This is a genomic window from Streptomyces sp. NPDC059009, from assembly GCF_042740175.1.
In the GTDB taxonomy this organism is placed as follows: Bacteria; Actinomycetota; Actinomycetes; order Streptomycetales; family Streptomycetaceae; genus Streptomyces.
This window is the reverse complement of the sequence record NZ_JBHYJB010000009.1, coordinates 137,859-194,897: the sequence shown is the minus strand read 5'-3', so window position 1 is coordinate 194,897 and position 57,039 is coordinate 137,859. Positions and strand designations below refer to the sequence as shown.

General features: G+C 71.5%; 47 protein-coding genes and 1 pseudogene (1 of these 48 cut by a window edge). 15 read left to right on the top strand and 33 right to left on the bottom strand.

Annotated features, from left to right (window positions below; all coding sequences use genetic code 11):
- The 7 genes from ispG to ACFWYM_RS11685 form a co-directional block, all read right to left on the bottom strand.
- Positions 1–991, bottom strand: partial view of a flavodoxin-dependent (E)-4-hydroxy-3-methylbut-2-enyl-diphosphate synthase gene (gene ispG / locus ACFWYM_RS11715; RefSeq protein WP_384833802.1) — the 5' portion only. 167 nt of this gene lie to the left of the window's left edge; 991 of the gene's 1,158 nt are visible here — the first part of the coding sequence; its start codon is at positions 989–991; the stop codon falls past the left edge of the window.
- Between the two features lie 209 nt (positions 992–1,200).
- Positions 1,201–2,502, bottom strand: a complete 1,302-nt coding sequence (locus ACFWYM_RS11710) for a M50 family metallopeptidase (RefSeq protein ID WP_384833799.1) — start codon at positions 2,500–2,502, stop codon at positions 1,201–1,203.
- Positions 2,499–3,764: a 1-deoxy-D-xylulose-5-phosphate reductoisomerase gene (dxr, locus tag ACFWYM_RS11705; RefSeq protein WP_384833796.1), complete on the bottom strand. Its 1,266-nt coding sequence runs from the start codon at positions 3,762–3,764 to the stop codon at positions 2,499–2,501. The genes ACFWYM_RS11710 and dxr overlap by 4 nt, the downstream gene beginning before the upstream one ends.
- A 452-nt stretch (positions 3,765–4,216) precedes the next feature.
- Entirely contained in the window at positions 4,217–6,154 is a 1,938-nt protein-coding gene (locus ACFWYM_RS11700; RefSeq protein ID WP_384833793.1) for an acyl-CoA dehydrogenase family protein, read from the bottom strand.
- Between the two features lie 221 nt (positions 6,155–6,375).
- Positions 6,376–7,821, bottom strand: a complete 1,446-nt coding sequence (locus ACFWYM_RS11695) for an aldehyde dehydrogenase family protein (protein ID WP_384833790.1) — start codon at positions 7,819–7,821, stop codon at positions 6,376–6,378.
- Between the two features lie 436 nt (positions 7,822–8,257).
- Entirely contained in the window at positions 8,258–9,931 is a 1,674-nt protein-coding gene (locus ACFWYM_RS11690) for a PucR family transcriptional regulator (RefSeq protein WP_384833787.1), read from the bottom strand.
- 256 nt (positions 9,932–10,187) lie between these two features.
- Positions 10,188–12,302: an ATP-binding protein gene (locus tag ACFWYM_RS11685; RefSeq protein ID WP_384833784.1), complete on the bottom strand. Its 2,115-nt coding sequence runs from the start codon at positions 12,300–12,302 to the stop codon at positions 10,188–10,190.
- 243 nt (positions 12,303–12,545) lie between these two features.
- On the opposite strand from ACFWYM_RS11685, the gene gabT reads away from it, so the two are divergent.
- Positions 12,546–13,880, top strand: a complete 1,335-nt coding sequence (gene gabT, locus ACFWYM_RS11680; protein WP_384833781.1) for a 4-aminobutyrate--2-oxoglutarate transaminase — start codon at positions 12,546–12,548, stop codon at positions 13,878–13,880.
- 576 nt (positions 13,881–14,456) lie between these two features.
- Positions 14,457–14,930 carry a phosphatase PAP2 family protein gene (locus tag ACFWYM_RS11675; protein WP_384833778.1) on the top strand — a complete coding sequence of 158 codons (474 nt, stop codon included), beginning with the start codon at positions 14,457–14,459 and terminating at the stop codon, positions 14,928–14,930.
- A gap of 202 nt (positions 14,931–15,132) precedes the next feature.
- On the opposite strand, the pseudogene ACFWYM_RS11670 reads toward ACFWYM_RS11675, so the two are convergent.
- From ACFWYM_RS11670 to ACFWYM_RS11635, 8 genes and pseudogenes are all read right to left on the bottom strand, one after another.
- Positions 15,133–16,149 (bottom strand): annotated as a pseudogene (locus ACFWYM_RS11670) (chitinase); the annotation flags it as partial.
- Positions 16,150–16,387: 238 nt separating this feature from the next.
- Positions 16,388–16,900 (bottom strand): hypothetical protein, encoded by a 513-nt coding sequence (locus ACFWYM_RS11665; protein ID WP_384833775.1) that lies wholly within the window; start codon positions 16,898–16,900, stop codon positions 16,388–16,390.
- Positions 16,901–17,060: 160 nt separating this feature from the next.
- Complete coding sequence (locus tag ACFWYM_RS11660) at positions 17,061–18,512, bottom strand: NAD(P)/FAD-dependent oxidoreductase (RefSeq protein WP_384833772.1); 1,452 nt, start codon at positions 18,510–18,512, stop codon at positions 17,061–17,063.
- 23 nt (positions 18,513–18,535) lie between these two features.
- Positions 18,536–19,336: an ABC transporter permease gene (locus ACFWYM_RS11655; RefSeq protein ID WP_384833769.1), complete on the bottom strand. Its 801-nt coding sequence runs from the start codon at positions 19,334–19,336 to the stop codon at positions 18,536–18,538.
- The gene (locus ACFWYM_RS11650; RefSeq protein ID WP_384833766.1) at positions 19,336–20,274 is read right to left on the bottom strand and encodes an ABC transporter permease; all 939 of its coding nucleotides are present in this window, start codon (positions 20,272–20,274) and stop codon (positions 19,336–19,338) included. Before ACFWYM_RS11650 ends, ACFWYM_RS11655 begins: the two co-directional genes overlap by 1 nt.
- Positions 20,271–21,428: an ABC transporter ATP-binding protein gene (locus tag ACFWYM_RS11645; RefSeq protein WP_384833762.1), complete on the bottom strand. Its 1,158-nt coding sequence runs from the start codon at positions 21,426–21,428 to the stop codon at positions 20,271–20,273. The genes ACFWYM_RS11650 and ACFWYM_RS11645 overlap by 4 nt, the downstream gene beginning before the upstream one ends.
- A gap of 71 nt (positions 21,429–21,499) precedes the next feature.
- Positions 21,500–22,744 carry a PotD/PotF family extracellular solute-binding protein gene (locus ACFWYM_RS11640; protein ID WP_384833760.1) on the bottom strand — a complete coding sequence of 415 codons (1,245 nt, stop codon included), beginning with the start codon at positions 22,742–22,744 and terminating at the stop codon, positions 21,500–21,502.
- An 82-nt stretch (positions 22,745–22,826) separates the two neighbouring features.
- Positions 22,827–24,329, bottom strand: coding sequence for a gamma-aminobutyraldehyde dehydrogenase (locus ACFWYM_RS11635; protein ID WP_384833757.1), 1,503 nt, complete (start codon positions 24,327–24,329; stop codon positions 22,827–22,829).
- 218 nt (positions 24,330–24,547) lie between these two features.
- On the opposite strand from ACFWYM_RS11635, the gene ACFWYM_RS11630 reads away from it, so the two are divergent.
- Entirely contained in the window at positions 24,548–25,141 is a 594-nt protein-coding gene (locus tag ACFWYM_RS11630) for an NADAR family protein (protein WP_384833754.1), read from the top strand.
- Positions 25,142–25,222: 81 nt separating this feature from the next.
- Here ACFWYM_RS11630 and ACFWYM_RS11625 read toward each other — a convergent pair whose 3' ends face one another.
- Positions 25,223–25,951, bottom strand: a complete 729-nt coding sequence (locus ACFWYM_RS11625) for a DUF4190 domain-containing protein (RefSeq protein ID WP_384833751.1) — start codon at positions 25,949–25,951, stop codon at positions 25,223–25,225.
- A 124-nt stretch (positions 25,952–26,075) separates the two neighbouring features.
- Here ACFWYM_RS11625 and ACFWYM_RS11620 point away from each other — a divergent pair, with 124 nt between their 5' ends.
- The 3 genes from ACFWYM_RS11620 (at position 26,076) to ACFWYM_RS11610 (ending at position 29,291) form a co-directional block, all read left to right on the top strand.
- The gene (locus ACFWYM_RS11620) at positions 26,076–27,170 is read left to right on the top strand and encodes an adenosine deaminase (RefSeq protein ID WP_384833748.1); all 1,095 of its coding nucleotides are present in this window, start codon (positions 26,076–26,078) and stop codon (positions 27,168–27,170) included.
- Positions 27,171–27,190: 20 nt separating this feature from the next.
- The gene (locus tag ACFWYM_RS11615) at positions 27,191–27,898 is read left to right on the top strand and encodes a glycerophosphodiester phosphodiesterase (protein WP_384833745.1); all 708 of its coding nucleotides are present in this window, start codon (positions 27,191–27,193) and stop codon (positions 27,896–27,898) included.
- A gap of 166 nt (positions 27,899–28,064) precedes the next feature.
- Positions 28,065–29,291, top strand: a complete 1,227-nt coding sequence (locus ACFWYM_RS11610) for a serine hydrolase domain-containing protein (RefSeq protein WP_384833742.1) — start codon at positions 28,065–28,067, stop codon at positions 29,289–29,291.
- Between the two features lie 61 nt (positions 29,292–29,352).
- On the opposite strand, the gene ACFWYM_RS11605 is transcribed toward ACFWYM_RS11610, so the two are convergent.
- The 7 genes from ACFWYM_RS11605 to ACFWYM_RS11575 form a co-directional block, all read right to left on the bottom strand.
- Positions 29,353–29,925: a hypothetical protein gene (locus ACFWYM_RS11605; RefSeq protein WP_384833739.1), complete on the bottom strand. Its 573-nt coding sequence runs from the start codon at positions 29,923–29,925 to the stop codon at positions 29,353–29,355.
- Positions 29,926–29,937: 12 nt separating this feature from the next.
- Entirely contained in the window at positions 29,938–30,369 is a 432-nt protein-coding gene (locus ACFWYM_RS11600) for a hypothetical protein (RefSeq protein WP_384833737.1), read from the bottom strand.
- 14 nt (positions 30,370–30,383) lie between these two features.
- Entirely contained in the window at positions 30,384–31,220 is an 837-nt protein-coding gene (locus ACFWYM_RS11595) for a hypothetical protein (protein ID WP_384833734.1), read from the bottom strand.
- Between the two features lie 49 nt (positions 31,221–31,269).
- Entirely contained in the window at positions 31,270–31,704 is a 435-nt protein-coding gene (locus ACFWYM_RS11590) for a hypothetical protein (protein ID WP_384833732.1), read from the bottom strand.
- A 49-nt stretch (positions 31,705–31,753) separates the two neighbouring features.
- Positions 31,754–33,304 (bottom strand): hypothetical protein, encoded by a 1,551-nt coding sequence (locus ACFWYM_RS11585; RefSeq protein WP_384833729.1) that lies wholly within the window; start codon positions 33,302–33,304, stop codon positions 31,754–31,756.
- Positions 33,301–34,776 (bottom strand): pyridoxal phosphate-dependent decarboxylase family protein, encoded by a 1,476-nt coding sequence (locus tag ACFWYM_RS11580; RefSeq protein WP_384833726.1) that lies wholly within the window; start codon positions 34,774–34,776, stop codon positions 33,301–33,303. The genes ACFWYM_RS11585 and ACFWYM_RS11580 overlap by 4 nt, the downstream gene beginning before the upstream one ends.
- 588 nt (positions 34,777–35,364) lie before the next feature.
- Positions 35,365–35,985: a cysteine hydrolase family protein gene (locus tag ACFWYM_RS11575; RefSeq protein WP_384833723.1), complete on the bottom strand. Its 621-nt coding sequence runs from the start codon at positions 35,983–35,985 to the stop codon at positions 35,365–35,367.
- 244 nt (positions 35,986–36,229) lie between these two features.
- Between ACFWYM_RS11575 and ACFWYM_RS11570 the strand changes: the two genes are divergently transcribed.
- On the top strand, positions 36,230–36,808 hold the full coding sequence (locus ACFWYM_RS11570; RefSeq protein ID WP_384833720.1) for a MarR family winged helix-turn-helix transcriptional regulator: 579 nt from the start codon (positions 36,230–36,232) through the stop codon (positions 36,806–36,808).
- A 158-nt stretch (positions 36,809–36,966) separates the two neighbouring features.
- Here ACFWYM_RS11570 and ACFWYM_RS11565 read toward each other — a convergent pair whose 3' ends face one another.
- The 8 genes from ACFWYM_RS11565 to ACFWYM_RS11530 all read right to left on the bottom strand — a co-directional run bounded on the left by ACFWYM_RS11565 (position 36,967) and on the right by ACFWYM_RS11530 (position 45,362).
- Positions 36,967–37,698: a gamma-glutamyl-gamma-aminobutyrate hydrolase family protein gene (locus ACFWYM_RS11565; RefSeq protein WP_384833716.1), complete on the bottom strand. Its 732-nt coding sequence runs from the start codon at positions 37,696–37,698 to the stop codon at positions 36,967–36,969.
- A gap of 28 nt (positions 37,699–37,726) precedes the next feature.
- Positions 37,727–39,268 carry an APC family permease gene (locus ACFWYM_RS11560; protein WP_384833713.1) on the bottom strand — a complete coding sequence of 514 codons (1,542 nt, stop codon included), beginning with the start codon at positions 39,266–39,268 and terminating at the stop codon, positions 37,727–37,729.
- 207 nt (positions 39,269–39,475) lie between these two features.
- Positions 39,476–40,321 carry a fumarylacetoacetate hydrolase family protein gene (locus ACFWYM_RS11555; RefSeq protein ID WP_384833710.1) on the bottom strand — a complete coding sequence of 282 codons (846 nt, stop codon included), beginning with the start codon at positions 40,319–40,321 and terminating at the stop codon, positions 39,476–39,478.
- 1 nt (position 40,322) lies between these two features.
- Entirely contained in the window at positions 40,323–41,294 is a 972-nt protein-coding gene (locus tag ACFWYM_RS11550) for a 3,4-dihydroxyphenylacetate 2,3-dioxygenase (RefSeq protein WP_384833926.1), read from the bottom strand.
- A complete protein-coding gene (locus tag ACFWYM_RS11545) occupies positions 41,287–42,801 on the bottom strand; it encodes an aldehyde dehydrogenase family protein (RefSeq protein WP_384833707.1) in 1,515 nt (504 codons plus the stop codon). Before ACFWYM_RS11545 ends, ACFWYM_RS11550 begins: the two co-directional genes overlap by 8 nt.
- Positions 42,802–42,964: 163 nt before the next feature.
- Positions 42,965–43,771: an acetoacetate decarboxylase family protein gene (locus ACFWYM_RS11540; RefSeq protein ID WP_384833704.1), complete on the bottom strand. Its 807-nt coding sequence runs from the start codon at positions 43,769–43,771 to the stop codon at positions 42,965–42,967.
- A gap of 12 nt (positions 43,772–43,783) precedes the next feature.
- Positions 43,784–45,169 (bottom strand): NAD(P)/FAD-dependent oxidoreductase, encoded by a 1,386-nt coding sequence (locus tag ACFWYM_RS11535; protein WP_384833701.1) that lies wholly within the window; start codon positions 45,167–45,169, stop codon positions 43,784–43,786.
- 4 nt (positions 45,170–45,173) lie between these two features.
- Positions 45,174–45,362, bottom strand: coding sequence for a ferredoxin (locus tag ACFWYM_RS11530; protein WP_384833923.1), 189 nt, complete (start codon positions 45,360–45,362; stop codon positions 45,174–45,176).
- 245 nt (positions 45,363–45,607) lie between these two features.
- On the opposite strand from ACFWYM_RS11530, the gene ACFWYM_RS11525 reads away from it, so the two are divergent.
- Both ACFWYM_RS11525 and ACFWYM_RS11520 read left to right on the top strand, forming a co-directional pair.
- Complete coding sequence (locus ACFWYM_RS11525) at positions 45,608–46,960, top strand: glutamine synthetase family protein (protein WP_384833920.1); 1,353 nt, start codon at positions 45,608–45,610, stop codon at positions 46,958–46,960.
- A 31-nt stretch (positions 46,961–46,991) separates the two neighbouring features.
- On the top strand, positions 46,992–48,254 hold the full coding sequence (locus ACFWYM_RS11520) for a cytochrome P450 (RefSeq protein ID WP_384833698.1): 1,263 nt from the start codon (positions 46,992–46,994) through the stop codon (positions 48,252–48,254).
- A 32-nt stretch (positions 48,255–48,286) separates the two neighbouring features.
- Here the strand turns inward: ACFWYM_RS11520 and ACFWYM_RS11515 are convergent, their stop codons facing one another.
- Positions 48,287–49,459: a PotD/PotF family extracellular solute-binding protein gene (locus tag ACFWYM_RS11515; protein WP_384833695.1), complete on the bottom strand. Its 1,173-nt coding sequence runs from the start codon at positions 49,457–49,459 to the stop codon at positions 48,287–48,289.
- Positions 49,460–49,538: 79 nt separating this feature from the next.
- Positions 49,539–50,981 (bottom strand): gamma-aminobutyraldehyde dehydrogenase, encoded by a 1,443-nt coding sequence (locus tag ACFWYM_RS11510; RefSeq protein ID WP_384833692.1) that lies wholly within the window; start codon positions 50,979–50,981, stop codon positions 49,539–49,541.
- A gap of 169 nt (positions 50,982–51,150) precedes the next feature.
- Between ACFWYM_RS11510 and ACFWYM_RS11505 the strand changes: the two genes are divergently transcribed.
- The 6 genes from ACFWYM_RS11505 to ACFWYM_RS11480 all read left to right on the top strand — a co-directional run bounded on the left by ACFWYM_RS11505 (position 51,151) and on the right by ACFWYM_RS11480 (position 56,886).
- Positions 51,151–51,663 carry an Lrp/AsnC family transcriptional regulator gene (locus ACFWYM_RS11505; RefSeq protein WP_384833689.1) on the top strand — a complete coding sequence of 171 codons (513 nt, stop codon included), beginning with the start codon at positions 51,151–51,153 and terminating at the stop codon, positions 51,661–51,663.
- The gene (locus tag ACFWYM_RS11500; protein WP_384833687.1) at positions 51,648–53,027 is read left to right on the top strand and encodes an aspartate aminotransferase family protein; all 1,380 of its coding nucleotides are present in this window, start codon (positions 51,648–51,650) and stop codon (positions 53,025–53,027) included. The genes ACFWYM_RS11505 and ACFWYM_RS11500 overlap by 16 nt, the downstream gene beginning before the upstream one ends.
- A gap of 208 nt (positions 53,028–53,235) precedes the next feature.
- Positions 53,236–54,030 (top strand): ABC transporter ATP-binding protein, encoded by a 795-nt coding sequence (locus tag ACFWYM_RS11495; RefSeq protein ID WP_384833683.1) that lies wholly within the window; start codon positions 53,236–53,238, stop codon positions 54,028–54,030.
- Entirely contained in the window at positions 54,012–55,199 is a 1,188-nt protein-coding gene (locus ACFWYM_RS11490; RefSeq protein ID WP_384833680.1) for a hypothetical protein, read from the top strand. Before ACFWYM_RS11495 ends, ACFWYM_RS11490 begins: the two co-directional genes overlap by 19 nt.
- Positions 55,200–55,297: 98 nt before the next feature.
- Positions 55,298–55,702, top strand: a complete 405-nt coding sequence (locus ACFWYM_RS11485) for a VOC family protein (RefSeq protein WP_384833677.1) — start codon at positions 55,298–55,300, stop codon at positions 55,700–55,702.
- 35 nt (positions 55,703–55,737) lie between these two features.
- Positions 55,738–56,886 carry an LOG family protein gene (locus tag ACFWYM_RS11480; protein ID WP_384833674.1) on the top strand — a complete coding sequence of 383 codons (1,149 nt, stop codon included), beginning with the start codon at positions 55,738–55,740 and terminating at the stop codon, positions 56,884–56,886.
- The last annotated feature ends 153 nt before the right edge of the window (positions 56,887–57,039 follow it).

Genomic DNA, 57,039 nt, shown 5'->3' with positions numbered 1-57,039 from the left:
CGACGCCGAGGTCGGCCTCGCGGGCCTCGCCGGGGCCGTTCACCACGCAGCCCATGACGGCGACGCGGAGGGGGACCTCCATGCCGTCCAGGCCCGCGGTGACCTCTTCGGCCAGCTTGTAGACGTCGACCTGGGCGCGGCCGCAGGAGGGGCAGGAGACGATCTCCAGGCGGCGCTGCTTCAGGTTCAGCGACTCCAGGATCTGCATGCCGACCTTGACCTCTTCGGCCGGGGGCGCGGAGAGGGAGACGCGGATGGTGTCACCGATGCCCTCGGAGAGGAGGGCGCCGAAGGCCACCGCCGACTTGATCGTGCCCTGGAAGGCGGGGCCGGCCTCGGTCACGCCGAGGTGCAGGGGGTAGTCGCAGGCCGCGGCGAGCTGGCGGTAGGCGTTGACCATCACGACCGGGTCGTTGTGCTTGACCGAGATCTTGATGTCGCGGAAGTCGTGCTCCTCGAAGAGGGACGCCTCCCAGAGGGCGGACTCGACGAGGGCCTCCGGGGTGGCCTTGCCGTACTTCTTCAGGAGGCGGGCGTCCAGCGAGCCTGCGTTGACGCCGATGCGGATCGGGGTGCCCGCGTCCTTGGCGGCCTTCGCGATCTCCTTGACCTTGTCGTCGAACTGCTTGATGTTGCCCGGGTTGACGCGCACCGCGGCGCAGCCCGCGTCGATCGCCGCGAAGACGTACTTCGGCTGGAAGTGGATGTCGGCGATCACCGGGATCGAGGACTTCCGGGCGATCGTGGCCAGCGCGTCCGCGTCGTCCTGCGTGGGGCAGGCGACGCGCACGATCTCGCAGCCGGAGGCGGTGAGCTCGGCGATCTGCTGGAGCGTGGCGCCGATGTCGGACGTGCGCGTCGTCGTCATCGACTGCACGGAGATCGGTGCGTCACCGCCGACGGCCACCGAACCGACCTGGATCTTGCGGCTGACCCTGCGGTCGGCGAGCTTGGTCGGTACGGACGGGATTCCGAGCGAAACGGCAGTCATCTGGCGAGCATCCCCAAGAGTGTGGATCACTAGGTGTGGATCAAGGAGTGTCGATCAAGGTCGATCCGGAGATCGGCGGGCTGGATCGGCGGGCTCCGGGTTTCGAGATTACGGCACCCGCGGAGGGCCCAGCACACCCCGTCCCAAAGTCCACCCAATGGTGGGCGGCCGACCACAAAGCATGGCCGACCGCCGCAAACACCGCGTAACTAGGAAATTCTCACTGGGTTAACCACGTCCGCGATGAGCACCAGGATCGTGAAGCAGATGAAGATTCCGGCCACCACATAGGCGACCGGCATCAGCCGCGCCACGTCGAACGGGCCCGGGTCGGGCCGCCTGAGGACCTTGGCCGTGGTGCGGCGCAGGGACTCCCAGACGGCGCCCGCGATGTGCCCGCCGTCCAGGGGCAGCAGGGGCAGCATGTTGAACAGGAACAGCGAGAGGTTGAAGCCCGCGATGAGGAACAGCATCATCGCGATCTGGTTCTCCGGCGGGATGTCCAGGGTGAACACGTCGCCGCCGACGCGGGCCGCGCCGACCACGCCCATCGGGGAGTCCTGCTTGCGCTCGCCGTCACCGAACGCCGCGTCCCACAGGTCGGGGATCTTGGAGGGGAGCGCGATGATCGACTCGACGCCGTTCTCCATCATGTCGCCCATGCGGTTCACGGAGTCGCCGAAGGACTGCTGGACGATGCCGCTCGCCGGGGTGAAGCCGAGGAAGCCCGCGTAGACGTACTTGCCCTCGACGTAGCCGCCGTCCCCGTCGGTCTTGCTGACCTGGTTCCTGATGAGGTTGGCGTGCAGGTCCAGCTGCTTGCCGTCGCGCTCGACGGTGAGGGTGGCCGGGCCGACGGTCTCGCGGATCTTGGACTGCAGCGCCGACCAGTCGTCGACGGGCTTGCCCTGGAAGGCGACGATCTTGTCCCCGGCCTTGAGGCCCGCGGCCTTGGCGGGCGCCTGCTTGTCGCCCTTCTCGCACGTGGTGCGGTTCTCGCTCTGCTGGATGACGCAGTCCGAGACCTTGCCGACCGAGGTCGTCTGGGTGCTGATACCGAACGTCATCATCACGCCGAGGAAGATCGCCACGGCGAGGATCAGGTTCATGAACGGGCCCGCGAACATCACGATCACGCGCTTCCACGGCTTGCGCGTGTAGAAGAGGCGGGACTCGTCGCCCGGCTGGAGCTCCTCGAAGGCCGCCGAGCGGGCGTCCTCGATCATGCCGCGCCAGGGAGAGGTGGAGCGGGCCTCCAGCTTGCCGTCCGGGCCCGGCGGGAACATGCCGATCATGCGGATGTAGCCGCCGAGCGGGATGGCCTTGATGCCGTACTCGGTGTCGCCCTTCTTGCGCGAGAAGATCGTCGGCCCGAAGCCCACCATGTACTGCGGGACGCGGATGCCGAACATCTTGGCCGTCGACAGGTGGCCCAGCTCGTGCCAGGCGATCGAGAACAGCAGCCCGACCACGAAGACGACTATGCCGAGGATCATCATCAGGGTCGTCATGCACGGGCCTCCGCGGTCGCCTTCGCCGTCAGTTCGCGGGCCCGGGCGCGTGCCCAGGTCTCCGCTTCGAGGACGTCCGGGACGGTCAGGGAGGTTCCCTTGCGCGGGGTGCCGTGCTCGGCGACGACCTCGGTGACGGTCTCCATGATTCCGTTGAACGGCAGCGCGCCCTTCAAGAACGCGTCGACGCACTCCTCGTTGGCCGCATTGAACACCGCCGGAGCCGTGCCCGCGAGCTCCCCGACGTGCCGGGCGAGCCCGACCGACGGAAACGCGTCGGTGTCGAGCGGGAAGAACTCCCAGCTGGACGCCTTGGTCCAGTCGAACGCCGGGGCCGCGTCCGGGACCCGCTCGGGCCAGCCGATGCCGATGGCGATCGGGCCGCGCATGTCGGGCGGGGTCGCCTGCGCGAGGGTCGAGCCGTCGGTGAACTCCACCATGGAGTGCACGTACGACTGCGGGTGGACGACGACCTCGATGCGGTCGAAGGGGATGTCGTACAGCAGGTGGGCCTCGATGACCTCGAGTCCCTTGTTGACGAGCGTCGCCGAGTTGATGGTGATGACCGGGCCCATCGCCCAGGTGGGGTGGGCGAGGGCGTCCTCGGGGGTCACATCGGCGAGTCCGGCCTTCGTACGTCCCCGGAAGGGGCCGCCGGACGCGGTCACCACGAGCTTGCGGACGTCGGCGCGGGTGCCTGCGGCGAGCGACTGGAAGAGGGCCGCGTGCTCGGAGTCGACCGGGATGATCTGCCCCGGCTCGGCGAGCGCCTTGACCAGGGGGCCGCCGACGATCAGCGACTCCTTGTTGGCGAGCGCGAGGGTGCGGCCCGCTTCGAGGGCGGCCAGCGTGGGGGCCAGGCCGATGGAGCCGGTGATGCCGTTGAGGACCGTGTGGCAGGGCGAGGCAGCGAGTTCGGTGGCGGCGTCGGGGCCCGCCAGGATCTCGGGGAGCGGCTCGCCCGCGTACTGCCCGCTGAGCGCCTCCCGCAGCGCCGGCACGACGTCCTCGCGGGCGACCGCGACCGTGCGGACCCGCAGCTGCCGGGCCTGCTCGGCGAGGAGGCCGACCCGGCCGCCCGCGGCGGAGAGGCCGGTCACGCGGAAGCGGTCGGGGTTGCGCAGCACCAGGTCGATGGCCTGCGTGCCGATCGACCCGGTGGAGCCGAGGATGACGAGGTCCCGGGGGCCGGAGGTGCCGGAGGGGGCCGCGGGTTCGAAGACCAGATGCGGGTCGGCGAGGGGGGCTGGGCTGTCGCTCATCCCCCCATTCTTGCCTGGCCGCCGAGCGGATTGGACAGGGCGCCCCGGATCCGGTCTGTCGGAGTCGTGCTGGGGGGCGTGGGCGCCGGGGGTCCAGGGGTGGCGCCCGCGCCGGGTGCGGGGGTGCCAAGTGCGGGCGCCGGGGGCTTCCGGGCCGCCGGGCTCGCCGAGGTCACCGGGCAGGGCGCGCAGGAAAGGCGTGATGCCACGTTCGAGGAGCGCGCGGCGCCAGGCGTCGCGCGCCCGCTCCACCTCGTCGGGTACGGACCCGTACCCGCCCCGCCCGCGGCGCGCACAGTGAACTGCCGCCCTGCCGCAGGGCGGTGACGAGCAGGGCGACCACGGCGGCCTCGGGGGCCCGTGCGGCGCTCGTACGGGACCACGGGGACCGCCGCTCGGTCGTAGGGCCGGGGGCCGTCGTGGAGAGGGCTTCGCGTACCGGGTGGGCCGGGTCAGCGGATGGGGCGGTGGACGTTCTCCTTGGTGGAGGGGCCCGGGGTGGCGTCGGCGATCCAGGGGCCCTCGCCGCTGGGGTCGACGACGCCCTGCTCCAGCCAGGTGTACGTGCCCGACAGGACGCCCTTGACGACCTTGCGGTCCAGGTCGTCGGTGTTGGTCCACAGGCGGCCGAAGAGCTCGTCGACGCGGATGCGGGACTGCCGGCAGAAGGCGTCGGCCAGCTGGTACGCCTCGCGGCCGTACTCCTCGGTGGTGCGCAGGAGTTCGGCGCGCACACAGGCCGCGCTCATCGCGAAGAGCTCCGCGCCGATGTCGACGATCCGGCCGAGGAAGCCCTGCTTGGTCTCCATCTTTCCCTGCCAGCGCGACATGGCGTAGAAGGTGGACCGGGCCAGCTTGCGGGCGCAGCGCTCCACGTAGCGGAGGTGGCCGGAGAGGTCGGCGTGGCCCGCCGGGTGGAACTCCGCGTACGAGCGCGGGAGTTGGCCGGGGCCCGCGACCAGCTTCGGCAGCCAGCGGGCGTAGAAGCCGCCCGCCTTCGCGCCCGCCCTGGCCTTGTCGGACAGGGACTTGTCGGGGTCGATGAGGTCGCCCGCGACCTTCAGGTGGGCGTCGACGGCCTCGCGGGCGATGAGGAGGTGCATGATCTCCGTCGAGCCCTCGAAGATGCGGTTGATGCGCAGGTCGCGCAGGATCTGCTCGGCGGGGACGGCGCGTTCGCCGCGCGCCGCGAGGGACGCCGCGGTCTCGAAGCCGCGGCCGCCGCGGATCTGGACCAGCTCGTCGGCCATCAGACAGCCCATCTCGGAGCCGTACAGCTTGGCGAGGGCGGCCTCGATGCGGATGTCGTTGCGGTCCTCGTCGGCCATCTGCGAGGACAGGTCGACCATGCCCTCCAGGGCGAACGTGGTCGCCGCGATGAAGGAGATCTTGGCGCCCACCGCCTCGTGGAACGCGACCGGCTTGCCCCACTGCTCGCGGGCGCCCGTCCACTCGCGGGCGATCTTCAGGCACCACTTGCCCGCGCCGACGCAGGTGGCGGGGAGCGAGAGGCGGCCGGTGTTGAGGGTGGTGAGGGCGATCTTGAGGCCGGCGCCCTCGGGGCCGATGCGGTGGGCGGCGGGGACGCGGACCCGGTGGAAGCGGGTCACGCCGTTCTCCAGGCCGCGCAGGCCCATGAAGGCGTTGCGGTTCTCGACGGTGACGCCCTCGGCCGCCGCCTCGACGACGAAGGCCGTGATGCCGCCCTTGTGGCCGTCGGACTTCGGGACGCGGGCCATGACGACGAGGAGGTCGGCGACCACGCCGTTCGTCGTCCACAGCTTCACGCCGTCCAGGACGTACGCGTCCCCGTCCGGCACCGCGGTGGTGGCCAGGCGGGCCGGGTCCGAGCCCACGTCCGGCTCGGTCAGCAGGAAGGCGCTGATGTCGGTGCGGGCGCAGCGCGGCAGGAACGTGTCCTTCTGCTCCTGGGTGCCGAACAGCTTCAGCGGCTGGGGGACGCCGATCGACTGGTGCGCGGAGAGCAGCGCGCTGATCGCGGGGCTCGCGGAGCCGACGAGGGCGAGCGCCTTGTTGTAGTAGACCTGGGTCAGGCCGAGCCCGCCGTACTTCGTGTCGATCTTCATGCCGAAGGCGCCGAGCTCCTTGAGGCCGCCCACGACCTCGTCCGGGATGCGGGCCTCGCGCTCGATGCGGGCCGAGTCGATCTTCGTCTCGCAGAAGTCCCGGAGCTTGGTGAGGAACTCCTCGCCGCGCCGCGCGTCCTCGTCGGCGGGCAGCGGGTGCGGATGGATCAGGTCGAGCCGGAAGCGGCCGAGGAAGAGCTCCTTGGCGAAGCTCGGCTTGCGCCAGTCCTGCTCGCGGGCGGCCTCGGCGACCTGGCGCGCCTCGCGCTCCGTGACCCGTGGGGTGTCCTGTGGTGCGGTCATGAGGGGTTCTCCTCGCCGCGGTCGGATGGGGGGAGCACCGCCGTTGCCGTTACCGGGCGGTGCTACTCGTCCGTATGTACCCGATTCCACCGGAGTCGACCACCCCTCGCGCGCGGCCGGACCACCGGAGTCCGGGCTCGCGCACGGAAACGGCCGGAGCCCCCGCACAGCGGGCTCCGGCCGTCTCCTTCTGGGTGCCGCGGACTCTCAGAGGCGGGCTCTCAGAGGTCGAGGCCCGTGAGCACCATGACGCGCTCGTACGTGTAGTCGTCCATCGCGAAGCGGACGCCCTCGCGGCCGACGCCGGACTGCTTGACGCCGCCGTACGGCATCTGGTCGGCGCGGTAGGACGGGGCGTCGCCGATGACCACGCCGCCGACCTCCAGGGCGCGGTGGGCACGGAAGGCGGCCTGCAGGTCGTGCGTGAACACCCCTGCCTGGAGGCCGTACTTGGAGTCGTTGACGGCGTCGAAGGCGGCCTGCTCGCCGTCCACCTTCTTCAGCGTGAGGACCGGGCCGAAGACCTCCTCGCAGGCGATCGTGACGTCGGCCGGCACGTCGGCGAGCACGGTCGGCGCGTACGCGGCACCGTCGCGCTTGCCGCCCACGAGGACCTGCGCGCCCGCCTTGACGGCCTCGTCGACCCAGGACTCCACGCGCTTGGCGGCGTCCTCGCTGACCAGCGGGCCGACGTCGGTCTTCGGGTCCGACGGGTCGCCGGTGACCTGGCCCTCGACGGCCTTCACGACGCGCGGCACCAGGCGCTCGTACACGGAGGCGTCCGCGATCACCCGCTGCACGGAGATGCAGGACTGGCCGCCCTGGTAGTTGGAGAACGTCGCGATGCGTGCGGCCGCCCAGTCCAGGTCCTCGTCCGAGGAGAAGTCGTCGAGGACCACGGCCGCGCCGTTGCCGCCGAGCTCCAGGGTGCAGTGCTTGCGCGGCACCGAGTCCAGGATCTGGTAGCCGACCTTGTCGGAGCCCGTGAAGGAGATGACGGGAAGCCGCTCGTCCTGGACGAGTTCGGGCATCTTGTCGTTGGCGACGGGCAGCACGGACCAGGACCCGGCGGGCAGCTCGGTCTCGGCGAGGAGCTCGCCGATGAGGAGGCCGGACAGGGGGGTCGCCGGGGCGGGCTTGAGGATGATCGGCGTGCCGACGGCGAGGGCCGGGGCGACCTTGTGGGCGCAGAGGTTCAGCGGGAAGTTGAAGGGCGCGATGCCGAGGACGACGCCCTTGGGGAAGCGGCGCGTGAAGGCGAGGCGCCCCTGGCCGCCGGCGTCGGTGTCGAGGCGCTGCGCCTCGCCGCCGTTGAACCGGCGGGCCTCCTCGGCGGCGAACCGGAACACCGAGACGGCTCGGCCGACTTCGCCGCGGGCCCACTTGATGGGCTTGCCGTTCTCGGCGGAGATCAGCTGTGCGATCTCCTCGGTGCGCTCGACGAGGCGGCGGCTCACGTGGTCGAGGGCGGCGGCCCGTACGTGCGCGGGGGTGGCGGCGAACTCCTCACGCACCGCGTACGCGGCGGCGACGGCCTCCTCGACCTGGGCGTCGGTCGGAACGGCGGCCTGGGCGACGAGGCGCCCGTCCCAGGGCGAGGTGACGTCGAGAGTGGTCTCGCCGGTGGTCTGGCGACCGGCGAGCCAGAAGGCGTGGATGGAAGTCATAGCGAGTCCCGGCCCTTCCGCGGAGGTGTGGCGTGCTGCGTACGTTTTCCACCGTAGGGGTGGAGGGGTGGGGTGGCGTTTGTCCGGGGCGGAGCGTTGGGGTCGGGGCGCGCGCCGGATTGGCACTTTCCCCAGCCCCGCCCCTTCCCGAAAAGGCGACTCCGTCGCCCCTGAGGCGCCCTTCCTGGGGCTTCGCCCCTAGGGCCTGTCCGGCGGATCTTGCCGCGGTCGCGGGCTGTTCCACGCCGATCTGCGGCGTTGTCGTCGGTTGCCAACGCTCCGCGTTGTCGCCCTCCTCCGCCTTGCATCTCGACGCACCACAGCCCGCTCACCAGCGACGGACGGCACAGCTCGGAATCATGCGGCCTGATCCGCCGGACAGGCCCTAGATCCCCGTATCGGCCTGGACGGCCTCGTCCTCAAACGCCGGACGGGCTCATTCGGTCGCCGTCGATGTCGTCTTCAAGGCCAGCCACAGCTCCATCCGTACGTCCGGGTCGTCCAGGGAGCGGCCCAAGATCTCCTCGACCCGCCGCATCCGGTAGCGCAGCGTGTGCCGGTGCACCCCGAGGTCCGCCGCCGCCGCGTCCCACTGGCCGTGCCGCGAGAGCCAGGCGCGCAGGGACGCGACCAGGTCGCCGCGGCCCGTCGCGTCGTGCTCGTGCAGCGCCCGCAGCAGCCCGTCCGCGAACGCCCGTACCGCGTCGTCGGCGAGGAGGGGCAGGACCGAGCCCGCCGCGAGTTCCTCGTGCTCGACGAGGGCGCGGCCGCGGCGGCGGGCGACGGAGAGGGCCTGGACGGCCTGCTTGTAGGCCGTCGCGGCGGCGATGGGTCCGGACGGGGCCGACAGGCCCATGATCAGCTCGGCGTCGTCGCCCGCGGCCTGCTCCGGCACGGACGCGCGCGCCGCCTCCAGGGCCTGGGCGTACTCGACGACGGCCCGCGCCGCCGTGCCCGCGTCCACGACGAGGAGGACGAGCCGTTCCCCGTACGGGACGACCAGGAGGGACTCGCCCGCACGGGCGGCCGCGGCCTCCACGACGTCGGCGAGCGCGGCGAGCGGGTCGCCGCCCAGCGCGTCGGCCGCCGCGAGCGCCGCCGAGGCGGTGGGCGTGGCCTCGCTCTCCGGGGACACGTCGCCGAGCCCGCGCGCCACCGCCGACGACGACGCGGGCGCCACCTCCGCGACGACCAGACGGAACGGGGCGTCGAGCAGCCCCCCGTACAACTCCCCCGCCACTGTGCGCGCGTGGTCCGGCTCGCCCGCGAGCAGCATCCGCACCACGGCCGAGCCGATGCGCTGCTCGGCCGCGTGGAGGGAGCGGGAGCGCTCCGTGGTGAGGGTGAGGAGTGCGATCGCGGAGTGCACCGCGTACCGCTCGGCGGTGCCGAGGGTGGACGCCGTGCCGACGGCGAGCGCGGCCCGCGGGCGGCGTCCCGTGCCCAGCGAGTGCAGCTCGACGCGGTCCTCGGCGCCCGCGACGACGGAGCTCGCGGGCGCGGGCCGGTCGCGCAGCCGCTCCACGTCCGGGGTGACCTTGGCGGCGCGGCGCCCGGCCCACTCGGGGGCGGTGGCGACGACGGCGCCCGAGGCGTCGTACAGCGCGGCCCAGCCGTCGACCTGCGCGGCGAGCGCGCCGAGGAGCCCTTCCGGGCCGCCGCTCAGGGCCTGCCGGGTGAGCTCGCGCTGGGCGGCGAAGCCCGCCGTGACCGCCTTGTACTGCTCGGCGGCGATGGCGGCGGAGACGGCCTTGCTGATGGCGAGGAACGGGGTGCGGCGCGGCACCTCGATGAGCGGCAGGTCCACCTCGGCGGCCGCGTCGACGAGGGCCTTCGGGATGTCCGCGTAGTGCACGCCGACGGCGAAGCCGAGCCCCACCACGCCCGCGTCCGAGAGCCGCTTCACATAGCGCCGCATGGCCTCCGGGTCCTCCGCGTCCAGCTTGAGCGCGGTGATCAGGAGGAGCTCGCCGCCCTCCATGTAGGGCACGGGGTCGGTGAGTTCGCTGGCGTGGGCCCAGCGCACGGGGGTGTCCAGGCGTTCCTCGCCCGCGCGCACGGTCAGCTTCAGCGCGGAGTGGTGGACGAGCGAGGCGAGCGTGGGCGGCATGGGGCCTTCAGGTGGCGGCTGGTGGGGCGGGCGGGGCGGGCGGGGCGGGTCGTCCGGGTGCCGTTCCCGGCCGTCCGTGGAGGCGGGCGCCCGGGATGTGGATCTTTTGGCCGGTCCGTATGAACGACCTGTGTTGATTCTGCCTCACCGTACGGTGCCGACAAGACCGAATGCCGGGTACCTGTCCTCTCCCTGTTGACGCCCGCTCAGCCCCGCAGGCCCACCACCCACTCAGCCCCGCAGATCCACCGCCCGCTCAGCCCCGCAGGTCCACCAGTAGCGGGGGCGCGTGTTCCCCGCGCACGTCGCGCAGCGAGAGCACCGCGTGGCCCGGCGGTACCCCGTGCGCCAGTTCGGAGGCGGACCAGCGCTCGCGCTCGACCTGGCGGACGGTGACCGCGCGGGCCGTCGCGTGGTTGCCGGTGATCACCTTGCGCAGCACGTGCACCGTCTTGCCCAGCGGGGTCTCGGCGATGATCTGCCGGTCGGTGACGTCCCGCGTCTCGGTCCACTCCTTGCCCCAGACCTCCGCGAAGTCCTGCCCGTCCCACGGGGTGAGTCCGGACAGCGCCATCCGGCAGCCGATCGCGCCGAGCAGCGGGGTGCGCAGCGGCCGGGGTGCGTCGTCGAGGGTGCGCAGGGTGAGGACGACCCCGGCGTTGGCGGAGCGAAGGCGCTGGACCGCGCGCACGGACTCGGGCGTGATCGTGCCCGTCGCGTCGTCGAGGACCAGGCAGGCGAAGAGCGAGCGGTCCTCGCGGACGGCGGCGCTCGACGTGAACTGGGCGAGGATCAGCCGGGCCAGGATGCGGGAGGCGTCCGCGTGGCCGCGCTCGGGCAGGTCGATGCGGACCCGCACCGGGTGGTCGAGGGCGCGCAGCGAGAAGGGCCGCCCGCTCTCCGGGCCGTCGGAGGTGTTGAAGAACGGGGCGAACGCGGGCCGGTCGAGCAGCGCCACCCGGTCCGCGAGCAGCACCCCCGCGTCCCCCAGGTGCCCCAACTGCCGTTCCCGCGCGTCGAGTTCACGGAGCATGGCGTCCTGCCCGGCGTCCTCGAGGGCCTTGCGGAGCGCACCGAGCGGACCGGGCGCGCCCTCGAGCAGGGCCCGCAGCTCCGGTACGGAGGGGAAGCGGCCGTGGACCGCGCGGAAGGGCCCGAGGAGCTGGGCGAGCACCGTCGTGGAGCGGCGGCTGTCGGCGCCGGGGTGCGGTTCGGCGAGGTCTCCGACGAGGCCCTCGGCGAGCACGGCCGCGGCCTCGTCGGGGTCGCTCGCGCCGCCGTACAGGTCGAGGTCGTAGACGGACTCGGGGTGGCCGAGGCGGATCACCACGTCGTAGGCGTCGACGGGGCCGAGGCCCGCGCCCGCGGCGCCGACCACCACGACGGCGGCCCGCCCGGCGAGCGCCTGGAGGCAGAGCGACTCGGCGAGCGGCCAGACGACGGAGCCGGTCTTGCCGGAGCCCGCGGGCCCGACGGCGAGCAGGGACGTCCCGAGGACGTCGGGGCCGATGCCGAGACCCGCGCCCCGGTACGCGTACGGGTTGCGCGGGTCGTCGGCGGTGCGGCCGAGGCGGACCTGCGCGGTGACCAGGTCGTGGCGGGCGGCGCGGGCGGGCAGGTCGCGGTCGCCGGAGGGGTGCGCGCAGGCGGCGGCGCCGTCGCGGCGCACGGCCTCGCCGAAGGCGGCGAGGGTGTTGCGCCCGGCCCGCACGGAGGCCCAGGCGCGGGCGATGCGGGCGTGGTCGATGTCGCGCATGAGCCCGGCCCCGGCGTCCGCGGCGAGCCGGTCGGCCACCGCGTCGGCGCCCGCGGCCCGGAGCTGGGGCCATTGGGCGGGGTCTTCCTCGGGCGGTGGGGGCGGGGCCTGCGGGGCGGGGCGGCGGAAGCGGGGCAGGACGAAGCGGCGCCAGACCTCGCCCCAGCGGCCGAGCTTGCCGACGCCGATCATGATGATGAGGGCGATGACGGTGTAGTAGCCGTACCAGACGAAGGCGTTGCCGACCCTGCCCTGGCCGTAGATCCAGGAGTCGGGCAACAGCAGCTCGATCGGCACCACCCACCAGCCGCCCAGGTACCCGTTCCACAGCAGCGACCACACCAGCCACCCCACGAGGAACGCGATCAGCGCCCCGCTCAGCAACTGTCGCGAGGGGATGAGCTCGGGCTCCTGCTCCGGCCGCGCCACATGCCCGAACCGCCACACCCCCGGCGCAGCCTTCGGCCGCGGCGTCCGCAGCCACGTCAGGAACGCGGCCCCGTCCGGTCTCGGCGGCACCCCCGGCACCATCTCTCCCGGCGCCCGCGCGGGCCGGGGCGGCGGCACCGGAGTGGCATGTGTGCCACGTGCGTCCTGCGTGCCCTCGGGTTCCATGGCCCTTGCCCCCTGACCTGCCGCTCTGCTGGTTCGCGGGTCAATCTAGTGCCCCTGCTATGTCCACGGCGGACAACCGACACTCTCAACAACTCCCTGATGGAGCATGCCCGCTCCCCCACCTCACCCCTAGCCTGCGAAGAAGGAAGCCGATGCGTCCGTATCGTCCCGTGATCGCGCGTCGCCGTCTTCCCCGTCATCACCGTCATCGCCCCCCTTCGCACGACCCCCAGGGAGCCCCTCATGACCGCACTTCCGCAGGAGCGCCGCGTCGTCACCGCCATCCCCGGCCCCAAGTCGCAGGAGCTGCAGGCCCGCAGGACCGCCGCCGTCGCCGGGGGCGTGGGCTCGGTGCTGCCCGTGTTCGCGGCCCGTGCGGGCGGCGGCATCATCGAGGACGTCGACGGCAACCGCCTCATCGACTTCGGCTCCGGCATCGCCGTGACCTCCGTCGGCGCCTCCGCCGAGGCCGTCGTGCGCCGGGCGTCGGCGCAGCTGGCCGACTTCACCCACACCTGCTTCATGGTCACGCCGTACGAGGGCTACGTGGCCGTCGCCGAGCAGCTCGCCGAGCTGACGCCGGGCGACCATGCCAAGAAGTCGGCCCTGTTCAACTCCGGCGCCGAGGCCGTCGAGAACGCCGTCAAGATCGCCCGCGCCCACACCAAGCGCCAGGCCGTCGTCGTCTTCGACCACGGCTACCACGGCCGCACCAACCTGACGATGGCGCTGACGGCGAAGAACATGCCGTACAAGCACGGCTTCGGGCCGTTCGCACCCGAGGTCTACCGTGTCCCGGTCGCCTACGGCTACCGCTGGCCGACCGGCGCCGAGAACGCCGGTCCCGAGGCCGCCGCCCAGGCGATCGACATGATCTCCAAGCAGGTCGGCGCCGAGAACGTCGCCGCGATCATCATCGAGCCGGTCCTCGGCGAGGGCGGCTTCATCGAGCCCGCCAAGGGCTTCCTGCCGGAGATCGTGAAGTTCGCGAACGCCAACGGCATCGTCTTCGTCGCCGACGAGATCCAGTCCGGCTTCTGCCGTACGGGCCAGTGGTTCGCGTGTGAGGACGAGGGCATCGTCCCGGACCTGATCACGACGGCCAAGGGCATCGCGGGCGGGCTTCCGCTCGCCGCCGTGACCGGCCGCGCCGAGATCATGGACGCCGCCCACGCGGGCGGCCTCGGCGGCACCTACGGCGGCAACCCGGTGGCCTGCGCGGGCGCGCTCGGCGCCATCGAGACCATGAAGGAGCTGGACCTCAACGCCAGGGCCAAGGCGATCGAGTCGACCATGAAGGCCCGCCTGGCCGCCATGGCGGAGAAGTACGAGATCATCGGCGACATCCGGGGCCGCGGCGCCATGATCGCCATCGAGCTGGTCAAGGACCGCGCCGCCAAGGAGCCGAACGCGGAGGCGACCGCCGCGCTCGCCAAGGCGTGCCACCAGGAGGGCCTCCTGGTCCTGACCTGCGGCACCTACGGGAACGTGCTGCGCTTCCTGCCCCCGCTGGTCATCGGCGAGGACCTCCTGAACGAGGGCCTGGACATCCTGGAGACCGCCCTCGCGGGCCTGTGACGCACGACGACGAGCGGCGCCCGAAACGGCTCCGCAAGCGCCGGAACGCGCCCTGACGTGTGCGGACCCCACGCGGTGAGAACGCCGTGACCTGGGGTGACCGTCAGGGCCTGTGAAGAACGTGTGCGAGCCCCATGACGGGATGCTGTTCCGCCTGTCGGGCCCCCGCCGCCTGCCGTACGGTTTCTGCAGATGAGAGAAACACCCCGCCCACAGGGGACTGTGGGTGACGCCGGGACGGAGCCTCCCCAGCCCCGCCCTGGTCGTGCCATTGCGCACACACCCGGAGCCTCGCGCTCCGGAACTCCTCACCGATCGGATGGCCGCCCGCCCCAAACCCCCCGGGGCGCGCGGCAGCCCGATCAGGTCGGCCATCCCGGAACTACCCCCCCTGTTCCGGGATGGCCGACTGCCTTTCTCACTCTCTTCGGCCTCTGCGCCGCCCTCTTCGCACTCGCCACCTGGCAGGTCGTCGTCGACGGCCCGCTGCGGCACGCGGACGAGCGGGCCGGGCGCGCGCTCGTCGACAGCCGCCTCCCGGACCGCGCCGCCGAGTTCCTGTCCGACCTCGGCAACATGACGGTCGCCGTTCCGGTGCTGGCCGCCGTCCTCGCGTACACGGCCTGGCGGGGGTGGCGCGAGGGGACGTCCCGGTGGTGGCTGCCGCCGGTCGCCGCCGCCCTGGCCATGGCCGCGGTGCCGCTCCTCGTCGCCCCGCTCAAGGCCCTCGTCGACCGGCCGGGGCCGCCCGGGATGGACGGCCACGGCGGCTTCTACCCCTCGGGCCACGCGGCGACCGCGGCCGTCGCCTACGGGGCCTGTGCGCTGGTGGTGCTGCCGCTGGTGCGCAGTGCGTACCTACGGCGCGAACTGGTCATCGGCTGCGTCCTGTTGAACGCCGGGATCGGTCTCGGCCTGGTGCGCCGCGGCTACCACTGGCCCCTGGACGTGATCGGCAGCTGGTGCCTGTGCGTGATGCTGCTCCAGGTCACGGCACTCGCATGTACTCGACTCGGTCCACAAGGCGCTCCTTCTGACCGGGCGGCGTGAAGCAGAGGTCGACCGTGTGCCGGTCGTGGGAGCGGACGCGGAACTCGGTGCGCATCGGGACGGTCCTGCTCTTGTTCTCGGGGCCGAGGATGCCCGGGTCGGTGAATTCAGGACCGCGGCCGGCAGCAGGTGTCTTCCGCTCTTCGGGTCTTCGGGTTCCTCATCGTGGTCATGCCACACAGGGCACCTCATCCGGTGACTCTCAGCCGGAGGATCGGCCGAAGTACTGGTCGAAGTTCTTCTGGAATTCCCAGTTGTTGTAGCGGTCCCAGTTGACCGACCACGTCATCAGGCCGGCGAGCCCGAGCCAGGTGCCGTGGGTCTGGTAGGAGCCGCAGTCGGTCTTCTTGGTGAGGCAGTTCAGGGCCTTGTTCACCTCGGCGGGGGCGACGTGGCCGTTGCCCGCGTTGGTGGAGGCGGGCATGCCGATGGCGACCTTCTCGGGCGGCAGCGCCGGGAAGACGTTGTTGGTGTCGCCCGCGACCGGGAAGCCGGTGAGCAGCATGTCGGTCATCGCGATGTGGAAGTCCGCGCCGCCCATGGAGTGGTACTGGTTGTCCAGGCCCATGATGGGGCCGGAGTTGTAGTCCTGGACGTGCAGCAGCGTGAGGTCGTCGCGCAGGGCGTGGATGACGGGCAAGTACGCGCCCGCGCGCGGGTCCTGGCCGCCCCACTTGCCGGTGCCGTAGTACTGGTAGCCGAGCTGCACGAAGAAGGTCTCCGGCGCCATGGTGAGCGTGAAGCCCGAACCGTACTTCGCCTTCAGGGACTTGACCGCCGATATCAGGTTCACGATCGCCGGGGTCTTCGGGTTCTTGAAGTCCGTGTCGTCGGCGTTCAGAGAGAGCGAGTGGCCCTCGAAGTCGATGTCGAGGCCGTCGAGTCCGTACTCGTCGATGATCGCGGAGACGGAGGAGACAAAGGCGTCGCGGGCCGCGGTGGTGGTCAGCTGCACCTGGCCGTTCTGGCCGCCGATGGAGATGAGCACCTTCTTGCCCTGCGCCTGCTTGGCCTTCACGGCCGCCTTGAACTCGTCCTTGGTCTCCACGTTCGGGCACTCGGTCTGGGGGCAGAGGCCGAAGCGGATGTCGCCCGAGGTCGCCGAGGTCGGTTCGCCGAAGGCGAGGTCGATGATGTCCCAGCTGTCGGGGACGTCGGCGAGGCGCGTGTAGCCGGACCCGTTGGCGAAGCTGGTGTGCAGATAGCCGACGAGGGTGTGACTGCCCGCGGCCGCGGCGGAAGCCGGCGCGGAATCGCCCTGCGCGGATGCGTCGGTGGTGGCCAGCAGGCCGGACGAGGCGAGCGCGAGGGCCGCGGCGGTGGCCACGGTGAGACGTCTGGCGCGGGATCGGTTGAAGCGCGAGCGGTCCACAACTGCCTCCGGGCATGGGGGGATGGGAGGGTGGCGCGCGCCCAACTTGGTCCAGACCAATTAAGTTGTCAAGGGTTCCGGCAGCTCAGTCGGTGCCCTTGTCGCTCCGTGTCGCCTTCTTCGCCTCTTTCCTCTCCGTCGCCTCTTTCCCGTCCCGGGCGAGCCCCGCCGCCGCCTCGTGCATCGCGAGTTCGAGGAGCGCCGGGTCCGTCAGGGTGCCGGCGCCGTCCGGCGGGATCAGCCAGCGGACGCCGCCCGTGGTCCGCCCCGGATACGGGACGACGATCCACGTCCCGCGCCCGGCCCCGCGGACGCCCGTGCCGACCCAGCGCGCGACTGTCCCGGCCGGCACGAAGAAGCCCATCCGCTCGTCCCCGAAGTCGGCGAGCACCGGCCCGGGCCGGTCGAGGCAGCGGGTGAGCACGTCCAGCGTGGGGTAGCCGAGTTCGCCGGGCAGGATCAGCACGTCCCAGAGCCTGCCGGCCGGGAGCAGGGCCACCCCGAGGGGGTTGCGCTCCCACTCCCAGCGGCAGCTCTCCGGATCCGGCGCCACCGAAACCAGCCACTCGACCGCCGATTTGGTCTCCGAGCCCGTCATGGCGTGACCTCCCTTTCCTGTGTGACGGCACTGCGTGTCACGAGGGAGAGGGAGTCCGGGCCCGATCATTACGCGGGTTCGGCTACTTGTTGGTAGTGCGACGGGTCACAGCGGCCGGGACGGCGTACGCCGGAGGGTGCCGTTGGCCGGTGAGCGTGCGTCAGCTGTCGAAGCCCAGGCCCGCCTTGTCCATCGCCTTGAGCCAGAGGTTGCGGCGGCCGCCGTTCTCGTCGGCCCGGGCCAGCGACCACTTCGTCAGCGCGACGCCCGTCCACGCGAACGGCTCCGGCGGGAACGGCAGCGGCTTCGTGCGCACCATCTCCAGCGAGGTGCGCTCGGTGCTCTCCCCCGACAGCAGGTCCAGCATCACGTCGGCGCCGAAGCGGGTGGCCCCGACGCCGAGGCCGGTGTAGCCCGCCGCGTACGCGACGCGCCCCTGGTGCGCCGTGCCGAAGAACGCCGAGAAGCGCGAGCAGGTGTCGATCGCGCCGCCCCACGCGTGCGTGAAGCGGACGCCCTCCAGCTGCGGGAAGCAGGTGAAGAAGTGCCCGGCGAGCTTGGCGTAGGTCTCGGGGCGGTGGTCGTACTCGGCGCGGACCTTGCCGCCGTACGGATAGATCGCGTCGTAACCGCCCCACAGGATGCGGTTGTCGGCGGAGAGGCGGAAGTAGTGGAACTGGTTGGCCGCGTCGCCGAGGCCCTGGCGGCCCCGCCAGCCGATGGCGGCCAGCTGCTCGTCGCTGAGCGGCTCGGTCATCAGGGCGTAGTCGTAGACCGGGACGGTGTATGCGCGGACGCGCTTGACCAGCGACGGGAAGATGTTCGTGGCGAGCGCCACCTGGCGGGCGAAGACCCGGCCGTAGGGGGTGCGGACGGCCATCCCCCCGCCGGAGCGGGCGAGTTGGAGGGCCGGCGTGTGCTCGTAGAAGCGGACGCCCGCCGCCATGCAGGCCCGCTTGAGGCCCCAGGCCAGCTTCGCCGGGTGCAGCATGGCGACGCCCTCGCGGTCCCAGAGGCCGCCGAGGAAGGTCGGCGAGTCGACGTGCGCGCGCAGCTGCTCCGCGTCCAGGAGCTCGCTGCCTCCGGCGAGGCCGAGGGCGGCCATCTCCTCGTACATCTCGTGGAGTTCGTCGAGTTGGTGGGGCTGGGTGGCGACGTCGATCTCGCCGGTGCGCTCGAAGTCGCAGTCGATGGAGTAGCGCTTGACGGCGGCCTCGATCTCGTCGAGGTTGCGGGTGCCGAGCTCCTCGAGACGCTCGATCTCGCCGGGCCAGCGGGCCAGGCCGTTGCCGATGCCGTGGGTGAGGGAGGCGGCGCAGAAGCCGCCGTTGCGGCCGGAGGCGGCCCAGCCCGTCTCGCGGCCCTCCAGGAGCACCACGTCGCGGTGCGGGTCGCGCTCCTTGGCGATGAGCGCGCTCCACAGCCCGCTGTAGCCGCCGCCGACGACGAGCAGATCGCACTGCTCGTCGCCGGTGAGGGCGGGTTCGGGGTGCGGCTTGCCGGGGTCGTCCAGCCAGAAGGACATCGGCTGGGCGTCGGCGAGAGAAGTGGTCCAACCGTGGGGTCCGGGGGCGCTGCCCCCAGGAATGGGCAGCATGGCACTTGGGGCCATGATTTCCAACTCCTTCAGAAAGCCTATTGTGCTTGCTTGTTGCGGCGCCTGCTGATCAGCATTCCGCCGACCACCAGGAGAACGGCGACGAGGAACATCGCGGTACCGATCACATTGATTTGAACGGGCGTGCCCCGCTGCGCGGATCCCCAGACGAACATGGGGAACGTCACAGTGGAGCCCGCGTTGAAGTTCGTGATGATGAAGTCGTCGAAGGAGAGCGCGAAGGCGAGCAGTGCGCCCGCCGCGATTCCGGGGGCGGCGATCGGCAGCGTCACCCGGACGAAGGTCTGCACCGGGCCCGCGTACAGGTCCTGTGCCGCCTGCTCCAGACGCGGGTCCATCGACATCACGCGCGCCTTCACGGCGGTCACCACGAAGCTCAGGCAGAACATGATGTGGGCGATGAGGATGGTCCAGAAGCCCAGCTGGGCGCCCATGTTGAGGAAGAGCGTGAGCAGCGAGGCGGCCATCACGACCTCGGGCATCGCCATCGGCAGGAAGATCAGCGAGTTCACGGCGCCGCGCGCGCGGAAGCGGTAGCGGACGAGCGCGAAGGCGATCATCGTGCCGAGCACGGTCGCGCCGAGCGTCGCCCACGCCGCGATCTGCAGGCTGAGCGAGAGCGATCCGCACATGTCGGCGACGCCGCAGGGGTTCTTCCAGGCGTCGAGCGAGAATTCCTGCCAGGCGTAATTGAAGCGGCCCTTGGGCTTGTTGAAGGAGAAGACCGTGACGATCACGTTCGGAAGGAGCAGATAGGCGAGCGTCAGGAGTCCCGCTATCACCACGAGATTGCGCCGGAACCAGCGTACGAGCGCCATCAGACGAGATCCTCCGTCCCGGACTTGCGGATGTAGAAGGTGACCATGAAGAGGATCGCGGCCATCAGGATGAAGGAGAGCGCGGCGGCCGTCGGGTAATCCAGAATGCGCAGGAATTGCGTCTGGATGACGTTGCCGACCATGCGTGTGTCGGTGGAGCCGAGCAGATCGGCGTTGACGTAGTCGCCCGCCGCCGGGATGAAGGTGAGCAGGGTGCCGGAGACGACGCCCGGCATGGAGAGCGGGAACGTCACCTTGCGGAAGGTCGTGGACGGCCTGGCGTAGAGGTCGCCCGCCGCCTCGTGCAGCCGGCCGTCGATGCGCTCCAGCGAGGTGTAGAGCGGCAGGATCATGAACGGCAGGAAGTTGTACGTGAGTCCGCAGACCACCGCGAGCGGGGTGGCGAGGACCCGGTCGCCGTCGGTGGCGCCGAGCCAGCTCGTGACGTCCAGGATGTGCAGTGTGTTGAGGGCGCCGACGACCGGGCCGCCGTCCGCGAGGATCGTCTTCCAGGCCAGCGTGCGGATGAGGAAGCTGGTGAAGAACGGCGCGATGACCAGGACGAGGATGAGGTTGCGCCAGCGGCCCGCGCGGAACGCGATGAGATACGCGAGCGGGTAGCCGAGCAGCAGGCACAGCACGGTGGCGCAGCCCGCGTACAGCACGGAGCGCAGGAACTGCGGCCAGTACTCGACCGCCGCGTCCCAGTAGGTGGCGAAGTGCCAGGTGACCTTGTAGCCCTCTTCGAGGGAGCCGGTCTGGACGGACGTCGACGCCTGGTAGACCAGCGGCAGCGCGAAGAAGACGAGCAGCCAGAGGATGCCGGGCAGCAGCAGCCAGTAGGGGACGAGGCGGCCGCGCCTGCGGGGCTTGCGGGGGGTCTTTTCCGGGGCGGGTTCGGGGGCGCTCGGGGGCGCGTCGGTGAGGGTGGTCGTCATGCGGCCGGGTCCTCCTCGACCTTCTCCACGCCCGCGTCGGCGTCCTGAGCGGCGTCGAGGCCGAAGGTGTGCGCGGGGTTCCAGTGCAGGACGACCTCGGCGCCGGGGACGAGGCGGGTGTCGCGCTCGATGTTCTGGGCGTACACCTCGAAGGAGTCGCACAGCGGGCTGTCGACGACGTACTGGGTGGAGACGCCGATGAAGCTGGAGTCGGCGATGCGGCCGGTGATGCGGTTGCGCCCGGCGGGTATCTCGCCCGCGTCGTCGGCGTGCGTGAGGGAGATCTTCTCGGGGCGGACGCCGACGAGGACCTTGCCGCCGGTGGCGGTCGCGGCGGTACATCGGGCGGCGGGCAGCACCAACTTGCCGTCCCCTGCTTTCAGTACGAGGTCGTCGCCGCTCTTGCCGCCGACTTCGGCCTCGATGAAGTTGGACGTGCCGAGGAAGTTGGCGACGAACGTGGTGCGCGGGTTCTCGTAGAGGTCGGCGGGGGCGCCGAGCTGCTCGACGCGGCCCGCGTTCATCACGGCGACCGTGTCGGCCATGGTCATGGCCTCCTCCTGGTCGTGCGTGACATGCACGAAGGTGATGCCCACCTCGGTCTGGATGCGCTTGAGTTCGAGCTGCATCTGGCGGCGCAGCTTGAGGTCGAGGGCGCCGAGCGGCTCGTCGAGGAGCAGCACCTTGGGGTGGTTGATCAGGGCGCGGGCGACGGCGACGCGCTGCTGCTGGCCGCCGGAGAGCTGATGCGGCTTCTTGCGCGCCTGCTCGCCGAGCTGGACGAGGTCGAGCATCTCCTCGACCTGCTTCTTCACCGACTTGATGCCGCGCCGGCGCAGACCGAAGGCGACGTTCTCGAAGATGTCGAGGTGCGGGAAGAGCGCGTACGACTGGAAGACGGTGTTCACCGGCCGCTTGTACGGCGGGAGGCCGGTGACGTCCTGGTCGCCGAGGCGGACGGTCCCGGAGCTCGGCTCCTCGAGCCCCGCGATCATGCGGAGCGTCGTGGTCTTGCCGCAGCCCGACGCGCCCAGGAGGGCGAAGAAGGAGCCCTGCGGCACGGTGAGATCGAGCGGGTGGACGGCCGTGAAGGAGCCGTAGGTCTTGCTGATCCCGGTGAGGCGTACGTCGCCGCCGTGTGGTGTCGTCGTCATGGTGCGTCCAGGGGTCGAGGGGGGCCTGCGGGGACGGGTCGGGGCAGAGGCGGTGGGGGCGCCCTGGCGGGTCAGGAACCGGTGAGCTTCGCGAACTTCTCCTCGTACGCCGACTCCTGCTTCGGCGTGAGGGAGCGGAAGCCGTGGGACTTCGCGGCCATCTCCTTGTCGGGGATGATCAGCGGGTTGTGCGCGGCCTTCTTGTCGAGCTTCGCGAGCTCCTCGCGCACTCCGTCCACGGGGCACACGTAGTTGATGTACGCGGCGAGGCGGGCGGCCGGCTTCGGCTCGTAGTAGTAGTCGATGAGCCGCTCCGCGTTGCGCTTGTGGCGCGCCTTGTTGGGGATCAGGAGGTTGTCCGTCGAGGTGAGGTAGCCGCTGTCCGGGATGGCGAACTCGATGTCGGGGTTGTCGATCTTGAGCTGGACGACGTCGCCGGCCCAGGCCAGACAGGCGGCGAGGTCGCCCTTGTCGAGGTCGGCGGTGTAGTCGTTGCCGGTGAAGCGGCGTATCTGCTTCCTGTCGACGGCCTTCTGGAGGCGGGCGATCGCCGCGTCGAAGTCGTCGTCCGTGAACTTCCCGGGGTCCTTGCCCATGTCGAGCAGCGTCATGCCGACCGTGTCGCGCATCTCGGAGAGGAAGCCGACGCGCCCCTTGAGCTCGGGGTTGTCCAGGAGCTGCGAGACAGAGGTGATCTTCTCGCCGTCGGTCGCCTTCTTGTTGTAGGCGATGACCGTGGAGATGCCCGTCCAGGGATACGAGTAGGCGCGGCCCGGGTCCCAGTCGGGGGAACGGAACTGGGGGGACAGACGGGCGTACGCGTGCGGCAGGTTGGACGGGTCCAGTTTCTGGACCCACCCGAAGCGGATGAGCCGGGCGGCGAGCCAGTCGGTGACGCAGATGAGGTCGCGGCCGGTGTCCTGGCCGCTCTTCAACTGCTGTTGGATCTTCCCGAAGAAGTCGTTGTTGTCGTTGATGTCCTCGGTGTACTTGACCTGGATCCCGGTGCGCGCGAAGAACGTGTCCAGGGTGGGGTGGCGCTTCTTCTTGTCGACGTCCATGTACTCGGTCCAGTTGGAGAAGGTGACGCGCTTCTCGTCGTCCGAGTGGTCGTCGGCGGCGACCCCGCCCTTGCCCTGGCCGGCCGCGGGGATGCCGCAGCCGCTGAGGCCGCCCAGTCCGGCGACGGCGAACGCACCGCCGGCGGAGGCACGCAGCAGGGTACGGCGGCCGAGCGGGGCCCTGCCGTTCCGCAAGCTGCGCTGCACGGCGGCCAGTTGGGCCGGGGACAGGCTGTCGGGCTCGTACTGCTCCATGCGGTGACTGCCCTTTCGGGAGGGTTCAGTCGCGGGCGCCGGGCCGCCGGTCACGCGGCCCGTCACCCCGTCGACTTGTCGGCTATCGGTCCCCGAAGATCGTGCGGTGCCAGTCCTTGCGGGCGACCGCGGTGTTGTCGAACATGACGTGCTTGACCTGCGTGTACTCCTCGAAGGAGTAGGCGGACATGTCCTTTCCGTAGCCGGACGCCTTGTAGCCGCCGTGCGGCATCTCGCTGAGGATCGGGATGTGGTCGTTGACCCAGACGCACCCGGCCTTGATCTCCCGCGTCGCGCGGTTGGCACGGAACACGTCGCGGCTCCAGGCGGAGGCGGCGAGCCCGTACGGGGTGTCGTTGGCGAGGCGGATGCCCTCGTCGTCGCTGTCGAAGGGCAGCACCACGAGAACGGGTCCGAAGATCCCGCTCTGCACGATCTCGCTGTCCTGCGCGGCGTCGGCGACGAGCGTGGGCTTGTAGAAGGCGCCGGGGTGCTGGAGCGCCTCGCCGCCGGTGACCACGCGCGCGTAGGAGCGGGCCCGGTCGACGAAACCGGCGACACGGTCGCGGTGCGCGTGCGAGATCAGCGGCCCGAGGTCGGTGCTCGGGTCGAAGGGGTCGCCGAGCCGGACGCTCTCCATGAGCGCGGCGACGCCCTCCACGAAGGCGTCGTACAGCGGGCGTTGGACGTACGCGCGCGTGGCGGCCGTGCAGTCCTGCCCGGTGTTGATGAGCGCGCCCGCGACGGCGCCGTGCACGGCGGCCTCCAGGTCGGCGTCGTCGAAGACCACGAAGGGCGCCTTGCCGCCGAGTTCGAGGTGGAGCCGCTTCACGGTGGCCGTGGCGATCTCGGCGACCCGCTTGCCGACGCCGGTGGATCCGGTGAAGGAGGTCATGGCGACGTCCGGGTGCCCGACAAGGTGCTCACCGGCGTCGCGCCCCGCCCCCGAGACGATGTTGACGACACCGTCCGGGATGCCCGCCTCGGTGGCGGCCTGCGCGAACAGCAGGGAGGTGAAGGGGGTCAGCTCGGCGGGCTTGAGGACGATGGTGTTGCCCGCGGCGATCGCCGGGAGGACCTTCCAGGCAGCCATCTGGAGCGGGTAGTTCCAGGGCGCGATGGACCCGACGACACCGATGGGCTCGCGCCGCACGTACGAGGTGTGGTCACCGCTGTACTCACCGGCCGACTGGCCCTGGAGGTGCCGGGCGGCCCCCGCGAAGAAGGCGGTGTTGTCGACCGTGCCCGGGACGTCGAACTCGCGGCTCAGCTTGATCGGCTTGCCGCACTGGAGGGACTCGGCCTGCGCGAACTCCTCGGCGCGCGCGCCGAGCACGGCGGCGAAGCGGTGCATCGCGTCGGAGCGCTCGCCGGGGGTGGCCCCGGACCAGCCGGGGAACGCCTCCGCGGCTGCGGCGACGGCGGCGTCGACGTCGTCCGTCCCCGCCAGTTCGTACGTGTAGACGTCGTCGCCCGTCGCCGGGTCGACGACCGCGTGGGTGGTGCCCGAGGTCCCCTTGGTCAGCCGCCCGGCAATGTACTGCGCGCCGTCCGCGAAGTGGTCCTGCGCCTGGAAGTTGTGCATGCGCTCTCCTCCGCCGCTCTCCCCGCCCAGGGAGCCCCCACAGGGGGTCGGCGTAGCTCCAGATCGATTTGAGTGACGATCCTGACAGAGCACTGATAGGCCAACAAGTGATTCCGTTGTTGCCTTTTGGTTACGCGACGGAATCTGTCGACCAGGTGTCGAGTCCTCCTGGAAAACCCAGGACGGAGTGTCAGTGGTGCGTGCCAGACTCGCGTGTCATGGGGATCTTGGACGGCGTGCGCACACGCGATGAGTTGGTGGCGGCCCTGCGATCGGATCCGGCCTCGGCGGCCGGCTCGGCCTCGGGCGGGCGGCGCGTGAAGTACCTGTGCTTCTGGGGACACCGCCCGCGCGCGGACGGCGAGCTGGGGGCGAGCTGCCTGAGCCAGTGGTGGCCCTCGCCGTTCACGGCGGACGGCGTGGAGTACGCGACGGCGGAGCACTGGATGATGGCGGCCAAGGCCCGCCTGTTCGGCGACGCGTCGGCGGAGCGCGCGGCCCTCACGGCCCGCACCCCCGCCGAGGCGAAGAAGGCGGGCCGCCTGGTGCAGGGCTTCGACGAGGCGATATGGGAGCGGGAGCGCTTCGCCCTCGTGGTCGAGGGCAGCGTCCACAAGTTCAGCTCGGACGAGGCGCTGCGCACCTTCCTGGTGGCGACGGGCGACCGCGTCCTGGTCGAGGCGAGCCCCCTGGACCGGGTCTGGGGCGTGGGCCTGGCGGCGGACGACGAGCGGGCCCAGGACCCGGAGCGCTGGCGGGGCCTGAACCTGCTGGGGTTCGCGTTGATGGAGGCGCGGGAGAGGCTGCGCTGAGGGGGTTCGGCCGACCGCCGCGTCGCAGAGCAACGGGTGGGCGGGTGGGAGACCGCCGCGGAGCGGGGCAGAGAAACCCCGCTACCCGACGAGCAGCGTCGCCGAGTAACCCCCGTCGTCCGAGTCCGAGAACGACGGATCGTCGTCCTCGGCCAGGGCGCCCACGATCGTCAGCACCAGCATTCCCACACCCAGCAGGATCCCGGCGATCCCGCAGATCAGCCCCGCCAGCGCCTGCCCGCCGTTCGTCGCCTCGCCCCGCCGCCACCGGCCCCGCCCGATCGCGCCGAAGATCACCGCGAGGATGCCGAGCACGATGGCGATCGGCCACAGGCAGAAGCCCACGGCCGAGATGATCCCGAGCACGAGCCCGGCGATCCCGAGCCCGTTGCTGGGGGCGGCCATCGCCATCCCCGGCCAGCCGTAACCGGGCTGGCCCGGCTGCATCTGCTGTCCCGGATACACCGGGTAGCCCGGATACCCGTACGGCATCTGCCCGGGCCCGTCCGGCGACAGCGGTGGCGGCGGCACGGGCTCGCCACCGGGGGCCTCCGGTCCGGTGCCGCCCCCGAAGCCGGACATCGAGGTCATCGTCGCCTGGTCGTGCACGGAAGGCCCCGGCGGACCGGCGACCGGCGGACCGGCCGCGGGCGGTCCGGACACGGGCGGACCGGACACGGGTGGTCCGGACACCGGCGGACCGGCCTCGGGCGGCGCCCACGGGTCCCGCTTCTCCAGGGGAACCCGGTCCTGCGGCTCCTCCTCGGGCGGTGCCCAAGGGTCTCTGGGCCCACTCGACTCGTCCGCCATGCCGGGTCACCTCTCCACGTCGTTCAGGAATGCTACGGCCGCCCGCCGCACCGTGCCGGGCCCGCCCTACGATGATCCCCGACCCATCGATCAGCCGATCAAGTCCGTTCCTGGGGAGGAAACCGTGACCGACCACCAGCAGCGCTCCCGATCCACCGCCACACCGCACGGCGCATCGCCGGCCGCCCCGCGCGATCTGCACGCCTTCATCGCCGGGCTCCCCAAGGCGGAACTCCACGTCCACCACGTCGGATCGGCCTCCCCCCGCATCGTCGCCGCCCTCGCCGCCCGTCACCCCGACTCCAAGGTGCCGAGCGACCTGGAGGCGCTCGCCGACTACTTCACGTTCACGGACTTCGCGCACTTCATCGAGGTCTACATCTCGGTCGTCGACCTGGTCCGCACCCCCGAGGATGTGCGCCTTCTCACGTACGAGGTGGCCCGCGACCTGGCCCGGCAGAACGTCCGGTACGCGGAGCTCACGGTCACGCCGTCCTCCTCCACCCTGCGCGGCATCGAGGACCGGGCGTTCATGGCGGCCATCGAGGACGCCCGCAAGGCCGCCGAGGCGGAGTTCAACGTGGTCCTGCGCTGGTGCTTCGACATCCCCGGCGAGGCGGGCCTGGAGTCGGCGAAGGAGACGCTGCGCCTCGCCACGACGGACGGGATCCGCCCCGAGGGCCTGGTCTCCTTCGGCCTCGGCGGGCCCGAGATCGGCGTGCCCCGCCCGCAGTTCAAGCCCTACTTCGACCAGGCGATCGCGGCGGGCCTGCACTCGGTGCCGCACGCCGGCGAGACCACCGGACCCGAGACCGTCTGGGACGCCCTGAACGACCTGCGCGCCGAGCGCATCGGCCACGGCACCAGCGCCGCCCAGGACCCGAAGCTCCTCGCCCACCTCGCGGAGCACCGCATCCCGCTCGAGGTCTGCCCGACGTCGAACATCGCGACCCGCGCGGTCCGCACCCTCGACGAGCACCCCATCAAGCAGTTCGTCGAGGCCGGTGTGCTGGTCACGATCAACTCGGACGACCCGCCGATGTTCGGCACGGACCTCAACAACGAGTACGCGGTCGCCGCCCGCCTCCTCGACCTGGACGAGCGCGGCGTCGCGGCCCTGGCGAAGAACGCCGTCGACGCGTCCTTCCTCGACCCGGCGGGCAAGGCGGCCCTGGCCGGCGAGATCGACACGTACACCGAGACCTGGCTCGCCCCCTGACGCGCCACCACAATGGGCCCATGCGCACCGTGACAGCCGTGGCCCACCGAGGCGATCCCTACCGCGTCCGCGAGAACACCCTCCCGTCCCTGCGCTCGGCGCTCGGCCGGGGCGCGGACGCGGTGGAGATCGACGTCCGCCTGACCACCGACGGCGTGCCCGTGCTGCTGCACGACGCGACGCTGAAGCGGCTGTGGGGCCACGACCGGCCGCTCGCCTCGCTCTCCGCCGCCGAGGTGCGCGGCCTCACCGGCGGCGGCGTGCCCACCCTTCAGGAGGCGCTCGCCGCCACCGACGGCCACCGCGTCATGGTGGACCTGCCGGGCGCCACCCCGAAGGCCGTACGCACCGTGGTCGGGGTCATCGGCGACTGCGGGGCGGCCGAGCGGGCGTACTACTGCGCGGGCGCCCAGACGATGCTCGCGGTGCGCGCCGCCGACCCGGCCGCCGAGATCGCCCTGACCTGGACGAGCGTGGCCCCGCCCCGGCGCGCCCTGCTCGATGCGGTGAAGCCCCGCTGGCTCAACTACCGCTTCGGCGTGGTCGATCGCGAGCTCACGGTCCGCGTCCACCACGACGGTCTCCTCGTCTCCGTGTGGACCCCGGACACAAAGCGCTCCATGCGCCGCCTGCTCGGCCTCGGCGTCGACTCGATCACCACGAACCGCGTCGACGTGCTGAACGCCCTGCGCACTCCAAGCACCCCGCGCACCCCGCGCACCCCCTAAGGGGCTCCCCCACCAACACCCCTGACTCCCCCGCCACTTGACCCTGACGGCTGCCCGGGGCCGTGCCCTCCTTGCTGACGATCCGCCCCCCTCCTCGTGATCACCAGGATGGGAGCACCACGGAGCAACGCCTCGCAGCAGCCCAGCAGCAGCCCAGGAGTCACCGATGAAGGTCCCCGCGCACACCGCCCGCACCGCCGCCCTCGCCGCCACCCTCGTCCTCGGCCTCACCGGCGCGGCCGCGGCCCCCGCCCTGGCGCACCCCACGAGCCCCTCCGCGGTGCGGACCATCGGACACGGACACGGCCCCGCCCCCGACGCCGAGGCCCTGCGCGCCGCGATAGCCGGCCTCCCGGACGACGACGCGACCGCCGCCCTCGTCCGGGTGGGCGGCACCGACGGTGCGTGGCGCGGGAGTTCGGGCGTGCACGATCTGAGAACGGGACGGGCCGCCGACCCGCACGGCCGGTTCCGCGCCGGGTCGACCACGAAGATCGTGACCGCCGCGCTCGTCCTCCAGCTCACCGCCGAGGGCGAGGTGGACCTGGACCGGCCCGTGCAGGACTATCTCCCGGGCCTGTTCACGAAGGAGTTCGAGCCCATCCCCGTACGGAGTCTGCTGAATTACACGAGCGGCCTGCAGTCGGGCGACGGCTTCGGCGACGACTTCGAGGACCAGTACGCGCACCGCTTCGACACCCTGCGCCCCGAGACCGTCGTGGCCTCCGCCGTCGCCAAGGGCCCCGAGCACCGCCCGGGCGTCGAGCAGCACTACCGCAACATCGGGTACACGGTGCTCGGCCTGCTGATCGAGAAGGTGACCGGCGACGCGTACGCGCACCAGGCCGAGCGGCGGATCATCCGCCCCCTCCACCTGCGCGACACGTCCTTCCCCGGCGGCGATCCGCGCATCCACGGCCCGCACAACCGCGGCTACCAGAAGGTCCGACAGGCGGACGGGACAACGAAGTTCGTCGACGTCACCGAGTGGAACCAGACCGACCGATTCGCCGCGGGCGACATGATCTCCAGCACCCGCGACCTGGAGGTCTTCACGAAGGCGCTGTTCGCGGGGAAGGTCGTGCCGAAGCCGCAGCTGAAGGAGATGTTCACGCTGCCCGCGAAGGTCGAGGGCGCCCAGTTCGGCGCGGGCCCGCAGCGCATGGAGATCAACGGCAGGGTGTTCTGGCTCAAGACCGGTGCGCGCTACGGCTACACGAACATCATCGCGTCCACCGAGAACGGCTCACGGACGCTCGTCTACTCGGTGAACGCGACCGACGCGAAGGGCGACGCCATGAACCCGGTCGCGGAGCGGATCGCGCGCGCCGCCACCGCTGACGCCGCAGCCGACACTGACACTGACACTGACGCCTACGCCGACGCGAGCTGAGCAACCGGGAAGGGCTGAGCACCCGGGGAGGGGCACCGGGTGCTCAGCGGCGCGGCGTCCGTCAGATTCCGAGGATCCGGATCGACGGGTGCTCGACCGTGTTCAGGTAGAGCCTCTCCTTGGTGCCCTCCTGCTCCAGCTCCAGGATCAGCCGGTACCGGTACAGGCCGGGCTTGGCGGTGCTCAGGATCGTGCCGGCCCAGTAGTAGTAGACCGGGGTGAACTTGTCGCGCATCCGGTCCGGGGCCCCGTAGATCTTCAGCTCCGTGCAGATCTTGCGCTCGGCCACGTCCTCCTCGTCACCCAGCTCGGTGTCGAGGAAGACGATGCTGTTGATCTTCGGCATGGGCGGCCAGGTGTTGTCGATCCGCTTGTCCATGTCGATGGGCCGCACGATCCAGTTGAGGACCTGGCCCTGCTTGCAGACCGTCTCCAGGTGGTTGGTGCCCTGGCCGGAGCCGCCGATGCTGTTGTCCATCATGTACATCGACTCGGCCAGCGAACCGGTCTCCGCCGCCCGCTCCATGTTGACCAGGGTGACGATGTTGAGCTGGACCGAGTTCAGCTGACCGGGGTTCTGCTTCTGCTCGATCCCCGTACCGGGCCCGCCGGCGGTGGTGGTGCTGGTGGTCATCGCTCCTCCTGATCAGCCGACGAGGCTCTGGGACAGCGTGGTGGTGATCGGTTCGTCCCGCGAACCGAGCTTGAACTTGATCTGGTACGAGACGACTTGGACGTCGTCCTTCTTCACCGTCGCGGTCCAGTACGCGATGTCGGTGCCCGGGTAGACCTTGCGCACCGGCTCGCACACCTCGCTGTCGATCACGATGTCGTCGATGCCGACGTACGCCTCGCACTCGAGCGCGAGGACGTTCCACAGGAGCTGGTCCCCGCGCCGCACCCGGGTGCGCAGCTGCTCGGTGCCGAAGCCGGTGGAGCCCCCGGCCTTGTTGGTGTCGTACAGATAGAGGTTGCCGTGCACGCTGCCGGTCGCCAGGGCGCCCACGCAGTCCACCACGGCGGTGATGGAGATCGGCCTCTTGTTGGTGTCGTTCTCCCGCTTCGCCTTGGGGGGCATCTGCCGCTCCTCGTCTATGCGTTGGGGGTCTGGGTGGCCGCCTGGTGGGGAGCCCCGGGCGGCAGCGGGGTCACCGGGAGCAGGCCCATGCCCGCGCCGGTGAAGCCGTTGCGCTTGGGCTCGGCGGTGATCTTGAGCTTCGACTCACAGGTCAGGTTGACGGGTGCCCAGAGCACCTCGCTGCCCTGCTGCAGCAGCTTGTGGAGCTGGATGCGCATGGTGTAGCTGTACGTGCCGGGGCGGGACGAGTCGACGGTGGCCGACCAGTACCAGCCGTCGGTGACCATGTCCGGCGAGCCGTACTCGGCGGGATACATGATCTTCTCGTCGACGGCCTCGCCGTAGATGTCGGTGATCACCGGGCCGGGGTAGCTGTAGGCGCCCGTGGTCTCGGGGGTGACGACCTGCCCGGTGACGTCCAGGATCTTCTGCCCGGAGAGGCGGCCGCGGGTCCGCCGGGTGGTCTTCACGCGGGTGCCGACCGTCTTGCGGATCTTGCCGAGCTCGGCGGCGGGGTCGGCGCCGGCCGCGCCCGCCTTGGCGGTGATCGCGTCCAGTTCGGCGAGCGCCTCCGTGTCGCTCTCCCGGGCCCGCTCGGTCTCGTAGCCCTTCGGCACCGTCGGCGGGATCGAACCCAGGCTGTACGGGAGCCAGTTGAGCACCTGCTCGGTGGCCTGGGACCCGTCGCGCCAGTAGGCGCCGTGGATCGCGGTGACCAGCTCGCCGGTGCCCTGGCCCTCGGAGCCGTGCAGCTTCATGTTGTCGAACAGATAGGTGTTGCCGTCCAGGCTGTTGCTCTCCAGCGCGTTGCCGATGTCCACGAGCACGATGATCGCTAGCTGTTGGGCCATGACTCCACCTCGTCGTCCTTGGTCGTCGTCCGGGGGGCCGCGCGCATGCTCATACGCGCATCAGTGCGGGTGAGTCGACGAACAGGGTGCTCTGGTCGCCCTCGTACATCTGCAGTTCGAGGCGGTAGTTGTGGGGCACCCCGGGGATCAGGGACGGCGGCACGACGCCGGCCCAGTGCTCCAGGTCGAGCTTCTCGCCCTCGGCCCCGGACCGCGCGCCGTTCAGGGAGCTCACGGAGCCGTCCGGGCCGAGGAAGGAGATGTTCTTGATCTCCACGGGCGTCTGCAGGTCGACGGCGAGGGCCTGCCACTGGATGACCTGGCCGGGGCGGACCACCGTGCACAGATGCGGGGTCCCCTGGCCGGTGCTCTTGTAGTCGCCGTTGTCGATCAGGCAGAGATTGCCGTTCTGCAGGGTGCGGCCGGAGAGGGCGCCGATGACGTCGACCACGGCGAAGATGTTGATCTGTGGTTTGAGTGCCACTGATTCCTCCTGCGTTGTCTGCTGAGTGGGCTTGCGGGGCCGGCCCCGGTCAACCCCGGTCCCGGACCAGCGGCACCTTGCCGAGCTCCGTGCGCTCGATGTCCGGTGAGTGGCGGGGAACGAACCGGACGCGCAGGCCGTAGCCGGTCTTCTCGATCGATGCGGGGTTGGCCTCCCCGTGGTTGAAGAGCGAGAGGGAGCGCGGCAGGGCGTTGACGAGCACCCGGTGGAGCCCGGGTGCGCCGAGCATGGTGTCGGTGCGGTAGTTGAGGCCGAGCACGTCGTCGACGGCGGCGTACAGGGTGAGGGTCTTCTGCTCGCGGTGGTTCACGAACTGGATCTCGTGGGCCACCTGGTCCAGGTCGACCACTCCGGCGTCCTTCAGCTCGTCGCGCAGGGCGTCGTAGGCGCGGGCCGCGGAGTACTGGCTGTCGTTGAGGTGCAGGATGTCGCCGGTGCGCCCGGCGAACTCGAACTGCTGGGTCTTCAGGCCCGGTCCGTCGCGCCGGGGCCTGCGGATCATCCGGTCGCCCAGCTTGAGCCGCAGCAGCGGGGTCTCGTGGGCGTGCAGCCGGGTGACCACCAGCTCGCCCTCCTCACCCTCGGCCACCCAGCGCCCGTTCTCGTCGACGATCTCGATGAGATGCAGCCCGGGCACGGCGCTCAACTCGGGTGATTCCTCGGCGAGTTGGAGTCCGATGGTCTCGGCCTGGGTGGCGGCGAAGTAGCTGAGGATCGTCAGGTTCGGGAACATCGCCTTGAGCTCGACGCGCTTGCGCTGGGGCAGCACCCCGCTGCCGTACAGGGCGACGCGGAAGCTCTCCTTGGCCTGCTGGCTCATGCCCGCGCCGAGTTCGGGGAGGATCGCGATGCCCGCCGAGATGCCCATCAGGGCCTTCGGGCCGCGGTAGGAGAAGATGTGCTCCAGCACGGGGGCGGTGACGGGTCCCGCGCCGATGTAGTTGACGCCCGGCACGTTCTGCAGCACCCCGCCGACCATGGTGCCGCTGCTCCACATCTGGTAGTCGGCGAGCGTGGTGAGCAGCCACTTGGGGTCGCCGCCCTGGAGGTGGCGGTCGAGCTGGTACGTGCCCATGAAGCGGCCGGCCACGTCGTAGGTGTCGCGCAACTCCCGTAAGGAGTAGACGGTTTCCAGCGGGCTGCCGCTGCTGGTGCCGCCGCTCGCGACGACCTCGAAGCCGCCGTGGCCGAGCGGGACCACCAGGCCGGGGCGCGCGTCCATGTAGAAGGCGCGCTGGATCTCCTTGTCGGAGAGCGGGATGCGCTGCCATGCCTCGTAGCTCTCGGGGGCCCGGACGACCCCGGCGTTCTCGAGGCGCTCGCGCCACAGCGGGTTGAGCTGCACCGTGTGGAACATCTGCTGGAGCCTGCGCAGGACCAGGGCGTCCTGGATGTCGTGCGGGATCTCGCTGTACGGGGTCTGGCAGACGCGGGCGCACTCCCGCATCTTGTCGGCGAACGAGGGGAGCTGGGCGACGGCCTCGAAGCTCTGCGGCACGAGTTCCCATTCCGGGATGAGCCAGTTGACCAATTCCTGGGTTCCACCGGGTGGCGCCATGGTGGCCTGCAAGTTCTTCACTTTTCCTGGCCTGCCTTTCGTATCTCGCCAAGGAGCATCTGAAAGTGCTCGGTCGTGACCTGGTGGTTCATCATGACCACGCGGAGTGCCGCAACGCCGTCCACGTCAACCTTGGAGATGAAGAAGTTCCCGCCACCCTTGATCCGGTCCCTGATGGCCACTTGGAATGCGGCGACATCCTTCTCTTCGAGCCAATCTGGGCGGTACCGGAAGCACATGATATTGGCCTCGGGAACATGCACCGTCTCAAAGTCCGGTTGTTTCTCCACCAGTGCGTAGGCATCCTGTGTCAACTGGCAGAGATATTCGATCTTCTCGGCGAAGAGCGCCTGGCCGTAGATGGCCCACAGCGTCCAGAGCGTCATAATCATCGGGCGCTTGGTGCATTCGAAGTTCTTGTCGCCGCTGTCCAGGGCCGTATAGATGTTCTGCTGCTCGTCGAAGACATAGCTTGCGGTCTGCCGGAACGCGCCGAGGCTCGCTTTCGCGTCCCGGTAGAACAGCAGCGTGCACGGCGCGGGCACGAACAGCATCTTGTGCGCGTCCCAGGCCAGGGAGTCCACCTGGTCGATGCCGCGCAGCTTGGGGCGGAGCTTGTCGGAGACGAGCAGGCTCGCGCCGTGCGCGCCGTCCACATGCAGCCAGAGGTCGCGCTCGCGGGCGATCACGGCGAGCTCGTCGAGCTGGTCGAAGGCGCCCACCGAGGTGGTGCCCGCCGAGGCGACCAGGCAGAAGACGTTGAGCCCCTGCCGCTCGGCCGCGTCCAGAACCGGGCGGGCCCGCGCCACGTCGATGCGCCGGGCCGCGTCCAGCGGCAGACGTACGATCCGGTCCTCCCCGATGCCGAGGATCCCGGCCGCCCGCGCGACGCTGTAGTGGACATCGTCGCCGACGGCGATGGCGGGCCTGGCCGGGCCTTCGAGCTCCGAGCTGCCGCGGGCCCAGACGCCGGGAAAAGCCCTGTTCCTGGCCGCGAGCAGGGCGGTCAGATTGGCCAGCGAGCCGCCGGACGTGGTGATCATGGCGAAGGTGCCGGGGTCCCAGCCGATGAACCGGTTGAGCTCGTCGGCCATGATCCGCTCGACGACGTTGGGCAGTTGGCCCGCCTCGTAGAAGGAGGACGGCTGGTTGACCACCGAGCTGACGAAGTCGATGACGCCGGCGAGCGGCACGACGCCCGAGAACTGCCGGCCCATGTAGCCGGGCGAGTGCACCTGGATGCCCGTCTTGATGTAGAGGTCGACGATCGCCGCGAGCCGCTCCTCGTCGAAGGGGGCGGGCCGGTCCCGCTCCGTGGTCATCAGCGCCCGGGCCGCCCGCCGCAGCCGTGCGGGGTCGGTCAGTTCCAGTCCCCTGATCGAGAGGTCGGCCACGTGCTTCTCGAGCCGTGAGAGCACTGTTTCGGCATTCTCTCGAAAAAGTTGAGCGTCGAACGCCTCGACCAATAAGCCGCTCTGGAGCGATTCCGTCACGGGGATCTCCTTCTGAAAGTTCCGAAGTTCCTTGCATTGCCCACTGGTTGAATCCGGGCACAACGAGAGTTGAATTAGGGCACAACGAAAGGAACTACGAGCGGAAGGGACTGCGGTGGCGCGGGCACCAACCGTAGAGGGACATCGCCTCACGAGTGGACAATTATCCGGCGACTGTCCGAAATTCGGCACGCCCGATGCAGACGTCAAGTGGAATCACCTGTCACAGACGCCTTCACGAGTCCCACACACCGCGAGCGCCATGGATGGTTTCCGGCGGAGCCGCATATGTTGCGGGCCACCGAGATCAAAGGGTGCCCCAGGCAACTGACATGACATGTCCACAACTACGACGGTGGACGTAGCCCTTCTTTGCCAACATCGCGCGAGGTCCCGACCGGAATGCCACCGCACTCGTTTCGATCTCAAAGACCCGCGCACGGTGCGGCAATTCTGGCCATGAACTCCAAAAGTGCATACCAAAGGGCCCCGGCATGGCGCGCCGGGGCCCTGTCGTCCAGGCCGGAATCCTGGGTGGCGGGATGCCGCGCAGAAGGATCCTGAGCGGAGGGGTCCTGAGCGGAGGGGTCAGGCACCGGCCCCCGTCTGCCCCGCGTCCGTCGCCGCCGCGAAGTCCGGGCGGGCGAGCGGCGCCTTGGCGCGCACCGCCCCGATCCACTCCGCGGTCGTGGCCACGGAGGCGAAGAACGACTGCATGACCACCAGGACGGCGTGGTGGATCTCCTGCGCGGACAGCGTGCCGGTCCGGTTGGACAGGCCCACCGTCCCGGTCGCGTCGGAGAGCATCTCGACCCGGTAGCCGCGGTGCACGGCGTCCCGGGCGGTCTGCTCGTCACAGGTCTGGGTCATGTAGCCGACGATGCTCAGGGTGTCGATGCCGCGGTGCTCCAGCCAGCCGGCGAGGTCGGTGCCGACGAAGGAGGAGGGCAGGGTCTTCTCCACCAGGTGGTCCCGGGGGCGGCTGGCCACCACGTCGTGCAGGGCGTGGCCCTGGCTCCCCTTCCCGAAGACGGGGGCGCCGGCGGGGGCGGCGTGCTGGACGACCACCACCGGCACGCCTTCCTGGATCGCGGCGTCCATGGCCGCGGCGACGTTCGCGAGGCTCAGGGACGGGGCCGGGAACGTGATGGGCATCCCGCCCGTCACGTACTCGTTCTGGACGTCGATGACTAAGAGGGCACGCTTCATGACGGTTCTTCCCCTTCACAGGGCGGGAGGTGAACGGCGGTCGGCCCGGCCGGGGCCCGATGGCCGCGCGCGGGGGCCGGTGGAAGGTGGTGCCGGCGTCGACGCTAGCACCGTCGATCGGGCTTTCGAAGGCGGCCTCGGAGGGCTCGCCATGTGATTCGGCCAGCCTGCGGGAGCGACCCGGTTTGGGGCCGAACGATACGCTGTGGAAGGCGAGTTCAAGGTCGCGAAGGAGGGGGTTCCCGTGCCCGGTCAGCGGTCCATCACCGAAGCCGAGAAGCTGGCGCAGGACAAGCTCGGCGGTGCGCCGATCCGCCACGACCAGATGGCCGCGGTGGCCAACATCTACCGGGCCGCCTCCGCCGTCCGCCAGCACCTGGAGAACTCGGTGCTGCGCGGCTCCGACCTGACCTGGACGGCCTTCGTCGTGCTGTGGGTCGTGTGGATCTGGGGCGAGTCGGAGTCCCGGCACGTGGCGGAGGAGGCCGGCATCTCCAAGGGCACGCTGACCGGGGTCGCGCGCACGCTGGAGGCCCGGGGGCTCGTACGGCGTGGCGGACACCCCACCGACAAGCGCCTGGTGCTGCTCCGACTCACCGAAGAGGGCGGGGAGTTGATGCGGGGCCTGTTCCCGCGGTTCAACGACGAGGAGTCGTTCGTGACCGGGCGCCTCAGCGACGCCGAGTGCCGCTCGCTCGCGGGCGGGCTGCGCCAGGTGGTCCTCCAGGTCGAGGAGGGCGGCGAGGAGCGGCGGCTGCGGCTGCTCGACGGCGCGGAGCCCGCGCCCCGGCGCAGCGGACGCCGTCCTCGCGCGGGCGGCTGACCGGCGAGGGCATACGGGGATCCGGGCACGGCCACGGACACGGGTACCGGTGGTCGTGTCCGTACCGGTACCGATACGGGCACGACCACAGCCACAGCCACAGCCACGGCGTGGCGGTCGCGCCGGGGCGCGGGCGCGCATACGGCTTCGTGGGCACATCAGCGCGCTCCCCGCGCCGCCCGGACGAAGGCGTCGAACAGGCCCTGCTGGGCCGGGTCCCGGGCGGCCGTGTCCTCGGGGTGCCACTGCACGGCGGCGAACCAGCCGTGCCGGTAGGGGAGTTCGAGGGCCTCGAGGGTGCCGTCGGCGGCCCGCGCGGCGACCGTGAGGCCCGTGCCCAGGCGGTCGACCCGGTGGTGGTGGTAGCAGGACGCGGTCACGTCGGTGGCTCCCATGACCGACTGCAGCAGGCTGCCCGGCTGGACGGCGACCTGGTGGACGTAGTGCCGGTGCTCGCGCCGCCAGCCCGCCAGATGCTGTTGCAGGCTGCCCCCGAGAGCGACGTTGACGACCTGCAGACCCCGGCAGATGGCGAGCAACGGCACGTCGGTACGGAGCACTTGGTGCACCACGGCCAGGTCGAAGCCGTCCTGTTCCGCGTCGACGTCGTACAGGCTGCCGTGTGTGCGGTGGGTGCCGTAGCGGCTGGGGGACAGGTCGCCGCCGCCCGGCAGCAGGACCCCGTCGAAGCGGGGCAGCCGGGCGGCGAAGTGGGCCGGGTCGGCGGCGGCGTCGGGGGCGTGCGGGTGGATGGTGGCGGGTTCGCCGCCCGCCCGCCAGACGGCCTCGATCAGGGCGCGGGCGTTGACCTCGGCCGCGTAGCGCAGCGCGGAGGTGGAGTCGGCGAAGCGGGCGGGGATGGCGATCAGGGGGCGCGCGAGGTGGTACACGGCGGTTCCTCGGGATTCACTGCTGTGCTCAGGCGGTGGGGCACACGGGGTCGTGGTCGGAGTCGGGGTTCGGGTCGGAGTCAGGGTCCGGTCCCGGGTCGGAGTCGGGGTCCGGGTCGGGATCGGGGTCGCTGCGGCGACGGGTCACCTGGGCGGCGGCGCCCAGCAGGAAGACCGCGGGCACCGCAAGCGCCAGCCAGGTCGCGGTGGTCCGGTCGCCGCCGATGAGGGTGGTGAGGTTGGCCAGGATCAGCCCGATGGCGCCCGCGATGCCGAGGGCGCCGAGGGACGGCGCGAGCAGGGTGTGCCAGAGCCGCCGGTCCAGACGGGCGCGGCGGAAGAAGACGACCACCGACAGGGACGTCAGGAAGTACAGCAGCATGATCGCGAGGACGGCGGCGCCGCTGAACCAGGAGAACAGCGTGAGCACCGGGTCCTTGCCCGCGAGCGCGAACGGCACGACGAGCAGCAGCGCGATCACCGTCTGCGCGGTGCCCGCGGCCCACGGTGCCTGCCGCCCGTTGAGGCGGCAGAGCCCGGCGGGCAGGAGCGCTTCGCGGCCGAGCGAGAACAGATAGCGGTTGGCGGAGTTGTGGAAGGCCAGGATGCCCGCGAAGAGCGAGGTGGCGAGGAGCACGGGCAGCAGATCGCCCGCCCAGGCCCCGAACCGGTCGGTGATCGGCCCGAAGACGAACGCCGAGGAGTCCCCGCCCGCCAGCGCCTTGGCGGCGGCCCCCCGGGCGCCCGAGGCCCCGTAGGCGGAGATCACCATCCACGAGGTGAGCGCGAAGAACGCGGTGATCAGCGTGATGGAGAGATAGGTGGCGCGGGGCACCGTCCGGTGCGCGTCGCGGGCCTCCTCGCCGTAGATGGCGGTGGCCTCGAAGCCGAACATGGACGCGACCGCGAACATCAGGGCGACGCCCGGCGCCCCGTCGAGCGCCGCGTGCGCGGAGAAGCTCTCCGTGAACCCGAGCCCCTCGGGCCCGCCCCCGCGCACCAGCGTGACCAGGGCGAAGGCCAGCAGGACGCTGGTCTCGGCGAGCACGAAGACCGCGAGGACCTTGGCGCCCATGTCGATGCCCGCCGCGCCGAGCACCTGCACGACGGCCATCGCGGCGAGCGCCCACACCCACCACGGCAGGTCGACTCCCCCGTGTTCCAGGAGCAGTTGGCGGACCGTCGCGCCGAACAGGCCGTACATCGCGGCCTGGATGGCGCAGTACGCGAACAGGGCGACGGCGGCGCTCGCCGTGCCGGTGGTCCGGCCGAGCCCTTTGCCGATGTACGTGTAGAAGGCCCCGGCGTCGACGACGTACCGGCTCATCGCGACGAAGCCGACGGAGAACAGCAGCACGACGGCGCCCGCGGCCACATAGGCGGCGGGCACGCCCGCGCCGTTGCCGAGGGCGACGGAGAGCGGCACGGCCCCGGCGATGCCGGTGAGCGGGGCCTGGGCGGACAGGACGAGGAAGAGGATCGCGAGGACGCCCAGGGCGTCGGGCTTGAGCCGGGCGGTGGCGGGGCGCGGCCGGGCGGTGGCGGACGGGTGGGGCGTACGGTCGCGCATCCCGGCTCCTCGGTCTGATCTGGTGCGGCCCGTTCCTTCGCGGCCCGGTCCGCTCTGGTCCGGCCCGTTCCTTCGCGGCCCGGTCCGTTCTGGTGCGGCCTGGTCTTGCTCGATGGGCGGGCGGGCGGTGCGGCGCCGTGCCGGACATCCCCGTGGCAGGTCCGGTACGGCGCCGTCTCCCCGTGGGTTCGGCGGCGGGCCCGTGGCTCAGCGGCGGGGCGGCCGGATGCCGCGGAACTCCCAGTCGCCGCCGAGGGCGGTCGAGCGGACCTCCTCGGACTCGGTGGGCTGCGCCCCCACGTCCCGGCGGACGGGCGTGGGCCCGCTGACGACGCGGCTGGCCAGCCGGCCGAGACCCTCGACCTCGACCTCGACCACGTCGCCGGGCTCGACCGGCCGCGAACCGGCGGGCGTTCCGGAGAGGAGCACGTCGCCGGGGAGCAGCGTGATGGTGCGGGCGATGTCGGCGACGAGGTAGTGCATGTCCCAGCGCATCTCGTCGGTCGAACCGTCCTGCGCCAGCGTCCCGTTGACGTAGGTGCGCAGCCGCTTGTGGGGGAAGTCCCAGTCGGTGACGAGGCCGGGGCCGAGCGGGCACAGCGTGTCGGAGCCCTTGACCCGCAGCATCGACCCGGCGTCGGTGTCCCGGAAGTCGTGCAGCCCGAAGTCGTTGCCGATCGTGTAGCCCGCGATGTGGCCCGCGGCCTCGGCCGGGGAGACGTTGCGGGTGGTCCGCCCGATCACGATGGCCACCTCGCCCTCGTAGTTGAGCCACTTGCAGCCTTCGGGGCGCACCACGGCGCCGTCGTGGGCGTTGAGGGCCGAGACCGGCTTGTGGAAGTACGTGGGCGTGGCGGGCGCCTCGACCCCGAACTCCTCTATGCGGCTGCGGTGGTTGAGGTGGACGGCGACCACCTTCGACGGGACGACCGGGGGCAGGTGCCGGGCCTGGCCGGCCTTGATGCGGCGGCCGTCCCCGGCGACCAGCTCGTCGCCGTCGCGCCGGACCTCGACGGCGGCGCCGTCCAGCAGGATGCGGCGGAACTCGGGCATCTCACGCCTCCTCGGGGCGGCTGTGGGGGGTGCGCTGGGGGTGCGCGGGAGCAGTGTGCGCGACCGTGACGCCTTCTGCGGGGCCGCCGCCCGTCCACCCGGCGGCGGGCCGGTCGAACCAGAGGTGGACCTGCCCGGTGCCGATCGAGTTCTCGTACTCCCCGTACTGGCGCCCCGGCGCGCCACAGGCCCCCTCGCCGAGCGCGCCCGCCAGCATCAGATAGTGCGCGAACCGCGCCTCGGGCTTGAACTCGGCGAACTCCCCCATGGTGGTGAGGACGTGGCCGTGCCGCCCCTCCTTGAACCAGGCGATGCGCTCCTCGTCGGCGGCGCGGGCCCGTCGGGTGCGGATGTGCCGGACGTCGCTCGCCTCGTGGTCGCGGAGTTCGCGCAGCGGCCAGAACGTGTGCGACAGGGCGCCCGAGGCGATCAGCAGGACCCGGCGCCCGGGTGTCGCCGCGATGCCGTCGGCGAGGGCGCGCCCGAGGCGCAGATGGTCCTCCGCGTCCCCGGTCTGGCACACCCCGATGGACAGCCACCGCTTGTCGGGCAGCCCCTCGCCGAGGAACTTCCACAGGTTGAGGGTGGCGTAGTGCAGCGGCAGGTACGGGTCGTCGACCGCCGTGATCCAGGTGTGGTGCCGCCCCGCGAACTCGGCGACGGCATGCGCGAGTTCGGGGTCGCCCGGGAAGTCGTACGGCATCCGGCACATTCCGCGCGGCAGCTCCTCGGAGGTGAACAGCCCGGCCCGGCGGGCGTGCGCGGAGACGACGAACTCCACGGTGGTCGCCCAGTGCGAGTCCAGGACCACGACCGTGTCGTAGCCGTCGCTCTCGAAGACCTCGGCGCGCAGTCGGCGCAGCCCGGTGACGAGGCTGATCTCGCGGCCCTCGTTCAGGGCGAGCCGGTCCTGCTCGGGCAGCACCATGGTGGGGACGTGGGCGAGGAGCCCGGCCCCGACGATCTCACCCATGTCCGCTCCCTTCGGCATGTCCGCCTCCATCAGTGGGTGTGGGCGTGGGCGCGGTGACGGTGTTCTTGAGGTCGCAGTAGAAGTCGAAGCTCCACCCGCCGCCCTCGCGGCCGATGCCGGACTGCCGGGCGCCGCCGAAGGGGGCGCGCAGATCGCGCACGTAGAAGCAGTTGACCCAGACGGTTCCTGCGGTGAGGCGGGCACCGACGCGTTCGGCGCGCCGGGAGTCGCCGGTGGCCAGGGCCGCGGCGAGCCCGAAGCGGGTGCCGTCGGCGAGGCGGACCGCCTCGTCCTCGCCGCGGAAGGTCTGCAGGGTGAGGACGGGCCCGAAGACCTCCTCCTGCACGATCTCGCTGTCCTGGTCGACGTCGGTGAGGAGCGTGGGCAGGTAATGGAGGCCGCCCAGACGGGAGTTGGGGCCGCCACCGAGCAGAGCCCGTGCCCCCTCCTCCACGGCGCGCCGCACATAGCCGTCGACGCGCTCCAGCTGGCGCGGGTGGATGAGGGGCCCGAGGTCGGTGCCGGGCTCCCGCGGGTCCCCCGGGGTGAGGCGGGCGGCCCGGTCCATCAGGCGCCGCGTGAACGCCTCGGCCACCGGCTCCTCGACGAGCAGCCGGGTCGCGGCGAGACACACCTGCCCGGCGTTGTCGTACTGCCCCACCGCGAGGTCCGCGGCCAGGTCGAGGTCGGCGTCGGCGAACACCAACAGCGGTGACTTGCCGCCGAGTTCGAGGCTGACCGGGGTGAGGTGGGTGGCCGCGGCGGCGGCGACGCGGCGGCCGGTGGGCACCGAACCGGTGAAGCTGACCCGCCGTACGCCCGGGTGCGCGGCGAGGGCGGCGCCCGCCTCCGCCCCGTACCCCTGGAGGACGTTGAGGACCCCGGGCGGCAGCCCGGCGGCGGCCGCGATGTCGGCGAGCAGCGACGCGGTGAGCGGGGACCACTCGGAGGGTTTGAGGACGACGGTGTTCCCGGCGGCGAGGGCCGGGGCGACCTTCCAGGTGGCGAGCATCAGCGGCGCGTTCCACGGCGTGATGAGCGCGCAGGGGCCCGCCGGGTCCCAGGAGACGTGGTTGCGGTGCCCGCGCGTCTCGAAGTCCTTGCGGCCGAGGGAGAGCGCCCGGTCCGCGAAGAAGCGGAAGTTGTGCGCCACGCGCGGCATGACGGACCGCCGGTGGGCGCGCAGCAGGGCGCCGTTGTCGGCGGTCTCGACGCGGGCCAGGTCGTCGAGGCGGCCCTCCACCCCGTCGGCGATCGCGTGCAGCAGCCGGGCCCGCTCGGCGCGCGGCGTCGCCGCCCACGCGGGGAAGGCGGCAGCGGCGGCGGCCACGGCGTCGTCGGCGTCCGCGACGGTCCCCCGGGCGACCTCGGCGAGCGGCCGCCCGTCGATGGGCGAGCTGTCGGGGAAGGCGGCGGCGGACTCGACGCGGCGGCCCGCGATCCAGTGCCGGGTGTCGACGGGGGTGGCGGCGACGTCGGCGGTGTGACGGTGGGCGGCGGCGGTCATGCGGGGCCTCCGGGGGAGGGGGGCGGGGTGACGCGGTGGGTGTCGGCGGGGCGGGGCGCTTCACATCGGTCCGTGTCCATGTCCCTGCCCACGCCCCTCTCCCTGTCCCTGTCCATGTCCTGGTCTCCGTCCTGACCGCCGGGCCGGCCTGCGCGGGGGCGGTTCACTCGGCGCCGGAGGTGTGCGACTCCAGCAGGCGGCCGCCGTCCCAGACGACGCCGACCTGCCGGTAGTACGCGGCGATGGGCTCCCGCACGGCGAGGCGGGCCAGTTCCTCGGTCGGCGAGTCGAACAGCTCCAGCTCGGCGTCGCCGCGCCACGCCTGCCCGGCCTCGAACGACGCGGCGCCCGACTCGACGAGCTCGTCCAGGGCGAGCCCCTTGCCCTTCTCGACGGCGGGCAGCCAGCGGTGGTGGGCCATCGGGTGGGCGTTGACGAAGCCGCCCGTCGGGGACGGCTCCCGCAGGGTCACCACGGCCTGGGCGAGGCGCCGGTCGGCCGCGGCGAGCGTGGCCCCGAACCGCGCGCCGGCCTCGATCCGGGGCGCCGGGCCGTACGGGTGCGGGCGGGTCTGGTGGATCGAGCCGAGCTTCTTGGGATAGCCCTGGTGCAGGCCCCGCGCGACCGCGAAGTCCTTGTCGACCCAGATGTAGACACAGCGCGAGTAGATCCGCCCCCGGTAGGAGCAGCGCACCACCGCGAACGCCTCCTTGTACTGGGACCGCACCGGGTCGAGGAGCTCCGCGCGCGAGTCCCCGCAGGACTGCCAGTCGGCCCAGATCAGCGCGACGGCTCCGGGGTCGTCGTCCGCCAACTCCAGCGGACGGGGCAGGAGTTCACGGACCCGGGCCGCATCGGTGCGGTACTCGACGGTCAGCAGGTCGCCGGAGTAGTGCCAGGGCGGCGCGGGCACGAGCGAGGACGCGCCGGTCGCCGTCTTGGGGTGGAAGAAGCCGCGGACACCGGTCACAGCGGGTGCTCCTCACGCGAGGGGTACGGGCTGCCGCAGCAGCTGGGCGCGGTGGCGGGCGGCCGCGGCACTGGCGCCGGGGCCGCCGAGGGCGACGACACCGACGAGGCGCCCGTCGGCGTGGTAGCCCGCGACGATGTCGTTCTCCGGTGCGCCGGGGGCCTCGTCAAGAGTGCCCTCGATCAACTGCACGTCCCCGGAACCGAGTTCGGGCGCACCGAACGACCGCAGCCGGAAGCCGTGCTGATCACTCCAGAAGCTGGGCAGCGGCGCGAACGGGGCCGCTTCCTCGCCGACCACTCCCCCGCCGGCCGAGCCCTCGACGACCACCCCTCCGGCAGCCGCACCCCCAACAATCGCTCCCCCGGCAGCCGAGCCCCCCGCGCCCGCACCCCCAGCAACCGCCCCCTCCACAACCACTCCCCCATCCAAGTACGCGGCCAGCACCCTCCCCGCATGCCGCGCGCTGTCCCCCGGCATCGACCAGTGCTCCACCCGCCGCGCGAGCCCGCCGTGCCGGGGGTCCGGGAAGCGGGCGACATCGCCGACCGCGACCGCGTACGGGAGTCCCCCGATCCGCAACTGCCCGTCCGTGCGCACCCCGTCGCTCAGGTCGAGCCCGTTCCCGTCGAGCCACTCGGTGTTGGGCACCGTGCCGACGCACTCCACGACCAGGTCCGCCGCCAGGACCCGCCCGTCGTCGAGGACGACCGAGGTGACCCGGCCCTCCCCGCCGAACGCGGCCACCCCCGCACCCAGCACGAACCGCACCCCCCGCGCCTCGTGGCGGCGCAGCAGCACCCGCGCGAGCCCCTCCCCCAGGGGCCGCAGCATCGGCAGCCGCACGACGTCCACCACGGTCACCTCGGCGACCCCCAACTGGAGGGCGGTGGAGGCGAGTTCACACCCGATGAACCCGGCCCCCACCACCACAAGGCGCACCCCGGGCCGCAGCAGCCCGTCCCGCAGCGCACGGGCGTCCCCGAGGGTGCGCAGCACATGGCGGCCGCTGTCCGGCCCCGCGGGCCCCGGGCAGGTGAGCCGCCGGGGCCGCAGCCCGGTGGCGGCGACGAGACCGGCGAAGCCCAGCTCCGTGCCGTCGTCCAGGACGGCGACGCGCTCACACAGCCGGACCGCGCACACCCGCCGCCCGAGCAGCCACTCCACATCGGCGGCAGCGGCGCGCGGGGTGAAGGCGAGGGAGTCGAACGACGCCGTCCCGGCGAGGGCCTCCTTGGACAACGGCGGCCGGTTGTACGGCATATGGGGCTCGTCCCCGACGACGGTCACCGGCCCCCGCCAGCCCGCGGCCCGCAGCTGCTCGGCGGCGCGCAGCCCTCCGAGGGAGCCACCGACCACAAGAACACGCCCGGCCCCGGCCCCGTCCCTCGCCACCACGGCCTCAGCCCTCGATCCGGATGGCCTGCATCGGACAGACGTCGGCGGCCTCTTCGACCTCGTCGCGCAGCTCGTCGGCGGCGTCGGAGACGTACTGGAGATGCCCCTCGCCGTCGAGGCGGAAGACGTCGGGCGAGGAGAAGACGCACTGTCCGTGGTCCTGGCACTTGCTCTTGTCGACGACGACCTTCATGGGCCGGTCCTCCAGAGAGCTCAACTCGTTTGGCACCAAACAACATAGGGAGCCGCCCCGGCACGGTCAATCCCCCTCGCGGAGAAGCGAGTTGGCGCCCCGGGCCTTGCGGCGGGCACCCGCCGTCCCTACGGTCGACATACCGTTTGGCTTCAAACAAGCACCTGCCCGAGGAGGCAGCGGTGAGCGCTCACGACCCCTCCCAGCTCCCCCTGCGCACGGAACCGCCACACCGCCCCGCAGGGCTGTCCGAGCACCTGGACCGGCTCACCGCCAAGGGCATCGACGTCGTCCGGGTGGTCTACCCCGACCTCCTCGGCACCGACCGGGCCCGCGACGTCCTGCTCGACCAGCTGCCCACCGCCTGCGCCCACGGCCTCGCCTTCTGCCGGGCCGTCTACCACACCACCCCGCGCGGCGGCGTCGTGCCGGTCGCCGGGGGCCTGGAGGCGGGCCTGCCCGACATGGTCGTACGCCCGGACCTGGCCACCCTGGCCACGCTGCCCTGGGAGCCGGGCGTCGCCTCCTGCCTCGGCGACGTCACCGACCCGCGCACGGGCGCACCCCCGCCCGAGTCCCCCCGCGACCTGCTGCGCGCGGTGCTCGACCGGTACGCGGAGCACGGCCTTCGCCCGGTGGCCGGGCCCGAGCTGGAGTACTTCCTGTGCGAGGCCGACCCGGGCGCGCCGGGCGGCTGGCGGCGCTACAGCGCGGCGTCCGGCGTCGTCTACACGGCGGGCCTGCGCGCCGACCCCGACAACCATCTGCTGCGCACACTGCGGCAGTTACGGGGCCTCGGCATCGGCGTCACCAACGGCAACCACGAGTTCGACGGGGCACAGTTCGAGATCAACCTCGACCACTCCGAGGCGCTGGACGCCGCCGACCGCGCCTTCCGCCTCAAGTGCGCCGTGAAGGAACTCGCCCGCGCGGAGGGCAGGCTGGCCACGTTCATGGCCAAGCCCTTCAACGGGGTGGGCGGCTCGGGGTTCCACCTCCACCTGTCGTGCACCACGGCGGACGGGGCGACGGGCGACTCCGGCGAGCGCAACGCCTTCGCCGACCCGGCGGCCCCGCACGGCCTCTCCCCCACCGCCCGCCACGCCGTCGCCGGACTCCTCGCCCACGCCCCCGCGCTCACCGCCCTGGTCAACCCGACGGTCAACTCGTACAAGCGCTTCGGCCCCGACACCCTGGCCCCCTGGCTGATCGACTGGGGCCCCGACAACCGCAGCGCGATGGTGCGCATCCCGCCCGAGCGCGGCCCCGGCACCCGCCTCGAACTGCGCCTGGGCGACGCCAGCGCCAACCCGTATCTGCTGGTCGCGGGCGCGCTCGCCGCAGCCCTCCTCGGCATCGTCGACGCCCAGGAGCCGCCCGCCCCGCTGCAGGGGTACGGCTACGACACCAGCAAGGCGGCCCTGCTGCCCATGAGCCTGCCCGCCGCGCTCGACGCCTTCGAGGCCGACACCGCCCTCACCCGGCTCCTCGGCAAGGACTTCGTCGCCGCCTTCCTCGCGTACAAGCGGGACGAGCTGGACCGCTTCCACCAGCACGTCACGGACTGGGAGTTCACGGAGTACGCGTACCACCTCTGACCGCCCCCCCCCGGCTGCGAAGGAGCCCCCGATGGTGCCGCCGCCCCTGCCCCTCGACGAGGTCGACCTCACCGACCTCGACCGGTTCACCGACGGCCAGGCCCCCTGGCGCATGTTCCACACCCTGCGCCACGAGGACCCGGTCCACTGGCAGCCCGAGGCCGGGCCCAACGCGGGCTTCTGGGCGCTCACCCGCCACCAGGACATCACGCGCGTGGACCGCGACCCGGACACGTTCACCTCGACCCGGTTCGTCAACCTCGAAGAGCTCGACGACGACCAGATCTCCATCCGGGCCTCGCTCCTGGAGACCGACGGCATCCGCCACCGGGCCCTGCGCGGGCTGCTCCAGCGCCAGTTCGGGCAGAGCGTCATCAACGGCTACACGGACTTCCTGCGCGGACTGACCGCCCGCACCCTGGACGCCGCCCTGCCGCGCGGCACGTTCGACTTCGTCACCCACGTCTCGGCGGACTTCCCCATCAACGTCCTCGCCCGCCTCCTGGACGTGCCGCCCGAGGACAACCGCCGCCTGATCGACTGGGGCAACCGCCTCATCGGCAACACCGACCCCGACTACGCCGACGTCCTGCTCGGCAGCGCCGACAGCGAGCGCTACCGCGACCTGCCCTTCCGCTCCCCCGCGGCCGCCGAAGTGTTCGCATACGGAAGGGCGTTGGCCGAGCGTCGGCGCGGCGGCACCGGCACCGACCTGGTCTCCCGCCTCGTCAACGAGACCCCGCGCGACGGCGTCCCGCTCTCCGCCCAGGACTTCGACAACTACTTCCTGCTCCTGGTCGTCGCGGGCAACGAGACCACCCGGCACGCCATCTCGCACGCGATGCTCGCCCTCACCGAGAACCCGGCCCAGCTCGATTTGCTGCGCGAGCGGCCCGAGCTGATCCCGACGGCCGTCGAGGAGTTCCTGCGCTGGGCCTCGCCCGTCTACCACTTCCGGCGCACGGCGACCCGGGACACCGAGCTGGGTGGGAAGAAGATCAGGGAGGGGGACAAGGTGGTGATGTGGTTCGCCTCCGGCAACCGCGACGAGTCCGTCTTCCCCGACCCGTACGCCTTCGACGTCACCCGCACCCCCAACGACCACGTCACCTTCGGCAAGACCAGCCCGCACCTGTGCCTGGGCAACCTCCTCGCCCGTACGGAGATCCGCATCATGTTCGAGGAGCTGATCCCCCGCATCGCGGACATCCGCCTGGCCGGCCCGGTCCGCAGGGTCCGCTCCAACTTCGTCAACGGCATCAAGGAGCTGCCGGTGGAGGTGACGACGGCCTGACCCTCGTACCGCCGGTGCCGCCAACGACCGTGCTACAGCCCGGCGATGGCGTTCCACCGCTTCGCGAACTCGGTGCGCTCCTCCGGCCTGATGTCCCGCGCGATCTTCAGCCGCTTCCGCATCGCGTCGTCGGGGAAGATCAGCGGGTCCTCGGCGAGGGCGGCGGTGTCCTTGTCCTTGGCAGAGGCGAGGACGTCGCGGGCGGCGGGCACCGGGCAGACGTAGTTGACCCAGGCGGCGAGCTCGGCGGCGACCTCGGGCTGGTAGTAGTGGTCGACGAGCCGCTCGGCGTTGCGCTTGTGGCGGGCGAGGTTGGGGATCATCAGGGACTCGGCCCACAGCTCGGCGCCCTCCTCGGGGACGACGAACTCGATGTCCGGGTCGTCCGCCTGGAGCTGGATGACGTCGCCGCTGTACGCCTGGCAGGCCAGCACATCGCCGCTGGAGAGGTCCTTGATGTAGTCGTTGCCGGTGAAGCGGCGGATGTGGTGGCTGTGCACCAGCTTCTCGACCCGGTCGCACATGCGGTGGAAGTCGTCGGCCCGCCACTTGGTGATGTCGACGCCGTCGCCCTGCATCAGCAGCGCGAACGCCTCGTCGAGCCCGGACAGCAGCGTGACCTTGCCCTTGAGGTCGTCCGCCCACAGGTCCGAGACCTGCTGGATCTCGCGGCCCAGCCTCTTCTTGTTGTACGCGATGCCGGTGATCCCGGACTGCCAGGGCACCGTCGACTTCCGCCCCGGGTCGAAGTGCGGCGAACGCAGCAGCGGGTCCAGGTACTTGGCGACGTTGGGCTGCCTGGCCCGGTCCATCTCCTGCACCCAGCCGAGCCGTACGAAGCGGGCGCACATCCAGTCGCTGATGACGATGAGGTCGCGCCCGGTCTCCTGGTGGTTCATCAGGGACGGGCTGATCTTCCCGAAGAACTCGTCGTTGTCGTTGATCTCCTCGGTGTAGCGGACGTCGATGCCGGTCCGCTTCTCGAAGGCGTCGAGCGTGGGCCGCTTCGTCTTGTCCTTGTCGTCGGTGTCGATGTAGAGCGGCCAGTTGGCGAAGGCCAGCGACTTGTCCCGCGCCGAGCGGTCCCCGGCGGAGCGCTCCCCCGGCTCGACATAGGCGGCGGGCACCCCGCAGCCCGCGAGCGCGCCCAGGAGCCCGGTGGCGCCGAGGCCCTTGAGGAACGTACGACGTGCAGCAACTGTCATGGCCCCAGCCTCACTTCACAGAGGTGGGGCGGGCAATGGACAAGGTGTCCACTGCCCGCCCCACGGACAACTCAGAACGTCAGCCCTCGATCGACGTCATCACGTGCTTGATCCGCGTGTAGTCGTCGAAGCCGTACGCCGACAGGTCCTTGCCGTAGCCCGACTTCTTGAAGCCGCCGTGCGGCATCTCCGCGACCAGCGGGATGTGCGTGTTGATCCAGACGCAGCCGAAGTCCAGGGCCTTGGACAGGCGCATCGCGCGGGCGTGGTCCTTCGTCCAGACCGAGGAGGCCAGCGCGTACTCGACGCCGTTCGCGTACTCGATGGCCGTCGCCTCGTCCGCGAAGGACTGGACGGTGATGACGGGGCCGAAGACCTCGTTCTGGATGATCTCGTCGTCCTGCTTGAGCCCGGAGACGACGGTCGGGGCGTAGAAGTAGCCCTGCTCGCCGACCCGGTGGCCGCCCGCCTCGACCTTGGCGTGCGCGGGCAGCCGGTCGATGAAGCCGGAGACCTGCTTCAGCTGGTTGGCGTTGTTGAGCGGGCCGTACAGGACGTCCTCGTCGTCCGGCTGTCCGGTCTTCGTGTCGGCGGCCGCCTTCGCGAGGGCCGTCACGAAGTCGTCGTGGATGGACTCGTGGACGAGGACGCGGGTCGCGGCCGTGCAGTCCTGGCCCGCGTTGAAGAAGCCCGCCACCGAGATGTCCTCGACGGCCTTGGCGATGTCGGTGTCCTCGAAGACCACGACGGGCGCCTTGCCGCCGAGCTCCAGGTGGACCCGCTTGAGGTCCTTGGCGGCGGACTCGGCGACCTGCATGCCCGCGCGCACCGAGCCGGTGATGGAGGCCATCGCGGGGGTCTTGTGCTCGACCATGAGGCGGCCCGTGTCACGGTCGCCCGTCACCACGTTGAAGACGCCCTTCGGCACGATCGAGCCGATGATCTCGGCCATCAGGACGGTCGAGGCGGGGGTGGTGTCCGAGGGCTTCAGGACGACGGTGTTGCCCGCGGCGAGCGCCGGGGCGAACTTCCACGTCGCCATCATCATCGGGTAGTTCCACGGCGCGACCTGCGCGCAGACGCCGATGGGCTCGCGCCGGATGATGGAGGTCAGCCCCTCCATGTACTCGCCCGCGGCACGCCCCTCCAGCATCCGGGCGGCACCCGCGAAGAAGCGGATCTGGTCGACCATGGGCGGGATCTCCTCGGACCGCGTGAGCCCGGTCGGCTTGCCCGTGTTCTCGACCTCGGCGGCGATGAGCTCCTCGGCGCGCTCCTCGAAGGCGTCGGCGATCTTGAGGAGGTACTTCTGGCGCTCGCCCGGTACCAGGTCACGCCACGCGGGGAAGGCGTCCGCCGCGGCCTTCATGGCGGCGTCGACGTCGGCCTGCCCGGAGAGCGGGGCCAGGGCGTACGCCTCGCCCGTCGCCGGGTTCACCACCTCGGTGGTCCGTCCGTCGGCGGCGTCCCGGAACTCACCGTCGATGTAGTTGCGCAGACGACGCAGCTCACTGGTGCTCAACTGCCGGCCCTCCTGGGTAGCTAGCTGTCCAAGGGTTGAGACACCCACCCTAGTCCGTACACCAACGCTTTCGACACCCCCCACCCCTCACGAACTACGGAATCCGTAAGTATCGAGCTGGCAAACAACGAATTTCATCGCTCTGGGGTTGCGGGACTGACGAGTCCTCGTGCACAGTGAACTCGTGGCCAGTCGCAGCGCAGACCCCAGCAGCTCCCGCGGCGGGAGCCCGTCCTCCTCCATCGACGCCGTCTCCCTGGCGATCATCGAGCAGCTCCAGGAGGACGGCCGCCGCCCGTACGCCGCCATCGGCAAGGCCGTCGGCCTCTCCGAAGCGGCCGTGCGCCAGCGCGTCCAGAAGCTCCTCGACCAGGGCGTCATGCAGATCGTCGCGGTCACGGACCCGCTCACCGTGGGCTTCCGCAGGCAGGCGATGGTCGGCATCACCGTCGAGGGCGACCTGGACCCGGTGGCGGACGCGCTGACCGCCATGTCGGAGGTCGAGTACGTGGTGATGACCGCGGGCTCGTACGACCTCCTGGTGGAGATCGTCTGCGAGGACGACGACCACCTGCTCGAAGTCATCAACAAGCGGATCCGTGCGCTCCCCGGCGTGCGCTCCACCGAGAGCTTCGTCTACCTCAAGCTCAAGAAGCAGACCTATATGTGGGGAACCCGATAGCCGTGAGCAAGGACCTCAGCCAGACCGCCTACGACCACCTGTGGATGCACTTCACCCGCATGTCGTCGTACGAGAACGCGCCCGTCCCCACCATCGTGCGTGGCGAGGGCACCTACATCTACGACGACCAGGGCAAGCGCTACCTGGACGGCCTCTCCGGCCTGTTCGTGGTCAACGCCGGCCACGGCCGGCACGAGCTCGCCGAGACCGCCTACAAGCAGGCGCAGGAGCTGGCCTTCTTCCCGGTGTGGAGCTACGCCCACCCGAAGGCCGTCGAGCTGGCGGAACGTCTCGCCGACTACGCCCCCGGCGACCTCAACAAGGTCTTCTTCACCACCGGCGGCGGCGAGGCCGTCGAGACCGCGTGGAAGCTGGCGAAGCAGTACTGGAAGCTCAAGGGCCAGCACACCAAGTACAAGGTCATCTCGCGCGCCGTCGCCTACCACGGCACCCCGCAGGGCGCCCTGTCCATCACCGGACTCCCGGCCCTGAAGGCCCCGTTCGAGCCGCTGGTGCCCGGCGCCCACAAGGTCCCGAACACCAACATCTACCGCGCCCCGATCCACGGCGACGACCCGGAGGCGTTCGGCCGCTGGGCCGCCGACCAGATCGAGCAGCAGATCCTCTTCGAGGGCCCGGAGACCGTAGCCGCGGTCTTCCTGGAGCCGGTGCAGAACGCGGGCGGCTGCTTCCCGCCCCCGCCCGGCTACTTCCAGCGGGTGCGCGAGATCTGCGACCAGTACGACGTGCTGCTCGTCTCGGACGAGGTCATCTGCGCCTTCGGCCGCCTCGGCACGATGTTCGCCTGCGACAAGTTCGGCTACGCCCCGGACATGATCACCTGCGCCAAGGGCATGACCTCGGGCTACTCCCCGATCGGCGCGTGCATCGTCTCCGACAGGATCGCCGAGCCGTTCTACAAGGGCGACAACACCTTCCTGCACGGCTACACCTTCGGCGGCCACCCGGTCTCCGCGGCCGTCGGCCTCGCCAACCTCGACATCTTCGAGCGCGAGGGCCTCAACCAGCACGTCCTCGACAACGAGTCGGCGTTCTTCGGCACCCTCAACAAGCTGAGCGACCTGCCGATCGTCGGCGACGTCCGCGGCAACGGCTTCTTCTACGGCATCGAGCTCGTGAAGGACAAGGCCACCAAGGAGACGTTCAACGACGAGGAGACGGAGCGGATCCTCTACGGCTTCCTCTCCAAGGCCCTCTACGAGAACGGCCTGTACTGCCGCGCCGACGACCGCGGCGACCCGGTCGTCCAGCTCGCCCCGCCGCTGATCTCGAACCAGCAGACGTTCGACGAGATCGAGTCCGTCCTGCGCTCGGTCCTCACGGAGGCATGGACGAAGCTGTAGAGCACTCCTGAGAGATCTCTGCGAGGTCTCTGAGAGGTCTCCAACACCGGCCCCGGGGGCGCCCGTTCGAGTGAGAACGGGCGCCCCCGGGCCGCGTCTTTTCCGGCCGCACCGCCCGAATCCTTAGCGTGCCAGTGACCGATCGGCCCCGCCTTCGTTCCCCCGTACGGGGGACCGGCAACAACTGATCCGAACCGAGGTGTACGCCATGGTGGCCCCGCCGGACAACGACGTGCTGTGGGCACGCGCACTGCACGTCACACACAACGGCTCCCCCGCGCTCACCGGCGTCTCGCTCGGTGTCCGCGAGGGCGAGATCCTCGCCGTGGGCGGCCCGCGCGGCAGCGGCAAGACGACGCTCCTGCAGTGCCTGTCGGGTCAACTCCTGCCCCAGCAGGGCGAGGTGTGGTTCAACAGCGCCCCCGTCCACACGATGGGCCCGCTGGTCCGCGAGCGCCTGCGCCGCGACCGCTTCGGCTGGATCGACCCCCAGCCCCACCTCGTCCCCGAGCTCACCGCCTGGGAGAACGTCGCGCTGCCGCTGATGCTGCGCGGCGCCTCCCACCGCGTGTCCAAGACCGCCGCCCAGGAGTGGCTGGACCGCCTCGACATCGGCCTGGTCGCCCGCAAGCGCCCGCACGCCCTGCTCCAGGCCGAGCGGCAGCGCGTCTCCATCGCCCGCGCCCTGGTCACCACGCCGTCCGTGCTCTTCGCCGACGAGCCCACCGCCCCGCTGCACCGCGCCGACCGCGCCCACGTGCTGCGCACCCTCACCACGGCGGCCCGCTCGCACGGCATCACCGTCGTCCTCGCCACCCACGACGCGGAGGTCGCCACGCTCGCCGACCGCACGGTCGCCCTCCTCGACGGGCGCCGGGTCAACACCGTGCACCTGCCGGGCAGTTCGGACACCCAGGGCGTGCAGGGCGGACAGGGCGGGCCCACCCGCGCCGCCGGCACCTCCGGTACGGAAGGCCGGGCCGCGTGCTCGCTCTCCGTCTAGCCCGCGGCGCCCACCCCCTGGTCCTGCTGCGCCGCCTCCTGGTCACCGCGGCGGCGGCCGGCACCGGCTTCCTGCTGCTGTGCACCCTGGGGTACGCGATGGGCCACCCGGGAGCGGGCTCCGTGCTCCGCCTCGCCTGGTGCGCCGCCCCCCTCGCCGCCACCGTCCACCTCGCCGTCGCCGTCGCCCGCACCGACCCGGCGACCCGGCCGCGCCCCGGCCTGTCGGCGGTCGGGCTCGGCCCCGGCCGACTCATGGTGATCGCGGCCGTCTCCACGGCGGTGGCCTGCACCCTCGGCTCGATGCTGGCGCTCCTCTTCTTCCTCCACCTGCGCGGCGACATCAGCGGCCTGCCCTTCGACGGCGCCGCCGCCGAACTCCTCGCCGCCGACCGGCCGTTGCCGCTCGCCGCCGCCCTCACGCTGCTCGCCCTCGTCCCGATCGCGGCGTCCGTGGCCAGCGCCCTCGTGCTGCGCCCGCGCCCCGCCAGGCCCACCGAGGAGAGCACCGGGCCCGCCGCCCCCGCGGACCCCGACCGGCCGGACGCCCCGGCCCCCGCCCCGAGCGGGCTGCCCTGGGGCGTGGCGCTGCTCGCGGCGGGCCTCGCCGTGGAGACGTACGCGAGCCGGGCGGGCGGGTCCGACGGCCTGCCGCTGCCCGGCGGCCTGACCGAGCCCCCCGCCGGGGTCCTCGCGGGCTGGGCGCTCACCGCACTCGGCCTGGCCCTCGCCGGACCCGGTCTCACCTACCTCTGCGGCCGCCTGCTGCAGATGGTGCGGCCCGGGGCGATGCGGCTGCTCGCCGGGCGGGTCCTGATGGAGGAGGCCCGGCGGATCGGACGGCCGCTCGGGGTGGTCTGCGCGGTCGCCTCCGGCGCGTACGCGGCCGCCGTCATCTCCTCCTCCGGAAGTCCCGCCCTGCCCGGCACCGGCCCGCTCACCGTGCTCGGCTCGCTGCTCGTGGCCGGGTGCGCGGTGCTGACCCTGGCGACGGCCGCCGTCGAGGCCCGCCAGTCCCGCGCCCACACCTCGGCCGCGCTGCTGCGGCTCGGGGCGCCCGCGTCGATGCTGCGCGGTTCGGCGGCGCTGCGTGCGGGCGCGCTGTTCGTCGTGTTCGGGCCGCTGACCTGGGCGGTCGCGGAGCTGGCGGCGCTTCCGCTGGTGCCCTGAGAAAAATTCCGACGAAAATTCCCCCCGGCCGATGAGTTCCGTGCCGAACAGGTGTCTACCCCTGCGAAAGGCACCCGCACTCACTGGGAGAGACGCTCATGTACCAGCAGATGATCTTCGTGAACCTGGCCGTCGACAACGTCGAGGCGTCGAAGAAGTTCTTCACGGAGCTCGGCTACACGATCAACCCGCAGTTCTCGTCGGACGAATGCGTCTGCGTGGTCATCAGCGACACCATCATCGCGATGATGCTGAGCAAGCAGCACTACGCAACCTTCACGCAGAAGGAGATCGCGGACGCCACCAAGACCAGCGAGGTGCTGCTGTGTCTGAGCGCCGAGTCCCGCGAGAAGGTCGACGAGCTCGTCGACGCGGCCGTGGCGGCGGGCGGCACGGCGGGCAAGACCCAGGACTACGGCCAGATGTACGGCCGCGCCTTCGACGACCTCGACGGCCACACCTGGGAGGTCATGTGGATGGACCCGGCGGCGGTGCAGAACTGACACCGGTGCTACGTGGGGCTGCCTAGCATGGGCGGATGTCCGACACATCCGCCCCTGAGGGCCCCGGCACCGACCGCGAGATCGAGACGCTCACCGAGTTCGACGAGACCGTCGCGGCGGAGGGCTCCCTGGCCGGGCACCGCGTCCAGGCCGTCGATCTGACGGACCGCACGGCCGCGCTGCACTCCGCCGACGTCACGGGCGCCGTGTTTCTCGGCTGCCCGATGGACGACGAGGCCATCGCATCGGTCCGCGCCGCCGGAGCCCTCGTCTTCCCGCCCGTCCCGGGCCTCCCCTTCAACCCCTACCGGGGCCTGCTCTACACGCCCGCCGACCTGTTCGAGGGCCTGGACACCCCCGACGGCTACGACGCGACGCCGGACGCCCACGCGTACGCCTGGTTCCAGCGGACCAAGGAGGACGGCGACGTCCTCGCGTCGATGCTGCGCGCCATCCACGACGACTCCATCTCCGACGCCCTGGACGAACTCCTCGCCGGGGCGCGGGTGGTGGGCGTCATGGGCGGCCACGCGATGGCGCGCGGCACCCGGGAGTACGAGGACGCGGCCCGCCTCGGCCGCACCCTGACCCGGTCCGGTCTCACGGTGGCGACGGGCGGCGGACCGGGCGCGATGGAGGCGGCGAACCTGGGCGCTTACGCGGCGCCGTTCGACGACGCCATGCTGGACGAGGCCCTCGAACTCCTCGCCAAGGCACCGTCGTTCACCCCGTCGGTGACGGAGTGGGCGCGTGCGGCCTTCACGGTCAGGGAGCGCTGGCCGTCCGGCGGCGCCTCGGTCGGCATCCCCACCTGGTTCTACGGCCACGAGCCGCCGAACGCCTTCGCCTCGCACCTGGCCAAGTACTTCGCCAACGCGACCCGTGAGGACGGCCTGCTCGCCCGCTCCACCGCAGGCGTCATCTTCCTCCCCGGCGCGGCCGGCACGATCCAGGAGATCTTCGACGCGGCGACCCCCAACTACTACGAGTCGCGGGGCGAGCCGCGGCCGATGGTCCTGGTGAACGTCGAGCACTGGACGAGCCACCTCCCGGCATGGCCGCTGCTGCGGGCGCTGGCCGAGGGGCGCTCGATGGAGAACCGGATCGCGCTGGTGGAGGACGTGGAGAACGCCCCCGGCGCCCTGACGCCGGGCAGCGGCCCCACCAGCCCGTCCGGCGTTTGAGGACGAGGCCGTTCAGGCCGATACGGGGGTCCGGGGGCGGAGCCCTCGGTTCCGGGAAGGGGCGGGGCTGGGGAAAACCCGCCGGAGGCACAGCCCGGCCCGGCCCCACCGCTCACCCGAACGACGCCCGCTCCAGCCAGAAGTCCAGCAACT

Excerpts from the sequence above, each read along its gene's own strand:
- ACFWYM_RS11710 (WP_384833799.1), bottom strand. The coding sequence starts at position 2,502 with ATGACGACCCTGATGATGATCCTCGGCATAGTCGTCTTCGTGGTCGGG.
- dxr (WP_384833796.1), bottom strand. The coding sequence starts at position 3,764 with ATGAGCGACAGCCCAGCCCCCCTCGCCGACCCGCATCTGGTCTTCGAA.
- ACFWYM_RS11700 (WP_384833793.1), bottom strand. The coding sequence starts at position 6,154 with ATGACCGCACCACAGGACACCCCACGGGTCACGGAGCGCGAGGCGCGC.
- ACFWYM_RS11695 (WP_384833790.1), bottom strand. The coding sequence starts at position 7,821 with ATGACTTCCATCCACGCCTTCTGGCTCGCCGGTCGCCAGACCACCGGC.
- ACFWYM_RS11690 (WP_384833787.1), bottom strand. The coding sequence starts at position 9,931 with ATGCCGCCCACGCTCGCCTCGCTCGTCCACCACTCCGCGCTGAAGCTG.
- ACFWYM_RS11685 (WP_384833784.1), bottom strand. The coding sequence starts at position 12,302 with ATGGAACCCGAGGGCACGCAGGACGCACGTGGCACACATGCCACTCCG.
- gabT (WP_384833781.1), top strand. The coding sequence starts at position 12,546 with ATGACCGCACTTCCGCAGGAGCGCCGCGTCGTCACCGCCATCCCCGGC.
- ACFWYM_RS11675 (WP_384833778.1), top strand. The coding sequence starts at position 14,457 with ATGACGGTCGCCGTTCCGGTGCTGGCCGCCGTCCTCGCGTACACGGCC.
- ACFWYM_RS11665 (WP_384833775.1), bottom strand. The coding sequence starts at position 16,900 with ATGACGGGCTCGGAGACCAAATCGGCGGTCGAGTGGCTGGTTTCGGTG.
- ACFWYM_RS11660 (WP_384833772.1), bottom strand. The coding sequence starts at position 18,512 with ATGGCCCCAAGTGCCATGCTGCCCATTCCTGGGGGCAGCGCCCCCGGA.
- ACFWYM_RS11655 (WP_384833769.1), bottom strand. The coding sequence starts at position 19,336 with ATGGCGCTCGTACGCTGGTTCCGGCGCAATCTCGTGGTGATAGCGGGA.
- ACFWYM_RS11650 (WP_384833766.1), bottom strand. The coding sequence starts at position 20,274 with ATGACGACCACCCTCACCGACGCGCCCCCGAGCGCCCCCGAACCCGCC.
- ACFWYM_RS11645 (WP_384833762.1), bottom strand. The coding sequence starts at position 21,428 with ATGACGACGACACCACACGGCGGCGACGTACGCCTCACCGGGATCAGC.
- ACFWYM_RS11640 (WP_384833760.1), bottom strand. The coding sequence starts at position 22,744 with ATGGAGCAGTACGAGCCCGACAGCCTGTCCCCGGCCCAACTGGCCGCC.
- ACFWYM_RS11635 (WP_384833757.1), bottom strand. The coding sequence starts at position 24,329 with ATGCACAACTTCCAGGCGCAGGACCACTTCGCGGACGGCGCGCAGTAC.
- ACFWYM_RS11630 (WP_384833754.1), top strand. The coding sequence starts at position 24,548 with ATGGGGATCTTGGACGGCGTGCGCACACGCGATGAGTTGGTGGCGGCC.
- ACFWYM_RS11625 (WP_384833751.1), bottom strand. The coding sequence starts at position 25,951 with ATGGCGGACGAGTCGAGTGGGCCCAGAGACCCTTGGGCACCGCCCGAG.
- ACFWYM_RS11615 (WP_384833745.1), top strand. The coding sequence starts at position 27,191 with ATGCGCACCGTGACAGCCGTGGCCCACCGAGGCGATCCCTACCGCGTC.
- ACFWYM_RS11610 (WP_384833742.1), top strand. The coding sequence starts at position 28,065 with ATGAAGGTCCCCGCGCACACCGCCCGCACCGCCGCCCTCGCCGCCACC.
- ACFWYM_RS11605 (WP_384833739.1), bottom strand. The coding sequence starts at position 29,925 with ATGACCACCAGCACCACCACCGCCGGCGGGCCCGGTACGGGGATCGAG.
- ACFWYM_RS11600 (WP_384833737.1), bottom strand. The coding sequence starts at position 30,369 with ATGCCCCCCAAGGCGAAGCGGGAGAACGACACCAACAAGAGGCCGATC.
- ACFWYM_RS11595 (WP_384833734.1), bottom strand. The coding sequence starts at position 31,220 with ATGGCCCAACAGCTAGCGATCATCGTGCTCGTGGACATCGGCAACGCG.
- ACFWYM_RS11575 (WP_384833723.1), bottom strand. The coding sequence starts at position 35,985 with ATGAAGCGTGCCCTCTTAGTCATCGACGTCCAGAACGAGTACGTGACG.
- ACFWYM_RS11560 (WP_384833713.1), bottom strand. The coding sequence starts at position 39,268 with ATGCGCGACCGTACGCCCCACCCGTCCGCCACCGCCCGGCCGCGCCCC.
- ACFWYM_RS11555 (WP_384833710.1), bottom strand. The coding sequence starts at position 40,321 with ATGCCCGAGTTCCGCCGCATCCTGCTGGACGGCGCCGCCGTCGAGGTC.
- ACFWYM_RS11550 (WP_384833926.1), bottom strand. The coding sequence starts at position 41,294 with ATGGGTGAGATCGTCGGGGCCGGGCTCCTCGCCCACGTCCCCACCATG.
- ACFWYM_RS11545 (WP_384833707.1), bottom strand. The coding sequence starts at position 42,801 with ATGACCGCCGCCGCCCACCGTCACACCGCCGACGTCGCCGCCACCCCC.
- ACFWYM_RS11530 (WP_384833923.1), bottom strand. The coding sequence starts at position 45,362 with ATGAAGGTCGTCGTCGACAAGAGCAAGTGCCAGGACCACGGACAGTGC.
- ACFWYM_RS11520 (WP_384833698.1), top strand. The coding sequence starts at position 46,992 with ATGGTGCCGCCGCCCCTGCCCCTCGACGAGGTCGACCTCACCGACCTC.
- ACFWYM_RS11515 (WP_384833695.1), bottom strand. The coding sequence starts at position 49,459 with ATGACAGTTGCTGCACGTCGTACGTTCCTCAAGGGCCTCGGCGCCACC.
- ACFWYM_RS11495 (WP_384833683.1), top strand. The coding sequence starts at position 53,236 with ATGGTGGCCCCGCCGGACAACGACGTGCTGTGGGCACGCGCACTGCAC.
- ACFWYM_RS11485 (WP_384833677.1), top strand. The coding sequence starts at position 55,298 with ATGTACCAGCAGATGATCTTCGTGAACCTGGCCGTCGACAACGTCGAG.
- ACFWYM_RS11480 (WP_384833674.1), top strand. The coding sequence starts at position 55,738 with ATGTCCGACACATCCGCCCCTGAGGGCCCCGGCACCGACCGCGAGATC.